General features: G+C 72.3%; 36 protein-coding genes and 2 pseudogenes (1 of these 38 running past the window's edge). 16 read left to right on the forward strand and 22 right to left on the reverse strand.

Annotated elements, in window-relative coordinates; translation table 11 throughout:
• Window positions 1–259, forward strand: partial view of a uracil phosphoribosyltransferase gene (gene upp, locus C7C46_RS12735; RefSeq protein WP_110668883.1) — the 3' end only. The gene continues 377 nt to the left of window position 1, outside the view; only the last 259 of its 636 coding nucleotides appear in the window; its start codon lies beyond the left edge, outside the window; the stop codon is at window positions 257–259.
• Window positions 260–381: 122 nt separating this feature from the next.
• Here upp and C7C46_RS12740 read toward each other — a convergent pair whose 3' ends face one another.
• The 4 genes from C7C46_RS12740 to C7C46_RS12755 form a co-directional block, all read right to left on the reverse strand.
• Window positions 382–1137: a LytR C-terminal domain-containing protein gene (locus tag C7C46_RS12740; protein ID WP_146259072.1), complete on the reverse strand. Its 756-nt coding sequence runs from the start codon at window positions 1135–1137 to the stop codon at window positions 382–384.
• Between the two features lie 292 nt (window positions 1138–1429).
• Window positions 1430–1726, reverse strand: coding sequence for a type II toxin-antitoxin system VapB family antitoxin (locus C7C46_RS12745; RefSeq protein ID WP_030273186.1), 297 nt, complete (start codon window positions 1724–1726; stop codon window positions 1430–1432).
• A 98-nt stretch (window positions 1727–1824) separates the two neighbouring features.
• Entirely contained in the window at window positions 1825–3009 is a 1185-nt protein-coding gene (locus C7C46_RS12750; protein WP_110668887.1) for a glycoside hydrolase family protein, read from the reverse strand.
• Between the two features lie 201 nt (window positions 3010–3210).
• Window positions 3211–3924: a rhomboid family intramembrane serine protease gene (locus C7C46_RS12755; protein WP_110668889.1), complete on the reverse strand. Its 714-nt coding sequence runs from the start codon at window positions 3922–3924 to the stop codon at window positions 3211–3213.
• Window positions 3925–4123: 199 nt separating this feature from the next.
• On the opposite strand from C7C46_RS12755, the gene C7C46_RS36430 reads away from it, so the two are divergent.
• Complete coding sequence (locus C7C46_RS36430; protein ID WP_181442325.1) at window positions 4124–6907, forward strand: GH92 family glycosyl hydrolase; 2784 nt, start codon at window positions 4124–4126, stop codon at window positions 6905–6907.
• A gap of 33 nt (window positions 6908–6940) precedes the next feature.
• Here the strand turns inward: C7C46_RS36430 and C7C46_RS12765 are convergent, their stop codons facing one another.
• From C7C46_RS12765 to C7C46_RS12785, 5 genes and pseudogenes are all read right to left on the reverse strand, one after another.
• Entirely contained in the window at window positions 6941–7552 is a 612-nt protein-coding gene (locus C7C46_RS12765; RefSeq protein WP_110668891.1) for an HhH-GPD-type base excision DNA repair protein, read from the reverse strand.
• A gap of 45 nt (window positions 7553–7597) precedes the next feature.
• Window positions 7598–10123, reverse strand: a complete 2526-nt coding sequence (locus C7C46_RS12770) for a helicase-associated domain-containing protein (protein WP_110668893.1) — start codon at window positions 10121–10123, stop codon at window positions 7598–7600.
• Between the two features lie 355 nt (window positions 10124–10478).
• Window positions 10479–11309, reverse strand: a complete 831-nt coding sequence (locus C7C46_RS12775; protein WP_110668895.1) for an isocitrate lyase/PEP mutase family protein — start codon at window positions 11307–11309, stop codon at window positions 10479–10481.
• Between the two features lie 204 nt (window positions 11310–11513).
• Window positions 11514–12139 (reverse strand): annotated as a pseudogene (locus C7C46_RS12780) (response regulator).
• A 77-nt stretch (window positions 12140–12216) separates the two neighbouring features.
• Window positions 12217–13509 (reverse strand): histidine kinase, encoded by a 1293-nt coding sequence (locus C7C46_RS12785; protein ID WP_110668897.1) that lies wholly within the window; start codon window positions 13507–13509, stop codon window positions 12217–12219.
• A 142-nt stretch (window positions 13510–13651) separates the two neighbouring features.
• Here C7C46_RS12785 and C7C46_RS12790 point away from each other — a divergent pair, with 142 nt between their 5' ends.
• The 4 genes from C7C46_RS12790 to C7C46_RS12805 all read left to right on the forward strand — a co-directional run bounded on the left by C7C46_RS12790 (window position 13652) and on the right by C7C46_RS12805 (window position 18990).
• The gene (locus tag C7C46_RS12790) at window positions 13652–14392 is read left to right on the forward strand and encodes an ABC transporter ATP-binding protein (RefSeq protein ID WP_110668899.1); all 741 of its coding nucleotides are present in this window, start codon (window positions 13652–13654) and stop codon (window positions 14390–14392) included.
• Entirely contained in the window at window positions 14389–16770 is a 2382-nt protein-coding gene (locus tag C7C46_RS12795) for an ABC transporter permease (protein WP_181442326.1), read from the forward strand. The genes C7C46_RS12790 and C7C46_RS12795 overlap by 4 nt, the downstream gene beginning before the upstream one ends.
• Window positions 16771–17132: 362 nt before the next feature.
• A complete protein-coding gene (locus C7C46_RS12800; RefSeq protein WP_110668901.1) occupies window positions 17133–17924 on the forward strand; it encodes an SDR family oxidoreductase in 792 nt (263 codons plus the stop codon).
• A 136-nt stretch (window positions 17925–18060) separates the two neighbouring features.
• On the forward strand, window positions 18061–18990 hold the full coding sequence (locus C7C46_RS12805) for an RNA polymerase subunit sigma-70 (protein WP_110668903.1): 930 nt from the start codon (window positions 18061–18063) through the stop codon (window positions 18988–18990).
• A gap of 21 nt (window positions 18991–19011) precedes the next feature.
• Here C7C46_RS12805 and C7C46_RS12810 read toward each other — a convergent pair whose 3' ends face one another.
• The 3 genes from C7C46_RS12810 to C7C46_RS12820 form a co-directional block, all read right to left on the reverse strand.
• Window positions 19012–20244 (reverse strand): metallophosphoesterase, encoded by a 1233-nt coding sequence (locus C7C46_RS12810; RefSeq protein ID WP_110668905.1) that lies wholly within the window; start codon window positions 20242–20244, stop codon window positions 19012–19014.
• A 21-nt stretch (window positions 20245–20265) separates the two neighbouring features.
• The gene (locus C7C46_RS12815; protein WP_110668907.1) at window positions 20266–21396 is read right to left on the reverse strand and encodes an NADH:flavin oxidoreductase; all 1131 of its coding nucleotides are present in this window, start codon (window positions 21394–21396) and stop codon (window positions 20266–20268) included.
• Between the two features lie 205 nt (window positions 21397–21601).
• A complete protein-coding gene (locus tag C7C46_RS12820) occupies window positions 21602–22813 on the reverse strand; it encodes an MFS transporter (RefSeq protein ID WP_110668909.1) in 1212 nt (403 codons plus the stop codon).
• An 87-nt stretch (window positions 22814–22900) separates the two neighbouring features.
• On the opposite strand from C7C46_RS12820, the gene C7C46_RS12825 reads away from it, so the two are divergent.
• The 3 genes from C7C46_RS12825 (at window position 22901) to C7C46_RS12835 (ending at window position 25371) form a co-directional block, all read left to right on the forward strand.
• Window positions 22901–23911, forward strand: a complete 1011-nt coding sequence (locus C7C46_RS12825; protein ID WP_110668911.1) for an ArsR/SmtB family transcription factor — start codon at window positions 22901–22903, stop codon at window positions 23909–23911.
• The gene (locus C7C46_RS12830) at window positions 23893–24354 is read left to right on the forward strand and encodes an SRPBCC family protein (RefSeq protein WP_110668913.1); all 462 of its coding nucleotides are present in this window, start codon (window positions 23893–23895) and stop codon (window positions 24352–24354) included. Before C7C46_RS12825 ends, C7C46_RS12830 begins: the two co-directional genes overlap by 19 nt.
• Before the next feature lie 96 nt (window positions 24355–24450).
• Window positions 24451–25371 carry a helix-turn-helix domain-containing protein gene (locus C7C46_RS12835; protein WP_110668916.1) on the forward strand — a complete coding sequence of 307 codons (921 nt, stop codon included), beginning with the start codon at window positions 24451–24453 and terminating at the stop codon, window positions 25369–25371.
• Window positions 25372–25639: 268 nt separating this feature from the next.
• Here C7C46_RS12835 and C7C46_RS12840 read toward each other — a convergent pair whose 3' ends face one another.
• The 3 genes from C7C46_RS12840 to C7C46_RS12850 all read right to left on the reverse strand — a co-directional run bounded on the left by C7C46_RS12840 (window position 25640) and on the right by C7C46_RS12850 (window position 27089).
• Window positions 25640–26062: a PIN domain nuclease gene (locus C7C46_RS12840; RefSeq protein ID WP_110668918.1), complete on the reverse strand. Its 423-nt coding sequence runs from the start codon at window positions 26060–26062 to the stop codon at window positions 25640–25642.
• The gene (locus C7C46_RS12845; RefSeq protein WP_110668920.1) at window positions 26059–26274 is read right to left on the reverse strand and encodes a type II toxin-antitoxin system VapB family antitoxin; all 216 of its coding nucleotides are present in this window, start codon (window positions 26272–26274) and stop codon (window positions 26059–26061) included. Before C7C46_RS12845 ends, C7C46_RS12840 begins: the two co-directional genes overlap by 4 nt.
• A 122-nt stretch (window positions 26275–26396) precedes the next feature.
• Window positions 26397–27089, reverse strand: coding sequence for a DUF6882 domain-containing protein (locus C7C46_RS12850; protein WP_110668922.1), 693 nt, complete (start codon window positions 27087–27089; stop codon window positions 26397–26399).
• 552 nt (window positions 27090–27641) lie between these two features.
• On the opposite strand from C7C46_RS12850, the gene C7C46_RS12855 reads away from it, so the two are divergent.
• The gene (locus tag C7C46_RS12855; RefSeq protein WP_110668925.1) at window positions 27642–28901 is read left to right on the forward strand and encodes a hypothetical protein; all 1260 of its coding nucleotides are present in this window, start codon (window positions 27642–27644) and stop codon (window positions 28899–28901) included.
• 264 nt (window positions 28902–29165) lie between these two features.
• Here C7C46_RS12855 and C7C46_RS12860 read toward each other — a convergent pair whose 3' ends face one another.
• From C7C46_RS12860 to C7C46_RS12870, 3 genes are all read right to left on the reverse strand, one after another.
• Window positions 29166–30266, reverse strand: coding sequence for an HTTM domain-containing protein (locus C7C46_RS12860; protein WP_146259073.1), 1101 nt, complete (start codon window positions 30264–30266; stop codon window positions 29166–29168).
• Between the two features lie 16 nt (window positions 30267–30282).
• Window positions 30283–30954, reverse strand: a complete 672-nt coding sequence (locus C7C46_RS12865) for a DUF5819 family protein (RefSeq protein ID WP_110668929.1) — start codon at window positions 30952–30954, stop codon at window positions 30283–30285.
• Between the two features lie 145 nt (window positions 30955–31099).
• Window positions 31100–32260, reverse strand: a complete 1161-nt coding sequence (locus tag C7C46_RS12870) for an ice-binding family protein (protein WP_110668931.1) — start codon at window positions 32258–32260, stop codon at window positions 31100–31102.
• 949 nt (window positions 32261–33209) lie between these two features.
• Here C7C46_RS12870 and C7C46_RS12880 point away from each other — a divergent pair.
• Window positions 33210–33674 (forward strand): class F sortase, encoded by a 465-nt coding sequence (locus C7C46_RS12880; protein ID WP_342775397.1) that lies wholly within the window; start codon window positions 33210–33212, stop codon window positions 33672–33674.
• A 92-nt stretch (window positions 33675–33766) separates the two neighbouring features.
• Window positions 33767–34122: pseudogene (locus C7C46_RS36435) on the forward strand (hypothetical protein); the annotation flags it as partial.
• A 104-nt stretch (window positions 34123–34226) separates the two neighbouring features.
• Here C7C46_RS36435 and C7C46_RS34985 read toward each other — a convergent pair.
• Window positions 34227–34394, reverse strand: a complete 168-nt coding sequence (locus tag C7C46_RS34985) for a hypothetical protein (RefSeq protein WP_181442327.1) — start codon at window positions 34392–34394, stop codon at window positions 34227–34229.
• A gap of 1909 nt (window positions 34395–36303) precedes the next feature.
• Between C7C46_RS34985 and C7C46_RS12895 the strand changes: the two genes are divergently transcribed.
• From C7C46_RS12895 to C7C46_RS12905, 3 genes are read left to right on the forward strand one after another with little or no spacing between them, the layout of a single operon-like run.
• Complete coding sequence (locus C7C46_RS12895; protein ID WP_110668939.1) at window positions 36304–37548, forward strand: arginine deiminase; 1245 nt, start codon at window positions 36304–36306, stop codon at window positions 37546–37548.
• Window positions 37549–37574: 26 nt separating this feature from the next.
• Window positions 37575–38228, forward strand: coding sequence for a MarC family protein (locus C7C46_RS12900; RefSeq protein WP_110668941.1), 654 nt, complete (start codon window positions 37575–37577; stop codon window positions 38226–38228).
• A complete protein-coding gene (locus C7C46_RS12905) occupies window positions 38225–39613 on the forward strand; it encodes a threonine/serine exporter family protein (RefSeq protein WP_110668943.1) in 1389 nt (462 codons plus the stop codon). Before C7C46_RS12900 ends, C7C46_RS12905 begins: the two co-directional genes overlap by 4 nt.
• A 517-nt stretch (window positions 39614–40130) precedes the next feature.
• Here the strand turns inward: C7C46_RS12905 and C7C46_RS12915 are convergent.
• The 3 genes from C7C46_RS12915 to C7C46_RS37300 form a co-directional block, all read right to left on the reverse strand.
• Complete coding sequence (locus tag C7C46_RS12915; protein WP_110668947.1) at window positions 40131–40592, reverse strand: prevent-host-death family protein; 462 nt, start codon at window positions 40590–40592, stop codon at window positions 40131–40133.
• 146 nt (window positions 40593–40738) lie between these two features.
• Complete coding sequence (locus C7C46_RS36440; RefSeq protein ID WP_245984384.1) at window positions 40739–41062, reverse strand: GIY-YIG nuclease family protein; 324 nt, start codon at window positions 41060–41062, stop codon at window positions 40739–40741.
• Window positions 41063–41064: 2 nt separating this feature from the next.
• Complete coding sequence (locus tag C7C46_RS37300; RefSeq protein WP_281278539.1) at window positions 41065–42000, reverse strand: SNIPE associated domain-containing protein; 936 nt, start codon at window positions 41998–42000, stop codon at window positions 41065–41067.
• A 484-nt stretch (window positions 42001–42484) separates the two neighbouring features.
• Between C7C46_RS37300 and C7C46_RS35905 the strand changes: the two genes are divergently transcribed.
• On the forward strand, window positions 42485–42674 hold a 190-nt coding region (locus C7C46_RS35905; RefSeq protein WP_220040604.1), incomplete at its 3' end, for a hypothetical protein.

The raw sequence follows: 42674 nt of genomic DNA on the forward strand, positions 1-42674 counted from the left end.
CTACGTGCTGGACCCGATGCTGGCCACCGGCGGCACCCTGGTCGCGGCGATCAAGCTGCTGATCGAGCGCGGCGCCACCGATGTGACCGCCGTGGTGCTGCTGGCCGCGCCGGAGGGCGTGGCGGTGATGGAGCAGGAGCTGGCCGGGCTGCCGGTGACCGTGGTGACGGCCGCACTGGACGAGCGGCTGAACGAGCACGGGTACATCGTCCCGGGCCTGGGTGACGCCGGCGACCGCCTGTACGGGACCGCTGGGTAAGAAGTCAGCCAGGAAGTCAGGCGGGTCAGGCAGGAAGCCGGGTAGGACTTCGACAACGGAAAGGGGCCCTCGCGACTCGCGAGGGCCCCTTCCTACGTGCGGTCCTACGTGTGGACGTGTGGTCAGCAACTGCCCGGCAGGGCCGAGGCGGCCGGCGAGGGCTTGAGGGCCTCGGTCAGGGCGGAGGCGGCGGCGGTCGGGTCGAGCAGCGCGGTGTAGCCGTCGCCGATCACGAAGTCGACGCTGGTGTCGGTGCGCTGGTCGGCCATGGTGCTGGCACCGGCCACCTGGGCGCCGACCAGGGCGGCCGCGCCCGCACCGGACTGCCCGGCCACCACGACCGCGCTGCCGGGCACCTTCTTCTGCAGCGCGGACGGCGCGTTGCCGACCTTGCCGACGGTGAAGCCGCGCTTCTTCAGCTCGTCCGCGGTGTGCGCGGCCAGGCCCGCCTTGTCAGTGGAGTTCAGCACGTTGACCGTGACGGTCTGCGGCGACGGCGCGGCGGTGACGCCGGGCAGCGGGCTGCCCAGCGCGCTCGGCGAGGCGGCGGCGGACCCCGAGGCGGACGCCGAAGCACCGGCGCCGGCCGAGCCGGAGGCGCCGGGGGACGGCGCAGCCAGCGGTTTGCCGCCGGCGCCGGCCGCGGCCGCGTGGCCGGACGGGTTGGCGGAAGCGCAGGCCTGCGCGGCACCGTGCTTGGCCTTGCCGGTGAAGATGTCCACCACTTGCACGCCACCCAGGGCGATCAGTGCCAGGGCGAGCAGCGAACCCACCACCACCATCACCTTGCGGCCGCGTTTGGGCGGCGGACCGAGGCGAGGGTAGCTGGTGCCGGTGATCCGGAACTGCTTCCCCTTCAAGCCTTGGGGAGTCAACATGCTCACAGTCTGTCTCCCCTTGCTCGAAGGACAGCCGTTGGCGGCGATGGTGGGCGCGTCGGGCATGGTCGTCGGGCGCGGGCACCGGAAGTGGAACCGGGGGCCGTGATGCGCTCAGACCGTGGTCAGCAGCCTAGTCCGGTTCCTGGGATGAAGGTAATAAATGATCATCAATTGGCGCAGGCGAGCACTCGAAAGGGTGTACTGACGGTCAATCGACAGCCCCGTCCGAGTGATGGGTGGGGTACCGGGCGAAGAATCGGTGGCGCGGATGGCAGTGACTGACAGGAAATCAGTCCATCTCGAGCACGCGGGCGTGCAGCACCTGACGCTGCTGCAGCGCGGCGCGCACCGCGCGGTGCAGGCCGTCCTCCAGGTAGAGGTCGCCGTGCCACTTGACCACGTGGGCGAAGAGGTCCCCGTAGAAGGTCGAGTCCTCGGCCAGCAAAGTCTCCAGGTCCAGTTGGCCCTTGGTGGTCACCAACTGGTCGAGTCGTACCGGACGAGGGGCGACGTCTGCCCACTGACGGGTGCTGGTCCGGCCGTGATCCGGGTACGGCCGCCCGTTGCCGATGCGCTTGAAGATCACACGGAAAGCCTACCGTTAGGGCGGCGGCCGGCGCAGCAGGCTGACGGTGCCACACCGCAGGAAAGGTGGCACACCGTCGAAATGCCGCCCGCTTGGCGTCACGAGCTGTCCACGCCCTGTCCGCGCAGCGCCGCGCCGATCCGGTCCATCGAGGAGAGCCGCATCAGGCCGTAGTTGTAGAACTCCACCTCGGGCACCCCGAGCCCGCGCAGCACCGCGATCTTCTCGGCCAGGTTGGCCGGCCCGTCGCAGTCCTGGGCCATCGGCCGCAGGATCACCGCCAGCTCGGCCGGCCGGACCCCGTGCAGGCCGAAGGCGGCGACCTTCTCCCGCACCGCCTCGGCCGTCCGCGCGTAGCCGAGGGTCTCGATCCCCACCCCGGCCTTGGTCAGTGCGGGCAGGTCGATCCCGGACAGCCAGCCGGTGCCGGGGCCGCCGGCGTCCATGAAGCTCAGCCGCATGCCGTGCCCGGCCGCCCGCTCGGCCAGTGCCGCGGCCAGCGAGGTGACGGTGGCACAGCTCGCGTCCAGGTAGACGGCCAGCTCGCCGTCGGCCAGCCGGTCCAGCTTGCCGGGCTCGGCGGCCGCGTCCTCCTCGGTCAGCCGGCGGCGCAGTTCGGCGGCCACCACCTGGCGCACCCGCTCGGCGGCCACGCCGCGGGCGGCGGCGGCCGCGGTGCAGTGCGGGCAGAAGCAGATGCCGAGCAGCGCCTCGGCGAACGGGCCGAGCTCCTCGAAGTAGCGCTCGTGGTGGTAGCCGTGCCGCAGGCCGTGGAAGTGCAGGGACTCGGCGCGGATCGCGTCCACGCCGTACCGGGCCAGCTCGTCCACCAGGGTCAGCGCGTACTGGCGCACCTCGGGGTTGGCGGGGCAGAGCTCGGTGAGCAGGCGGTCGCCGAAGGCGTTGGCGGGGGCGCAGTCCGGGTGCTCGAAGCCGAGCCGGTCGTTGTGACAGAAGACGGTCCAGGCGTGCAGCTTCAGGCCGCGCCGGCGGGTCTGCTCGGCGGCCTCGGCGAACGGGTCGCGCTCGCCGATGGCGCGGGCCGCCGGCGGGGCCAGGCGGCGGCCGGACCAGCGAGCCGGGTCCGGGCGGAAGTACGCCGCGCCCGGCTCCAGGTAGCGGACCACCCGGGTGGGGTGGTGCGGGAAGACGTCGCGGGCCTCGTGGTAGACCGAGGCCAGGGTCAGACCGCCGACGCCGGCCCGGTCGGTGAGGTTGCCGAAGAAGGCGTCCGCGCCCTCGTCGAGCAGGTCGGTGGCGAAGGCGAGGACGGACGACTGCACGGGGGCGCTCCGGAGCGAGGGGTCGGCAGGACGGCGGGGGACTGCGGACTGCAGGACGTCGGGATGGCGGGACGTCGGGACGTCGGGGATGGCGGGACGGCGGGTCAGCTCACGCTAGCCGCCGGCCCGGGAGTGGTCTAGACCTAAAAGAGGGCTGCCCGAGCCTTGGCCCCGGGGCGCCGGCCCCGGCCCCGACCCCGGTCACAGGCCGAGGTCGTCGAGCTCCTTGAGCAGCGCCGAGCGCTCGGACCCGGCCTGCGGCGTCGAGTGGCCAGAGCCCTCGCGGGCCGCCGGCCCGGTCGGCGCGGTCGGCCCGCCCCCGCTCTGCCGGTCGCGCAGCAGCCATGCGCCCAGGCAGCCGCCGACCAGACCGCCCAGGTGGTCCAGCCAGCTCACCCCGCCCGGCGCGCTCGGCAGTGCGCCGAACACCATGTACGCGAAGCTGGCTGCCATCACCAGGCCGATCAGGGTGTCGATCAGGTGCCGGTCGAAGATGCCGCGCAGCACCACGTAGGCGAAGTAGCCGAAGACCAGCCCGCTGGCCCCCACGGTGATGACCCGCGGGCTCTGGAAGATCCACACGGCCAGCCCGCAGGTCACCGCGAGCAGCACGGTCAGCAGCAGGAACCGGGCCACCCCGCGGTAGGCGGCCAGGAAGGCGAAGACGAACAGCGGGCCGGAGTTGGACTCCAGGTGGGCCCAGCCGAAGTGCAGCAGCGGGGCGCTGAAGAACATCGGCAGCGAGCCGAGGTCGTGCGGGCGGATGGCGTACTGCACGGCCAGCGCGTTGTCGTCCGACCAGTTGCCCAGCTGCACCGCCCAGACCACGGCGAGCAGGGCGAAGACCACGAAGAAGGCCATGCGCGCCTCCGCGATCATCGCGCTCTCGGCGCTGCGGACGTCGGTCTCGGCCATGTGCGGTCCCCTCCCGTTGTGTCGACCCCGTCGGCGTCGCCCGTTGCTGTGGACCCCGTCGGCGTCGCCCGCTGGTCCCGCCCGTAGGTGTCGTCGCCGATGGTAAGGGCTGGCGCCGTCCACCCCGGGATGGGCCGTCCGGGCGACTGACGGCCTGTCGCGCCCGGGGGTGGGTCTGCCCAGGTCAGACGATGACCATATGAGAGCCCGTCAGATCATCGCGCTGGGCGCCGCCGTGCTGCTCGGCCCGGTGGCCGCTGTCCCGGTGGCCGCCACCCCCGCCCTGGCGGTGCCGGGACCGGCCGCCGCCCGCGCGCACCGCACCGTCGTGGACGATCCCGCGCAGTACGTCAATCCGTTCACCGGCACCAAGCAGGGCGCGGTCGACTTCGGCAACGGCGGCGGCTCGGGGAACACCTTCCCCGGCGCCACCACGCCGTTCGGCATGCTCCAGTGGAGCCCGGACACCGTGACCTACCAGCACGGCGGCTACCAGTACGACGACCAGCGGATCCGCGGCTTCAGCCTGACCCACATCTCCGGCGCCGGCTGCGGCGACTACGGCACCACGCCGTTCCTGCCGCTGCTCGGGGATCGCCCGGTCGGCGCCGAGTCCTTCTCGCACGCCCACGAGAGCGCCGCCCCGGGCAGCTACGCGGTCACCTTCGACAACGGGCTGCGCACCGAGCTGGCCACCACCGCCCGCTCCGGCATCGCCCGGTTCAGCTACCCGGCCGGCCAGACCGCCTCGCTGCTGGTGGACGCGGGCCGCGCCTTCAACCAGGCCAGCGGCTCGGTCACGATCGGCAGCGACACCATCACCGGCTACACCGACAGCGGCAACTTCTGCGGCACGGGCAACCGGTACCGGGTGTACTTCAGCGCGGTGTTCGACCACCCGTTCACCAAGGCCGGCATCGTGAACGACGGCCGGATGGACACCGGCCGGCACACCGCCGAGGGCGGCAGCCCCGGCATCGCCCCGCAGCCCGCCCGCACCGCGGAGGCGCAGGCCGCGCTGGCCGAGGGCCGGCGCGGCAGCCAGCAGCCGGTGCACCCCGAGGCACCTGCGGCGGGGTCGGGGGCCCAGGCGATGGTCTCCTTCGCGCCCGGCGCCACGGTGACCGCCCGGGTCGGCATCTCCTTCACCAGCGCGGCCGGCGCCCGGGCCAACCTGGCCGCCGAGCAGCCCGACCCGGCGCTGGGCCTGGACCAGGTCCGCGACGCCTCCCGGTCGGCCTGGAACGACATGCTGGGCCGGATCGCGGTGGCCGGCGGCAGCGACCAGGACCGTCGGCTGCTCTACACCGCGCTCTACCACGCACTGCTGCACCCGAGCGCGCTCAGCGACACCGACGGCAGCTACCCGGGGATGGACGGGCAGGTGCACCGCACGCCGGTCGGGAAGGTCCAGTACGCCGACTTCTCGGGCTGGGACGTCTACCGCTCGCAGATGCAGCTGGTCGCCCTGCTGGCGCCGGAGCGGGCCTCGGACATCGCCCAGTCGGTGCTCAACCAGGGCGTGCAGGCCGGCTACTTCGACCGCTGGACGCTCGCCAACGGCGGCACCGGGGTGATGACCGGCGACCCGCTGCCGATGATCGCCGCCAGCATCCACGCCTTCGGCGCCACCGACTTCGACGCCGCCGAACTGCTGCGCCGGTCACTGGCCGGGCGCCGGGACGGACGCGAGCGGGCCGGCCACCAGGTCTACGACTCGATGGGCTTCGTGCCCACCGGTACCGGGGGCGAGTGGGGTCCGGCCGCCGACACCCTGGAGTACAGCAGCGCCGACTTCGCGCTCTCCCAGCTGGCGGACCGGCTCGGCGACCACGGCGACCACGACGCGCTGCTGCGCACCTCGGCCAACTGGCGCAACCAGTTCAACGCGGACAGCCACTACATCCAGCCGCGCAACGCGGACCACGGCTGGCCCGCCTTCGACCCGTCCTCGCAGAGCAACTACACCGAGGGCAACGGCGCCCAGTACACCTGGATGGTCCCGTACAACCACCGCGGCCTGTTCGACGCGATGGGCGGCGACCAGGCGGTGGTCTCCCGGCTGGACTTCTTCTTCCAGCAGCTCAACGCCGGGCCGAACGCGCCGCACGCCTACCTGGGCAACGAGCCCTCCCTCAACACGCCGTGGGCCTACGACTACGCGGGCCGCCCGGACCGGGCCGCCGACGTCGTGCGCACCGCGCTGACCACGCTCTTCGGCACCGGTCCGGACGGCGAGGTGGGCAACGACGACCTGGGCGAGATGAGTTCCTGGGCGGTCTGGGCGGCACTGGGCCTGTACCCGCAGGTGCCCGGCCGGGCCGAACTGGTGCTGGCCAGCCCGCTCTTCCCGCAGACCACCATCACCCGGGGCAACGGCGTCAGCATCGACATCAGCGCCCCCGCGGCCTCCCGTGCGGCCCGCTTCGTGCACGGCCTGCGGGTCAACGGGCAGCCCAGCACCCGCCCGTGGGTGAACGCCGAGCTGGTCACCGAGGGCGGGACCCTGGACTACGACCTGGGCACCGACCCGGACCCGTCCTGGGGCCACGACCCGGCCGACGCGCCGCCCTCCTTCGACGTGGGCCCGGCCCGCCCGGCCACCGGACCGATCACCGGCCTGGCCGCCAAGTGCGTGGACGTGGACCACTCCCGCGGTGCCGGCACCCCGGTCCAGCTGTGGGTCTGCGACGGCACCGGTGCGCAGAGCTGGACGACGGCGGGCGACGGCACCATCCGGGCATTGGGCCTGTGCCTGGACGCGCTGCACAGCGGTACGGCCAACGGCACCCAGGTCCAGGTCTGGTTCTGCAACGGCACCGGCGCCCAGCAGTGGTGGCCGCGCCCGGACGGCTCGATCTACAGCCCCGCCGCCGGCCGCTGCCTGGACGTGCCGAACAGCAACACGGCGGACGGCACCCACCTGCAGCTCTACGACTGCAACGGCACCGGCGCCCAGCGCTGGACGGTGCCGACGGCCTGACCACTCCCGCAGGGCCCTCGGCCGCCGGATCCGCTACGACTTCTTCGCCGTCTTCGTAGCGGACCCGGCGGCCTTCTTCGCGGCCGCCTTGGCCTGCTGCTTGTACGCCCGCACCTGGGCCAGCGACTCGGGACCGGTGATGTCGGCCACCGAGCGGTGGCAGCCGTCCTCCCCGTAGGCCCCGGCCGCCTCCCGCCAGCCGGCCGGCCGCACCCCGAACTGCTTGCCCAGCAGGGCCAGGAAGATCTGCGACTTCTGCGCCCCGAACCCGGGCAGCGCGGTCAGCCGCGCCAGCAGCTCGGCCCCGCTGCCGGCCGTGCGCCACACCGCCTCGGCGTCCCCGCCGTAGTGCTCCACCAGGTACTGGCACAACTGCTGCGTCCTCTTGGCCATCGCCGCCGGGTACCGGTGCACGGCCGGCTTCTCCGAGAGCAGCTCCGCGAACGCCTCAGGCGGGTACCCGGCGATCGCCGCCGCGTCCAGCTCCTCCCCGCCCATCCGCCGCGCGATCACCAGCGGCCCGGCGAACGCCTTCTCCATCGGTACCTGCTGGTCGAGCAGCATCCCGACCAACGCCGCCAACGGACTACGCCCGAGCAGCGCGTCCGCCTCGGCCTCCTGGGCCAGGTGCACAGTGACTGACATGGCATCCATGATGACGGAGCGTCAGTCGGTGGCGGTGCAGGCGGCTCAGGCCCCGCGTGCCTCCGGGGGTGGCAGGACGCTGTAGAGGTGGCTCAGTTCGAAGGTGATCGGGGTGGTGGGGGTGGTGCGGTGGCAGGCGTGGAGGTAGGGCGGGTCGAGGGTGAGGGTGGTGACGGTGTGTTCGGTGATGGTGTGGTGGCCGGTCAGGTACTCGATGGTGACCGGCTGGTCCAGGCGCAGGGCGCGGGACAGGCGGGTGATCTCCGGACGGGTCAGGCGCGGTGCCTCGGCGGCGAGTTCGGTCTCGGTGACGGGGGGCCGGGCGCCCGGCGGCGGGGTGGTGGCGAGCAGGTGGGCGGCCAGGCGGCGCAGTTCGGAGCTGGTGGGCAGGATCCGGGGCGGGCGGGCCGGGGTGCTGCCGCGCTGGGGCGGGACGGTGGCGGGCCGGTCGACCAGCAGCAGGCCGTCGGCGCCCTCGGCCACCGGCGCGTACCCCTCGGCGCGCAGGGCGGCCAGGGTCTGTTCCGGGCCGGCCGCGCTGACCAGCACGGTGCCGGCCAGCCGGCGCAGCCGCAGGGCGGCCAGGCCCCGGTGGGCGGCCAGTTCGGCCAGCAGCGCCGGGTCCTCGCCGTGCAGCACGCAGCCGGAGGCGAGCACCTTGACCCGCCCGTGCCGGCGGGCGGTGTCGGCGATCAGGTAGGCCAGTGGCTGCGGCAGTGCCGGGAGGTCGGCGGCCGCGGCCAGTTCGGCGGAGAGCTGCTGGGGTGAGCGCCCGCCGTCCAGCGCGCGGCGGATGCCGGCCGCGGTGAACCGCCAGACCGAGGCGGTGCCGTGCGACTCGCGTTCGGCGGCCGCGTCCAGCAGGGCGGCCAGCCGGCCGGTCGGCGGACCGGCCACCACGGCGGTCAGGTCGGCGCCGATCCGGGCCCGGTCGGTGGCGCCCGGCAGCAGACGGCGGGCGGCCTCGCGCAGGGCGCCGGGCTGCTCGGGGGAGTAGCCGGACAGCGCCGCGCCGAGCGGGGACAGGGTGCCGCGGGCCACCACCCCGAGCAGTTCGGCCTCGGTGATCACGGCGGCGAACGGCCAGTCCTGCTCGGGCAGCTGGTCGGCCTGCGGGCGGTGCCAGGCGATCAGCCGGCCCAGCCCCGCGGCCCGGGCCGCACCGTGCCCGGCGGGCAGCCGGCCGGCCGCGGTGAGCAGCCCGCGCCGGGCGTGCCGGCAGCTCGGGCTGGCCGGGCGGGCCACCAGCGCGGGCCAGCTGCGCCCCTGCTGGTCGAGCACGGCGGTCGGGGTGAACGGCAGGGTCAGCCAGGCGACCACCAGGGTGGCGTACTGCTCGGCCGGCGGCCGCAGGCGCCAGCCGTCGTAGTCCGCGGTCAGCCGCAGCGGCCCGCCCTCGGCGGCCAGGTCGGCGGCCCGCTTGGTGGTGCGGGCCGACTGGCCCTCGCGCCGCCCGCCCGGCCGGCCCCCGCCGCTGATCAGCAGCCCGGCGGCCAGCGCGCACTCCAGCACCAGCCGGACCAGCGGCTCCTCGCAGCGGGCGGTGCGGGTCAGCCGGCCCAGCTCGCGCGGCCCGAGGCCGCCGTTCTTCAGCAGGGTGGGCGGGTTGGCGGCGCAGGCGGCGAGCAGCGCGGCGGCCTGGGTGGTGAAGGCGGTGGCGGCCGCGGCGGCCTCGCGGGCCACCTCGGCCTCGCCGACCGGGTACAGCTCGGGCAGCGGCGGGACCGGGTCGAAGGGCGGGTGCCAGTGCGGCCCGCGCAGCGCGAGCAGCACCTCGCCGGGGACCTGGGAGGGGCCGTAGCCCCGCTGGTCGGGGATCAGCAGCCCGCGCTCGTGCGCCCACTGCGCGGCCAGACCGGCCTGCTGGGCCGAGACCGCCGGGGCACCGCACTGGCCGTCGCCGAACTCGCTGTGGCCGAACTCGCCGTCGCCGGTGCTCTCCAGCAGCAGTGCCCGCACGCCCGGTGGTGCTTCGGCGAGCAGTGCGGCCAGTTGCTCGGGGTCGCTGAGCCGCTCGGCCAGGGCGGCCAGCCGGTCCCGCCGGGCCACCGGGACGGGCAGCCGGTGCGCCGTCAGCAGCTCGCGCAGCTCGGCGGAGCCCGCCTCGGCGAGCAGCTCGGCCAGCGGGGCGCCCAGTCCCAGCGGGACGGGCCAGACCTGACGCAGCGTTGGGCTCGGGTAGAGCCGGTCCTGCCCGTCGCGCCACACCAGGCCCTGGCCGGCCAGCGCCGTCAGCGCCGTGTCCAGCCCGGCGGACCGCTCGCCGGCGCCGGCGTCGAGCAGTTGAGCCAGCCGGGACCAGGGCACCGGCCCGTCGCCGAGCGCGCAGAGCGCCTCGGCCGCCTGCAGGCAGGGCACTGGCAGCCGGCGCAGCACGGCGGTGGCCGAGCCGGGGCGCAGCAGCCGTTCGGCCAGCTCGCCGAGCGACTGCGGGGGCGGCTCGGCGGCCGTGTCCGGCCGGGCCCGGAGCAGGCGGTAGAGCTTGTCCTGGTCCAGCTCGGCCAGCCAGCCGACGAGTTCCGGCGGCGCGGTGGCCGACTCGACCGGCGGCGTGGTCCGGCTCGGGGACATGGCGGCTCACCTCGGTCCAAACGGCGCGGGACACGACCTGTCATGATCGCAGAAAGCGACGGTGCTGTGACTGTCGGTCAGTCTAGGGGCGGGGCAGCTGCTTCGGGACGGGTTCGCCGAGATCCGTCGGTACGGGGTTGTGCGGGACGGCGCGGGCGCTGTCGAGCGCGGGCGCGTCCGGTGCGGCCCGCGCCGCCCCACCCGCGCGGGCCCGGCGGGGGAGGGGCGCGCACCGTGCCGGACGCGCTGGTGGGGGGCGTGAGGCGGAGAGCGCGTGGGCGCGGGGTCGCCGGACCAGCGTGGCGCCGCCGGCCCCGGGGGGCCAGGCGACCCCGGGCTCGCCGGCCCCGCGGCCTCAGCCCAGCAGGCCGTTCAACTCGCCGTACGGGATGGCCGCCGCGAGCTCGGTGTAGCTGCCCTCGGTGTACAGCTCACGGGCGGCGCGCTGGACCACCGCGTAGGCGCTCTCCGCGATGGTCGAGCCCAGGCTGACCCGGGCCACGCCCAGCCCGGCCAGCTCCGCGACCGAGGGCCGGCCCGGCCCGCCGGGCACGTTCAGCGGGACGGGCAGCGCCGCCGCCAGCTCCGCGATGGTGGCCCGGTCGGGCAGCCCGAAGACGAAGACGCCGCTGGCGCCGGCCGCCACGTAGGCGGTGGCCCGCTCCACGGTGAGCCGGAACAGCTCGGCCGGGTCGTCGGACACCCCGCACAGGTAGGTGTCGATCCGGGCGTTCAGGTACAGCGGCACGCCGACCCCCTCCGCCGCGGCCCGGGCGGCGGCGATCCGGGCCGCCTGGTCGTCCACCTCGCGCAGCGGAGCCGGGCCGGCCCGCAGCGAGTCCTCCAGGTTGATCCCGACCGCGCCGGCCTTCAGCACCTCGGCCACGGTCTCGCCCACCCCGGCCGGGTCGGTCGCGTAGCCGTCCTCGATGTCCGCGGTCACCGGCAGGTCCACCGCATCGGCCACCCGGGCGACCAGCTCGACCGCCAGCGCGCGGCCCAGTGTGCCGCCGTCCTGGGTGCCCAGCGCCCAGGCCACTCCGGCGCTGGTGGTGGCGATCGCGGGTGCGCCGGCCGCGGCGACGATCCGGGCGCCGGCCGCGTCCCAGACATTGGCGAGGGCCAGCGGGTGGCCGGCGCGGTGCAGCGCCTGGAAGGCGAGGGCCTTGGCGGTCTGAGTGGTCATCGGATTACCTCCGTGCGGGCCCGGCGGGGCTGGGCGGAAACGGTGTCAGGGCGCCAGTCCATCAGGCCGGGTGGCCGGTTGTCCGGCGGATTTCGGACCCGGACGCCCGGGTCGACCTCCCGGCCACCCGGGCCGGGCAGGGCCCCGCCGGGCTGGTGCTGTGCGCGGCGGTGCCGCACTCCGGCCGGCGCCGTTGACCCCCCGTCAGCTCTCCGGATCGCCCGGGCTGACCAGGCCGGTCTCGTAGGCCAGCACCACCGCCTGGACCCGGTCGCGCAGGCCGAGCTTGGCCAGGATCCGGGCCACGTGGGTCTTCACGGTGGCCTCGGACAGGTGCAGGTCGGCGGCCAGTTCGGCGTTGCTGCGCCCGCGGGCCAGCTGCCGCAGCACCTCGCCCTCCCGGGCGGTCAGGCTCGCCAGCCCCCGGTGCTGCGCGGCCGGGTCGGCGGCCGGGCGCTCCTCGCGCGGGGCGAACCGGGCCACCAGGCGCCGGGTGACGCCGGGGCCAGCAGTGCGTCGCCGTCCTGCACCATCCGTACCGCGGCGACCAGGTGCTCGGGGCTGACGTCCTTGAGCAGGAAGCCGCTGGCCCCGGCGGAGAGCGCCGCGTACACGTAGTGGTCCAGGTCGAAGGTGGTCAGCACGATCACCCGGGGCGGCGTCCGGCCGCCCTCGGCGAGGATCCGCCGGGTGGCCTCCAGGCCGTCGAGCTCGGGCATCCGGATGTCCATCAGCACCACGTCGGGACGGGTGCGGCGGACCGCCGCGACCGCCTGCTCGCCGTCGGGTGCCTCGGCCACCACCTCGATGCCCTGGGAGGCCAGGATCATCCGGAAGCCGGTGCGGACCAGCGCCTAGTCGTCGGCGATCACCACCCGCAGCGGGGTGCTCGCAGCGGCGTCGACGGTCATCGCTCCTCCAGGGGTATCAGTGCCTTGACACGGTAGCCGCCGGTCAGCCGCCGACCGGTGTGCAGGGTGCCGCCGTAGACCGCGACCCGCTCGCGCAGGCCGATCAGGCCGCGACCGTTTCCGGTGGCCGCGGCGGGGCCCGGGGTGCCCTCGGTGTTGCTCACCTGGACCGTCAGCCGGTCGGTGCCGTAGTCGAGTTCGACGGTGGCGGTGGCGCCCTGCGCGTGCTTGACGGCGTTGGTCAGCGCCTCCTGGACCACCCGGTAGGCGGCCAGCTCCAGGCCCGGCGGCAGCGGGCGGCGGCGACCGGTGACGGTCAGTTCGACCGCGATGCCGGCGGCGCGGATCCGGCCGACCAGCGCCTCCAGTCCGTCAAGTCCGGGCTGCGGCACGGTCTCGGCGGCCGCGGCGGGCTGCTCGCCCGTGCTGTCCATGGTCAGCAGGCCCATCACGTGCCGGAGTTCGCTCATCGCCGCCCGCCCGCCGGTCTCGATCGCCAGCAGCGCCTCGCGGGCCTGCGCCGGGTGGCTGTCCAGCATCATCCGGCCGGCCCCGGCCTGGATCACCATCACGCTCACGTTGTGGGTCACCACGTCGTGCAACTCGCGGGCGATCCGGGCCCGTTCCCCCGTCACGGCTGCCTGCAGCGCCTGCTCCTGGGCCAGTTCCAGGCCGGCCAGGCGCCGTCGGCCCTGCTCGGCCCGGTGCGCCCAGATCCGGTGCCCGACAGCCACCAGGACGACCGGGCAGAGCAGCAGCACCGCGACCACGGCGGGCGGGAAGTCGGGCAGTGCGGCCTGCGGGAAGAGCAGCACCAGCAGCGCGGCGGTCGCCGGCAGACTGGCCAGCACCGCGCCCCGGTACGGGCCGTGCACCACGGCGCTGTAGGCCGCGAAGAGGACCAGCAGGCAGAGCTGGAACACCAGGTCGGCGAAGGCGTGCCGGAGCGGCAGCACGGCCAGCAGCACCAGCCAGAGCACGGTCAGCGGGTAGCGCCTGCGGGCCAGCAGCGGTACGGCGGGCAGTGCGCCCAGCAGCGGGGTGAGCACCGCGGTGTACTGCTGGTCGGGTGTGTTGGCGGCGGTCCGGGCGCCGGCCAGCACGAAGCCGAGCGCCACCACGGCGTCGAACCCGGCCTGGCGTCGGGTGAGCGGTGGCAGCGGCGCGCCGCGGAAGGCCCGGCGCAGCCAGGCGCGGTGCGCCGTCCAGGCGCGGTGCGCCGTCCAGTCGCGGCGCAGCAGCCGGTCGCGGCACGCTGCCCACGAGCGCGTCGGAATCCACGAGTACATCGGGCGACTACATCACAAGGATGACGCCCGCAGCCATGATCCTTTCGGCGGAACGAAGATGGCCCGGCCGAGCGAGGTGGCCCGGGCCCTCGCGACCGTAGCTTCTCCGGTGTCGGAACAAGGCGTACAGGGGAGCGGGACGATGACCGAGCCGGTGATCCAAGTCAGTGGAGCGAGCAAGGAGTTCGACGACGGCCAGGCCGCGTTGCGGGAGGTCTCGCTGACGGTGGCGCCGGGTGAGGCGGTGGCTGTGCTCGGCCCCTCCGGCAGCGGCAAGTCGACCCTGCTCAACCTGGTCGCCGGGCTCGACCGGCCCAGCCGCGGCACCGTCACGGTGGCCGGCATCCGGGTGGACACGCTGAACGAGGCCGGTGCGGCCCGGTTCCGCCGGCAGAAGATCGGCATGGTGTTCCAGTTCTTCAACCTGCTGGACGACCTGACGGTGCTGGACAACGTGGTGCTGCCCGCCGAACTGACCGGCACCTCGCGCTCGGTGGCCCGCCGCCGGGCCGGCGAGCTGCTGGACACCCTGGGGATCGCCAAGCACGCCCGGGCCTACCCGGGCCGGCTCTCCGGCGGTGAGCGCCAGCGGGTGGCGGTGGCCCGGGCGCTGATGAACCGTCCGGCGCTGCTGCTGGCCGACGAGCCGACCGGTGCGCTCGACTCGGCCTCCGGCGCGGAGGTCGAGGGCCTGCTCAACGAGCTGCACCAGGAGGGCCAGACGATCGTGCTGGTGACCCACGACCTGGCGCTGGCCGAGGCCTGTGCCACCCGGACGGTACGGATCGTCGACGGCCGGATCGCCTCGGACACCCTGAACTCCGCCGCTATGACCCCCTCGGCCGCCCCGGCCGCCTCGAAGAGTACGGCGGTGGCGCGATGAGCACGCTGCTGCGACTGGCCCGTACCGGCGTCGGCCGGCGCCGGGTGCAGACCCTGGTGATCGCGCTGGCCTCGATGATGGCGGTGACCGCTTCCGTGCTCGGCGGCTCGCTGCTGGTGGCCTCCAACGCCCCGTTCGACCATGCCTTCGCCCGCGGGCACGGTGCGCACCTGACCGTCCAGTACGACGCGGCCAAGGCCACCGCGGACCAACTGGCCGCCACCACCCGGGTCACCGGGGTGACCGCCGCCGCGGGCCCGTTCCGCACCGCTACGGTCGACCCGGCCCCCGGGGCGGGCCTGGACCTGCCGGCCGGGATGAAGCTCTCCCCGATGCGCCTGGTCGGGCGGGCCGAGGCCGGCGGGCCGGTGGACCAGGTGTCGCTGCTCGCCGGGCACTGGGCCGCCGGTCCGGGCCAGCTGGTCGCCTCCGCGGACTACTCCGGCGCACAGCTGACGGTCGGTCAGCAGCTGCGGGTCGGGGCCACCGAGCTGACCGTGGTCGGGGTGGCCCGCTCGGTCAGCGCGACCGCCGACGGGTGGGTGACGCCGGATCAGGCCGTTACGCTCGGCGGTGTGCCCGGCTGGCAGCTGCTCTACCGGTTCGCCCAGGCCGGGGCGGGGGCCGACCTGGCCGCCGACCGCGCCGCGGTGACCGCTGCCGCGCCGGCCGGCGCGGCGGTCGGCAGCCGGGGCTGGCTCGACGTCAAGGCCGGCAACACCAAGAGCACCGGGCTCTTCCTGCCCTTCCTCACCGCCTTCGGCCTGCTCGGGCTCGGCATGTCGGTGCTGATCGTCGGCAACGTGGTGGCCGGCGCGGTGGGCAGCGGGACCAGGCGGATCGGGATCCTCAAGGCGATCGGCCTGACCCCGGCCCAGGTGGTCGGCGCCTACCTGGTGCAGGCGCTGGTGCCGGCCGCGGCAGGCACGCTGGTCGGCGCGGTGCTCGGCAATGTGGGCGCCGGTGCGGTGCTCTCCGGTGCCGAGCAGGTGTACGGGACCAGCTCGCTCTCGGTCGCGCCCTGGGTGGACGCGGCGGTGGTGGCCGGCACGCTGCTGCTGGTGGCCGGGACTGCGTTCGCCGCCGCCCTGCGGGCCGGGCGGCTGCGCACCGTGGAGGCGCTGGCGGTCGGGCGCACCCCGAAGGCCGGGCGGGGGCGGGCGGCCACCCGGATCGCGGTGCGGCTGCCGCTGCCGCGGCCGGTCACCCTGGGGCTGGCCCGGCCGTTCGCCAGGCCGGCCCGCTCACTGGCCATGGTCAGCGCGGTGCTGCTGGGCACGGTGGCGGTCACCTTCGCCTTCGGGCTGGGCAGCTCGCTGCAGCGGATCCAGCAGGCCAAGCAGTCCACGGCCGACGTCACGGTGATCGGCGCCCTGCCGCCCGGGGCCGCCGGTCCTCCCGGCAGCGGTCCCGGCAACAGCTCCGGGAACGTGGCCGGGAACGCCACCCGGAGCGGGGACACCGCCGCGATGCTCGCCGCGATCCAGGCGCAGCCCGGCACCTCGGCGGTGTTCGGCACCGCACACACCGAGGTCGGCGCGGTCGGCACCACCGGCTCGGTCGCGGTCACCGCCTTCCTGGGCGACGCCTCCTGGGGCGGCTTCCAGCTGGTGGCCGGCCGCTGGTTCCACGGGGCGGGCGAGGCGGTGGCACCCACCGGCTTCCTGACCGCCACCGGCACCCGGATCGGCGACACCGTCACCGTCACCGACCACGGGCAGCAGTTGCGGGTGCGGATCAGCGGCGAGGCGTTCTCCACCCAGAACGACGGCCTGGCCCTGCTCACCGACGCCGCGACGCTGGCCGCCGCCGAGCCCGACCTCGAAGCCGACCTGTTCTACGTCGCGCTGAAGCACGGCACCGACCCGGACGCCTACACCGACGCGCTCAACACCGCGCTCGCACCCACCGGCGCCCGGGCCGAGACCGGGGGCGGCGGCGGGGCGAGCCAGCTGCTGATCGTGCTGGACTCGCTGACCGCGCTGCTGACCCTGATGCTGATCGCGGTGGCCGGCCTGGGCGTGCTCAACGCGGTGGTGCTGGACACCCGGGACCGGGTGCGCGACCTCGGGGTGGCCAAGGCGCTGGGCATGACGCCCCGCCAGACCGTCGCCACGGTGCTCGCCTCGGTCGCGCTGATCGGCCTGGCCGGCGGGGTGGCCGGGGTGCCGGTCGGGGTGTGGCTGCAGCACCTGGTGGTCCCGGCCATGGCACACAGCGCCGGGCTGCGGCTGCCGCCCGCGATCCTGTCGGTGTACGGGCCGGTCGACCTGCTCCCGCTGCTGCTCGGCGGTCCGCTGCTGGCCCTGCTCGGCGCTCTGCTGCCCGCCACCTGGGCGGCCCGCACCCGCACCGCGGTCGCGCTGCGGACCGAGTGACTCCGATTTCGTCGCAGGGAGTGACAAAACCGGGGGAGGCGGCGCTGTACCCCATGAGAGGTGCCCGCCCCGGTGTCGGCCGGGGCGGGCCGCTCTCACTCCCGGCTTCCGCGCAGGAGCCGCTCCCGAACCCCGGGTGGCTGGTCGGTATCCCCCGTGCCCGCCGTCCATCCGGCCGGCCCGCCGGACCAGTGCGCGCCCCCTCTCCCCCAGGGCGCCCAGTCCGGCGGGCCGAACTTCGCCCTCGGCAGCCGAGCCGCCCGTCGCAGTGTGACCTGGATCACAGCCGAGCGGCGACGGTTTCCGGCCGTCCCGCTGGTCCTGATGTCGACCGAACCCCACCACCACCCGTGAGGTGTCCGATGTCCGCATCATCCAGCCGTACCACTGCCAGTACCAGTACCAGCACCAGTGCGGGTGCCAGTGCCCGCACGGCCGTTGTCACCGGAGCCAGCCGCGGCCTCGGCCGGGCGGTGGCCGCCGAACTGGTCGCCCGCGACTTCCAGGTCCTCGGCCTGGCCCGCGGCGAGGCCGACCTGCTCGCCGTCCGGGCGGAACTCGGCGAGCGCTTCGTCCCGCTGGTCGGCGACGCCACCGACGAGGCGCTCGCCGAGAGCGTGCTGCGCGAGCACCGGCCCACCCTGCTGGTGCTAGGCGCCGGCGCCCACCCGCTGGTGGCGCCGGTGCAGGAGCAGAGCTGGGAGAGTTTCAGCGAGAACTGGCAGACCGACACCCGGCACGTCTTCACCTGGATCACGGAGGTGCTGCGCCGGCCGCCGGCACCTGGCAGCGTGGTGGTCTCGCTCTCCAGCGGCGCCGTACTGGGCGGCTCGCCGCTCAGTGGCGGCTACGCGAGCGCCAAGGCCGCCGTCCGCTACCTGAGCCAGTACGCGGCCGAGGAGGCGCAGCGGGCCGGGCTCGACCTGCGGTTCGTCACCGTGCTGCCGCAGATGACGCCCGGCACCGGCATCGGCACGATCGCCATCGAGGGGTACGCGGCCCGGGCGGGCGTGGACCAGGCGGCCTTCGTGGCTGCCCGGGGGCCGATCCTGACGCCCGCCCAGTTCGCCAAGGCCTTGGTGGAGGTGGCCCTGGACCCGCAGGCCGCGGCCGAGTACCGGGGCACCGGTGACGGCCTGCTCCCGCTCGGGTGAGCCGCGCGCTCGGTTGACCTGCCTGCTCGGCTGAGTCGCCTGCTCGGCCGAGCCGCCGTGCTCGGCCGAGTCACCCGCTTCGCCGAGCCGCCCGCCCGCTACCGTGGACCGCACCGTCGCCCGTGGAGTGACCGCGATGCCGTCAGACGCCCAGTTCGCCACCCTGACCGAGCCGTTCCGCCCGGAGCTGCTGGCCCACTGCTACCGGATGCTCGGCTCGATCCACGACGCCGAGGACCTGGTGCAGGAGACCTACCTGCGGGCGTGGCGCGGCTTCGACCGGTTCGAGGGCCGCTCCTCGGTGCGGCGGTGGCTGTACCGGATCGCCACCCTCGCCTGCCTGACCGCCCTGCAGACCCGGGCCCGGCGGCCGATGCCCTCCGGCCTGGGCGCCCCGTCGCTGGATCACCAGGTGCCGCCGGACCCGCGCGAGCCGGCGGTGGCCTGGCTGCAGCCCGCCCCCGACTCGCTGTTCGGCGGGGACGACCCGGCCGCCCTGGTGGGCGGCCGGGCGGGAGTGCGGCTGGCCTTCGTCGCGGCCCTGCAGCACCTGTCGGCCCGTCAGCGGGCCGTTCTGACCCTGCGTGACGTGCTCGCCTTCAGCACCGAGGAGGTCGCCGAGCTGCTGGACACCACCGCCGCGGCCGTCGACAGCGCGCTGCGCCGGGCCCGCCTGCGGCTCGCCGCGGCCGGCCCCGTCGCGGAGGAGCTGGCCGAGCCCGACGAGCGGACCAGGCGCAGCCTGCTCGACCGGTACACGGACGCCTTCACCCGGGCCGACCCCGCCGCCCTGGTGGAACTGCTGCGCGCCGACGTGGCGATGGAGATGCCGCCCACCCCGACCTGGTACACCGGCCGACCGGCGGTGCTGGGCTTCCTGGCCGGCCACGTGCTGCGCCCCGGCCGCTGGCGGTTCACGCCCACCGGCGCCAACGGCCAGCCCGCCTTCGTGGTCCACCGCGGCGCCCAGCCCTACGGCATCCAGGTCCTCACCCTGGCCGGCCCGCTGGTGGGCCGGATCACGGCCTTCAACGACCCCGCACTGGTGGCGGCCTTCACCCGCTGACCGGGCGTCAGGACTGCTCGGTCAGGAGTGCTGCTCGGGCGCGCCGGCCTCCGAACGCAGCGTGAGCACAGTGATCTCGCTCGGCGCGAAGACCCGGAACGGCGGGCCCCAGAAGCCGGTGCCGCGGCTGGTGTAGAGCTGGGTCCGAGCGCCGTGCCGGCTCAGGCCGTGCACCACCGGCTGGTCGATCCGCACCAGGAAGTTGAACGGCCAGATCTGGCCGCCGTGGGTGTGCCCGGAGACCTGCAGGTCGATGCCGGCCGCGGCCGCCTGCGGCACGTACTTGGGCTGGTGGGCCACCAGCAGCACCGGGTGGTCCGGGTCCGCGCCCGCCAGGGCACCGTCCAGGTTCGCCCGGTGGCCGGCCAGGCCGGAGGACTCCGCGGTCACGTCGTCCACGCCGGCCAGCACCAGGGCGTCCCCGCCGCGCTCCACCACCAGGTGGCGGTTGTGCAGCGGCTCCCAGCCCAGCTCAGCCATCCGGTCCAGCCAGCCCTGGGCCTCGCTGCCGTACTCGTGATTGCCCGTCACGTAGACCTTGGCCAGGCGGGCCCGGACGGTGCCGAGCGGCGCCGACTGCTCCCGGCGCTCGGTAGGGGTGCCGTCGGCGATGTCGCCGGCGTGGACCACCACGTCCGGGTCCAGCGCGTTGACCGCCTCGGCGACCCGGGCCGACCAGCCGGCCCGGTCGATCGGGCCGTAGTGGGTGTCGGCCAGCAGGACCACCCTGGTCCCGTCCAGGCCGGCGCCGAGCCGCGGCAGCCGGACGTCCAGCCGCTTCACCCGGGGCACCCGCATCGCCTCGTAGTGCCCCCAGCCCAGCAGGACGGCCGAGACCACGGCGACGGCCAGCGCGACGGCCCTGGCCCGGCCGGTGCCGCCGAGGTCGAGCCCGCCGAGCACCAGGTCCGCCAGGCCGCCCAGCACCGACCAGGTGAACAGCACCCAGACCACCCCGAGCGAGGTGTCCGCGATCCGGGCGGCCCGGTCGCTGCGCTGCGCCCGGTGGCCCGCGACCATCAGGAACGGGAAGCCGACCAGCCAGGCCGCGAACACCGCCGTGCCCAGCACGGAGACCGGCCACGGCCACTGCGCGCCGGCCGCGAACAAGGTCCACCACGGCGGCAGGCAGAGCACCAGCAGGACGAGTACCAGCACGGCCAACCGCCGGGCCACCGACCGCCGGGGCCTGCTGCGCCCGGTCGTCGGCGGGCCGTCGCTCTGCACGTCTGCTGTTGCTGCTGCTCTGCTCATGCCGGGTATTCTCCGTGCTTCCTAGCTCAGCGTCTTCAACGCGGTCGCGGCGTACGGCTGCAGCTCGTCGAACCGGCCGGCCAGCACCTTCAAGGCCCAGTCCGGGTCCTGCAGCAGGGCGCGGCCGACCGCGACCAGGTCGAACTCCTCGCGCTCCATCCGGTCCAGCAGGTTGTCGATGCCGCGGACCGGGGCGCCCTCGCCCTGGAAGCCGCGGATGAAGTCGCCGTCCAGGCCGACCGAGCCGACGGTGATGGTCGGGCGGCCGGTGAGCTTCCTGGTCCAGCCGGCCAGGTTCAGCTCCGAGTCCTCGAACTCCGGGAGCCAGTAGCGGCGGGTGGAGGCGTGGAAGGCGTCGACGCCGGCCGCGGTGAGCGGGGCCAGAATCGCCTCCAGCTCCTGCGGCGTCTCGGCCAGCCGCGCGTCGTAGGCCTCCTGCTTCCACTGCGAGTAGCGGAAGATCACCGGGAAGGTGGCCGAGACCCGCTCGCGCACCGCGGCCACGATCTCGGCCGCGAACCGGGTGCGGGCCACCGGGTCGCCACCGTAGGCGTCGGTGCGGCGGTTGGTGCCCGCCCAGAGGAACTGGTCCACCAGGTACCCGTGGGCGCCGTGCAGCTCGACGCCGTCGAAGCCGATCCGCTCGGCCGCCGCGGCGGCGTCGGCGAAGGCGCCGATCACCTCGTCCAGGTCGCTGCGGGTCATCGCCCGGCCGGCGCCCTCGGTGCCGTCCACCCGGATCCCGGAGGGCCCGACGGCCGGTGCGTCGGCGTACGGCGGCTGCCCCTGCCGGCGGACCATCCCGATGTGCCACAGCTGCGGCACGATCTTCCCGCCCGCCGCGTGCACGGCCTCGGCCACCTGCGCCCACCCCGCCAGCTGCTCCGCCCCGTGGAACCGCGGCACCCGGTCGCTCTGCCCGGCCGACTCGTGGCCGACGTACGTCCCCTCGGTGACGATCAGCCCCACCCCCGCGGCGGCCCGCCGCGCGTAGTAGGCCCGCACGTCCTCCCCGGGCACCCCGCCCGGGGAGAACATCCGCGTCATCGGCGCCATCACGATCCGATTGGGGACGGTCAGCCCGTTCAACACGACGGGCCTGGACAGGATCCGCGCCGCGCGGGAGGCAGCGGGCGATGCAGCGACGGTCATGGGTGTTCCTCGGGAAGAGCCGGTCAACAGGTCCGCACACCACGGACGTGCGTGCAACTGCCAACCGTCCCGACGAGCTGCGCATTTCACCAGCCGGTGCGGCTGTCTTGTGATGCCGGCCACCCCGGGCGTGGCGGTGCCCCGGGCCGGGCTCTGGCGGGGCAGTGCCTGAGGTGGGGCGGTGCGTGCGGTGAGGCGCGGTGCCTCAGGCGGCCAGTTGCAGGGCGGTCCGCCGGGCGATTCGGTGCCGCAGGGTGAGGGTGACGGCCGCTGTGCTGGTGCCGGCCAGGAGGGCGGACCACCACAGGACGGCCGGGCCGAGCGTGGTGTAGAGGCCGACGCCCGCCGTCAGGGCGGTGAACCGGGCCAGGCCCCAGGTCCACTGGAACGCGCCCTGGTAGCGGCCGCGGGCGTCGGCCGGGGCCAGGTTGGAGATCAGGGCGGCGGCGATGCCGGCCACTACCACCTCGCCGAGCGACCAGACCACCACCGAGAGGGCGTAGCCGAGGATGCTGTCGGCGACCCCGGTCAGCGCGACGCCCACCGCGATCAGCACGCTGCCCGCCGCCTGGACCGGCAGCTGCGGCAGCCGGGCGAGCAGGGTGGTGGCGAGCGGCTGGAGCAGCACCACCAGCACCGCGTTGACGGCGGCCACGGCCCCGTAGACGGCCGGCGACAGGCCCGAGTCGTGGATGGCCAGCGGCAGCGCGACCTCGGTGAGGGAGTAGACGAACAGCTGGACCCCGAAGAGCGGGAGCAGCGCGACCAGCAGCCGGTCGCGCAGCACCACGCCGTACCCGGTGCCGGTCGGGCGCGCCGTGCCGGCCGTGCCCGTCGCGGGTGCCCCGGGGGCGGGCCGGGTCTCGGGGATCCGCAGCGCCACGACGGCGGCGAAGGCGAGCATGGTGGCGGCGTCGACGGCGAACAGCAGCCAGTAGCCGCGGGCCGCGAGCAGGCCGCCGAGCACCCCCGCCGCGGCGGTGCCGAGGTTGACGCCCCAGCCGAAGAGGGCGTAGGCGCGCTGGCGCCGTGCCGCGTCGACCGAGTCGGCCAGCAGCGCGTACGCCGCCGGGGAGACCGTGGCGCCCGCCGCACTGAGCAGCAGGGCGGCGGCGGCCATCGTGGCCACCCCGGGGGCGGCGAAGAGGGCGCCCTGTGCCCCGGCGGCACCGACCAGGCCGATCAGCATGGTGCGGCGGCGGCCGACCCGGTCGGCCAGCAGGCCGCCGACCGCCGGCCCGATCAGGTTGCCCGCGCCCAAGGCCCCCAGGACGTAGGTGGTCTGCGCGCCGGTCACGCCGCGTGCGGCGAGGAAGAACACCAGGAACGGGGAGACCAGGTAGCCGAGCCGGTTGACGACGGTGCCGGCGAACAGGGTCCAGACGACGGCGGGCAGGCCGCGGAAGGTGGTGAGCATGCGGTCAGCCTGCGGTCTGGTCGCGCCGGTGGCGACTGATTAAGCTCAGGCTGAATCCGAACTCCCAGGCCAGGTGACGGGGCATCCATGAAGGCCGAACTCAGCTTTTCCGCAGCCGACATGGCCCAGACCCGGTTCGCCGTCTCCCCGATGTGGGAAGTGGTCACCAGCTACCGGCTGTTGAGCTCGACTCAGGAGCAGCCGCTGCACCGGCGCTGGACGGCACAGGTGCGGCCGCGCCTGGCCGAGGCCGGGCTGGACCGCGGCTGGCTGGCCGCACTGGTCCCGGCCGACGGCTACCTGGCGGACTTCCTCAACCCGACCCCCGCCGAACCCTTCCCCACCCTGGCCGACGAGCTGCGGGCCATCCGGCGTACCCCGGCGGACCGGGTGCACGTCGACCTGGACACGCTGGCCACGGAGCGCGACCTCTCCCGCTCCGCCCGGATCCGCCTGCTGCGGCAGGAGCCGGCCGCGGCCCTGGAGAAGGTCACCGAAGAACTGCAGCTCTACTGGGAGTTGGCCCTGGCCCCGTACTGGGACCGGATCCGCCGACTGCTGGAGGCCGACATCTTCCACCGCGCCCGGCAGGTGGCCGAGTACGGTACCGGACAGGCCCTGGGCGATCTGCACGAAACGGTCAGCTGGGACGACGGGGTGCTCCACCTGGTGCGCCGGCACTGCTCCCTCACCAGCGCCGTGACGGGCGCCGGGCTGCTGCTGGTCCCCTCGGCGTTCGCCTGGCCGCGGGTGCTCACCAGGACGGTGCCGCCCGACCCGCCGCAGCTGGCCTACCCGGCCCGCGGCATCGGCACCCTCTGGGAGCCCCGCGCCGCGAGTTCCACCGAGGCTGTCGCCGCGGTCCTCGGCCGCTCGCGCACCATGCTCCTGGCCGAGTTGGACACCCCCGCCTCCACCACCGAACTCGCCCAGCGCTGCGGCCTGTCCGCCCCCGGTGCCTCCCACCACCTGACCGCCCTGCGGGACGCGGGCCTGGTCAGCGCCCACCGCGCCGGCCGTTCCGTGCTGTACGCGCGCACCACGATCGCCGACGCACTGCTGGAGCAGGAGAGCCGGTCGTGCCCAGCACCGAACTGACCCACAGCTACGAGATCGACGCACCCCCCGCCGCCCTCCTCGCCCACCTCGCGGAGCCGCAGAATTACATCGGCCTCTCCCCGCTGCTCGCGGAGGTGCGCGACATGCGCCACGAGGACGGGGTCACCCACTACGTCGCCGTCGAGCGCTTCCGCATCCTCGGGCTGGTCAACCACGACAACGTCATCCGGGTCACCCTGCACGCCGAGGACGCCCGCCTCCCGGCCGAGGCAGCGGTCCACGGCCAGGTGGTCAGCCCCGGCGGCGTACGGATGGCCTACCGCTTCGCCTTCACCGCCCACCCCGCCGGCGGCTCCCAGGTCCTCGACACCCTCCACCTCCACACCCCGCCCGGCCTGCTCCGCTACGCCGCCACCAAGGCCGCCGCCGTCCAGGCCGAACGCGCCCGCGTCCTGGCCCACCGCCTGCGCCGCGACACCTGAGGCAGAGCCATCCTTGGACGGCGGGGCCGTGAACGCAGTCTGCGTAACCCCGGCAGGGGCAGGCTGCACCGCGCCGGGGCGTAGATACTCGGCTGCATGAACAAATCAGTGCGGCTGGGGGAGTTCTTGCAGATCCGCCGGTCGCTGCTGCAACCGGCGGATGTGGGACTGCCGGATTTCGGAGAGCGGCGGCGCGTGCCCGGGCTGCGACGGGACGAGCTGGCCCAGTTGGCCGGGGTGAGCCTGTCCTACTACACCCGGCTGGAGCAGGGCGTGTCGCTCAACGCTTCGCCGGAGGTCCTGGACGCGCTTGCCCGGGCTCTCGGTCTGGACGAGGTGGAGCAAGCCCACCTGCACGATCTGGCTCATGCCACGCGTCGCGGCAGCAAGCGCCGCAGGCTGGCGCCCGAGCACACGGACGATGCGACCAGGCAGCTGCTCGGAGCGTTCGGTGACGCACCTGCGGTGGTACTGGGGCGCCGCAGCGACGTGCTGGCCTGGAACCGCACGGGACACGCCCTGTTCGCCGGACATCTGGACCCGCAGATCCCCGACCAGCCGGACCGGCGCCCGAACATGGCGCGGCTGGTCTTCCTGGACGCCCATACCCGGGATCTGTTCGTGGACTGGCCGAGGAAGGCCAGGGCGGTGGTGGGGAAGCTGCGGCTTGCCGCCGGCCAGTATCCGGACGATTCGACGCTGGCCGTGCTGATCGGCGAACTGGCCATGAAGAGTGCCGAATTCGCCACCATGTGGTCCGAGAACCGGGTCCGGAACTGGGATATGGCGGCCTATCGCATGCGCCACCCGCTGGTCGGCCGGCTGGACCTCAACCTGCAGTCCCTGACGATCCCGCAGGAGAGCGGCCAACGCATCGTCGTCGCGACCGCCGAGGCCGGTTCAGGCTCACAGGCCGCGCTGCACCTTCTCGCCCGGGCCTGCGCCCCGCTCGCCCGGCGGGCAGGGCACAGCTCCGAGGCCGCCGGACCCGCGCCCGCCCGGACCGGCACGAGCTGACGCCGGACGCGCGAACTCCGGCCTCGGACTGGGACACGGACTGCGTCAGCCCCCGAACCGCCTGGCGCCCCGCTCGAACGCCTCACGATCGGCGACGACGCTTTCTGTGCGCACGAGGAGACCGACGGGGCCTCGCTGCCTCGCCGTGTGGAGGGCGCTCACAGTCGCGCGGACCAGGGACGCCGCCGGCCTGAAGGCGTGGTTTGGGCGCGTCGTCAGAGGATCTCGGCCCTTTCCTCCCTCGGTGGGGATTGGCCCGAGCATGAGGTCACTTACCGTGGTCCGGCCCGTACCACTGGAGGGCCTGTCCGGTGACGTTCGCGATGCATTCGAAGTCACGGTCGCGGTGCAGGAGGGTCAGGCCCTGCAGTTCAGCTGTGGCGGCGACGATCAGGTCGACGGGTCCGGCGCTGCGATGCTGGCCTCGTCTGGTCAGCAAGTCCTGGACCTGCCACGCGCGGTCGTAGGCGCGGTCATCGACCGGTACCCAGCTGAACAGCAACCGCATGTCCTCGATCCCCTGGACGCGATCGGCGGTCGTCCGTGCGCTGTAGAAGAACTCGAGTTCGGTGACGGGGCAGGTTGCGATCAGGCCGGCCGCGGCGGCCTGGTCCCAGCCGTACTGCTCGGCATCGCTGCGCATGAAGCGCGCGAGCGCGCTGGTGTCGATCAGGAATTGCGCGGCGTTCACCGACGGTAGTTCCTCTTGTCCTCGAAGATCTCAAGGTCGAAGGCCCCGGTCCCGGCCGCAGCGCGCAGCCGGGTGAGGGCGAGCGCTCGCCGTCTGTTCTCCAGTACCTCGCGAAGCGCGGTGTTGACCGTCTCCTTCTTGGTGCTGGTGCCGAGGGCCTGGGCGACGTCGGCGAGCAGCTCGTCGTCCAGGTCGATCACGGTCCGACTCATGCGGTGCACCTCCTGTATATCAACTCACGTTGAAAGTATATCTCGCTAGGCATCAAGAGGGGAGGCGGCGCATCGCCACGGTACGCAGCGCTGGCCGGGTGGGCGGGCTTGCGGCGATGCGTTCAGCTTCCGGCCAGAGTGGAGTCGACAGCCGCGATTCGACCCAGCGCATCGAAGGTGATCTCGACGGTGCTGCCGCCGGGTAGGTGGGTGCGGATCCGGTCGGTGCCCATCTGCACGGGTACGCCGTGGTGGGTGAAGTAGCCGCTCGCCACCTCGCGCGCGCAGTGCCCGAACAGCCCTGCGCCGGTCGTCAGGAAGCGTGGCATGGTGATCGGATCCAGTCGCGCGTGCGGGATCTGCGGGTCGTCCGGGGCGAAGTAGACCCGAGTCTCGGGCCCGGCCGCTTCACCGATGTAGCCAGGGGCACCCAGGACACCCATTCCGACGAAGGCGAGCGCTTCGGCGGCCCGGCGGGGATCGCCGAACCCTGACAGATCCACGCTCTCCCAGTGCAGTTCGGGGACCCCGTTGCGGCGCCCGTACTCGGCGATGCGCTCGCTGGCGGCCACTACCGCACTGCCACGCAGCCCGGGATTGGCCCACCCCCAGAGCCAGGACCGCTCGGACAGATCGTACGAGCCGAGGAGGCCGACCCGTATCGTGCGGCCGGCCGACTGGTACGTGCACTGCTCCAGGTCGGCCGTCCATGGACCGCCGGGCATCACCCGGCCGAGCTCCTCGAGTTGTTCGGCCCCCCACGCAGCGTGGCGTTCGGCGGTGTGAAGGAAGGCATCGGTGAAGGTCGTCGTCATAGCGGGACTCTACTGACGTCGATTCACCTCCTCGGGGCCCGCGTGCCCCCTCCGCGCGGGCGCGAACGAGGCCACGAAACGACGAAGGCCTCGGCCGCTGGGGGCGGTCAGGGCCTCCCACTGCCCGAACGGGCAGAGACGGAGGACACGAGATTGAACGCGTGAGGGGTTGCCCAACACGCTTTCCAACTGTCCGTCCGGGTGTCCGCGGACCGCCATAGGCATCCCGACCTGCGGTGGAGCGAGGCGCTGGTGGGCTTCTGAACGACGCCGGACAGGGGCGAATGCAATCAAAACTGCAACCAGAGCGCGGCTGCCTTGAGCCCGAGCGCCGGATGGGCGGTGGACCGCCCTGGTTGGTCAGGAGTCCGTTGTCGCAGGGTGCCGAATGCGGCGTTCATCATCATTTAATCGCCTTGAGGGCGACTGTGGGCGCTGGTAATGTCCGTCTGCTGATCGCTGGTTGGCATCGAAACAGCCGTTAAAAGGGGAATTATGACGTCTCGTAGGGTTCTGGCGGCCTTGGCCTCAACGTTGGTCGCTGGAAGCCTCGTGCTGGCCGGTGCGACGGTCGCGCAGGCTGACACCGGCATCACTGTCCAGGCCGCGCACAACGACTGGACCAACAACGGCAAGCTCGTCCTGTCGCTGTCCGCGCCGACTGCCGTCAAGGACGTCAAGGTCAGCCTGTACTCGATGTCCACCCAGCAGACTGTGGCCACGGTGGCGGACTTCAAACTGACTTCCGGCACCGCGGAGAACGGCACTTGGGAAAATGGTGCGCGTATCCAGCTGCCCGACCTTGGTAGTTACCGAATCGACGTGTCGGCCTCCGACGCGGGTGGCGACACGCTCTCCGCCAATGGCGCGGGCTACTTCTACTATTCCGTGCGCACCAACCTGAACGACACCAAGGTTGACCGCAAAACGGTCGACTACCAGCACCGCAGCGTCACCATCAGCGGCCACCTGATGGGCCAGTGGCCGGGCTCCGGTGCCGTCACACCGATGGGCGGGCTGACCGTGGGGGTGTCCTCCTACGCCCAGCACACGGAGGTGACGACCGCAGCGGACGGAAGCTTCTCCGCCACGCTCCCGGTCACCGACGCCTACCAGAACAGCATCCAGGCGTCCTACTCGTACGACCCGAACCACGTCTTCTACAACCAGTCGTCCTCGTCCTCCTTCCCGATCACCCTGAAGAAGACCGCGACCAAAATGGTGGAGACGCCAAGCACCCGCACCGTCCCGTTCCAGGGCACCGTGAACTCGACCAGCACCACTCTGCTGTGGGACTCGCCTACCGGCTGGCAGCCGCTGGCCGGCAAGACGGTCAGTTCCAACTCCTTCGGGAACTACGTCCAGCTGACCACTGACGCGGGCGGCAATGCGCTCTTCCCGGCAACTCCGCCGCTCTGGAACAATTCTTCGATCACTGTGGGCTGGGCCAGCGATGACCTTTACCTGGCCGATGCCCAGGCGAGCAGCACGATCACCGTGGTGCAGCCAGCCGCCTTCCTCTCGTTCGCGCCGACCCGAGTCGACGCCGCGACCGTAGCTGTCACCGGCGAGATGAGCTTCTCGGGCAACATGACGCCGGCGACGATCCCGGTGAACATCCAGTTCTCCGCCACTGGCAAGGGAGGCTGGACCACCGTTGCCACCGCTCCCTCCGCCACCTGGGACGGTCAGGGCTACGGCTTCTCGGTCGCCGCGTCGAGTGCCGGCGCGGGCTACTGGCGTGCGACCTTCACCGACGCTCCGCAGTTCCAGAACGCCGTGAGCCAGGTCGTCTACGTCGCTGCTCCCTGATGCTCTATCGGCCCGCCGCATCCCTGCCGGCGGGCCGATTTTCCATTGCGCTGGCCCCGCGCGCTCTGACCTCTGGCCAGCACTGTGGCTCTGCTGCCGATCAGCTGTCACCTGGTTGCGGAGGTGCTGGTCTCGCCGACCGGTGAAGCTGGCGCTGGCACGGAAGCGATGAGAACCACGGTTCAGCCGCCGACACCTACCTCCGGCCCTTGTGGTGTCGACGAATTGCGCGGGCGCAGCCTGAGACCAGGAGCCCGCGCCCACTCAGCCTGGGGAGCGCGTATCGAGCCCGGCGGGCGAAGTCTGCTCGGGCAGCGGCAGCGGCAGGGGCAGGGGCAGGGGTGTCCCGGGTCTCGCTCCGGTCGCGGTCGCGGGCGCCGGTCGACGGCGCGCCGGCCGCCACCGACAGGCGGCCCGTCCGATCCGGCCCAAGGAGAGGAGGAGGCGGTCCGGCAGGAAGACGGCGTCGGCGATGAGCATCGCTCCAGAGAACACCGGCAGCCCAAGAAGAACCGCGATCCCGATGTGCAGGCCGACCAGGACGCCCAGGACGACGTACTTGAGCCTGCTGAACGCGGTGAACGGGACGGCCACCTGGACCAGCACCGTGAGATACCCGATCACGGAGATGAACAGGGCATGATCGTCAGCCAGCTCGGAGAGGCCCGGCCAGGGTCGGAACAGGTCGAGGTGCAGGACGTAATGGAGCGCCGTGCCGTCGCGCCACAGGCTTCCCTGCACCTTGTACAGGCCGGCGGCTCCGTAGAGGAGGCAGACCTGGGCCGCGATGACGCACATGCCGCAGTTGTGCAGGAGCGTGCTCAGCCGGTCGCGGACCAGCGCGACCTGCCCTTCGTAGGACTCCGCTGCTGAGCCGGCCGGCCTGGGTCCTACCCCCGTCGCGGCCGTGCGGATTCTGGCTCTGCGGGCATCGAGGGACCAACGGCGCCCGCAGGCCGTGAATACGAGGTACACGGCCATCAGGACGATGAGGTTGTCGCCTCCGTCCGTTATGAAGATGGAGCGGCCGTGGAACGAGGTCACCACCAGGGCGAACAGGACCGACACTGCTCGGGTGTGCCAACCCAGCGCGAACAGGGTTGAGGTCAGGACGGCCAGCGCATAGCAGGCGTCGAAGTATGCGTGACTGTCGGAGAGTGTGAGGAAGCTGAACCACTGCTCCTGGCCCAGCAGTTCGCGTGCCAGGGCTGGGGTCCAGGGCGAGCTGGGGCCCCAGATCTCGTCGCGGTACGGGAACTCGCGCAGCAGGAAGCCGAGATACAGCAGCCCGTAGCCGACCCGCAGGACGGCTGCGGCGTGGAGGGACATCGCCCGCTCGTTGAGGAGGGTGAGTGGTCCGGCCATGCGGTGGGGCGCCCGGTCAGCGGTCATAGGATTCCACCGGCCACCATGGGAGGTACCTGGTGCCGGCGGATGCTTCGGTGGTGGGACCCCTGACGGAACGCTGTCCCGGCGGCGCGATCGGTGTGTTGACGACACGCAACTGGACTGTTTCGAAGGCGTGGTGCCCGCTACTGACGAGGCGTTGGGTGGCAATGTTCCGCAGGTACTCCTGGAGCATCCGGGCCCGTTCCGAGGAGGGCCCGTCATCGGCGCCGTGGGTTTCGAGGTAGGCCGCCCATGCTCGCCGGAGCATGTTCTGCGCTGTGTGGCTGGGGAACGCAGAGTGCCGCACCGCAGCGTCGTCGACGGCGCTCAGGTCGACCCACTCACTGACCTGCCGGGTACCGTCCGAAGAGGCCGTTGCCGTCCGTGCCGAGAGCTGCTGTCGCACGGACTCCGGATTCGGGGCGAACAGTTGCCAGTTCTGCTCGAAGTAAGGGTAGATCCACGCGTTGACCTGCCGTCCGAACCTTTGGGAGACGGTGTTGGGCGGTGCGACATGCAGGAAAACAAGACACACGTGCACCACGGCCACCGCGACGCACATGACGGTGGCCGTGGTGACGGTCAGGCGGGCCGGCAGCCCCAACGGATCCTTTTCGACCTGCACCGGCCCGCTCTCCGCGTATTCATGCTCGGTGTTACTCATCTTCTCCTCGCGAATCCCGGGTTCCGGCCGTCATAAAGGTCGGCGGACGCCGTGCACCGCGTATCCAGGAATACATTGTGCATTCCTGGAAGCAGTGCACAGCGCCGCCGGATTCACCCGCGCCGGCCGCGGGCCAGATGCGGTGTCAGGAGGCTTTCGCTGTGCGCCGACGGACGACGAAGAATCCCACACTGATCAGCGTCAGCCCGACGAGGACGCCGCCGATCGTGATCTCGGTGGGGCTCGGCCCGTGTGCGCTGCCGCCGATACCGGTGCCCACACCGCCGACCGGGGGACGGCCGCCGCCACCCGGCGCACCACCACCCGACGCGCCGGCGGTTGTTCCGCCGGTCGCGCCGGCCGTCGTACCGCCCGTCCCACCAGCGGTCGTACCGGCCGTCGTGCCACCGGTCGTGCCAGCTGTAGTCCCGGAGGTCCCACCCGAGCCGCCGGTCGTACCCGCCGTCCCGCCGCCGGTCGTACCGGCGGTGCCGCCAGCCGTCCCGCCGGTGCCTCCGGTCGTTCCGGCCGTGGTTCCGGCGGTCGTACCAGCCGTCGTACCGCCCGTTGAGCAGGTCTCCCGGGTGATGACGTTGGTGTCCAAGGTGACCGACCCGTTGCGGGCCAGTGCCCGGCCGTCGATGGTCGCGCCGGTGGTGACCGAGATCGATGTCAGCGCCATGATGGTGCCGACGAAGGTGGAGTTGGTCCCGATCGTGGCCGAGCTGCCGACCTTCCAGAAGACGTTGCACGGTGCGGCGCCGTTGACCAGGAGCACTCGACTGGCCGAGGCCGTCGTCAGCGTCGAGCCGACCTGGAAGATGAAGACCGCATTGGGGTCACCGTGGGCGTCGAGCGTGAGCGTGCCCGTGAGCCCGATCAGTGAGGAGGCGGTGTAGACGCCGGGGCTCAAGGTCTGGCCGCCGAGGTCACCCGAGATGCTGGCATCCGAGGCCTGACCGGCCGCGTTGTTGTACGCCGTGGTCAGGTCGGTCTGGGCCTGCAGCGCGACGGCATCGGCGGAGTGGACGACGCCGTTCACCGTGCCGGGGGGAAACCCGGTCACCGAAGTCCCTGGACTCACACCGAGGTTCCCGTTGATCGTGCTCGGGCCGGTGTTCGTGACGGACTGGCCCGCCAGAACCGCGAAACTGCTGGCAGTTCCGAGAGGAACGGCGACGCCGATCGCCTGTGCAGGGGTCGGTACCGCCGTCATCCCGGCGACCGAAAGTGCGAGCGTGAGGGCCGCAGCCGCCAACCTGGTGATTCCGCGCCGTCTGAGCGCGCCCGGGGCATTCGATTTCATCGAAGCACCTAGCTCCTTCAGGAGAGTCCAATGGAAGTAGTGCGATCGACCGGAAAGATCCACGTCTCATCCGCGGCAGCTTCACTAGGAGAATCAAAGAAGCGGAGGCATGCCTCAAGCCATCCTTGCGGATATAGATCGCATACGAATTATTTTATTCCTGCCCATGGTGCTTCACCTGTCGTTGAGGTCGGCGCAAACGGGTGATTCCGGTAGGACTTTCCTTTTTGGGGCAGGAGGAGCGCTCGACGGTTGGATGGAAGTCGGGGCGCGAGTCCCCTGGTATGCCCGTGGCCCGGCGCCCGCCGAGGGTGCACCGCTCGACGTGGCCGCAGCGGCGTCGCCGCCGTTGGGCGAGGGGACCGGTGTCGTTCTCCCGTCCATGGGTGCCATGCTCCATGACGAAGGCTCATCATTCGTCTACGACATGCCGCCGGTCATCGGCCCCTGGTGCGTACTGACCACGGACCTGCGGAAATAGCCAGACATATCATCACTCTTTCGGCTTGGTGGTGGCTCACAGGCGGATCGGGGGTGGGTGACACGATGAACGGAAACTCGGAGGCCGACGCCAGGCGGGACAAGCCTCTGGGGCCGTGCATCGGGCCGGTCGGATCTCCCGGCCGCACCCAGAGGTCTCGACCGCCGGGCGCGGGCCCTCGTACCGTCGGTTCCGGGCCGCCGCGGCCGAGGAACGTCAGCGGCCGCTTCCCGAAGGCGTGGCGAGCCGGTCAGTGCCCAGGCTGAGGAGGCGGCAGTGCGGGGAAACAGGCCGCTGGCGGTCATCAGCGCCGCGACGGCGCTGGCCGTTGGCATGTGGCTCATGCGGGACGGCTCCCGGACAGAGCTTCCGCCGCAGCCCTCGGCCGCACAGGCGTTCTCGGCCACACCGGGAGCCGTCGGTCCGCCGCCGACGTCATCTCCCGCTTCCCCACCCGCCGTCCCGGCCATGAGCGCGTCGACGCCGATCCGGATCCGCATCCCCGCCATCCGTGTCGAAGCGCGCGTCATCGCTCTTGGGCTGGACTCCTCAGACCACCTCGAAGCACCACCGGCGGACGACAACAACCTGGTCGGCTGGTACCAGGGCGGGGTGACGCCTGGACAGGCCGGCACCGCCGTCATGGCGGGTCATGTCGACAACAAGCGCGGACTGTCCGTCTTCTACAGCCTGGGCCGCCTGCACCCGGGAGCCGAGGTGGAGATCGAGCGGAAGGACCACGCGGTGGCCGTCTTCGCCGTCGACGCCGTCGAGTTGTATCCCAAGGACCACTACCCGAGTGACAAGGTCTACGCGCAGGCCCACCGGCCGGAACTTCGCCTCATCACCTGTGGCGGGGCCTTCTCCAAGAAGACCGGCTATCTGGGCAATGTGGTCGCGTACGCCCACCTGACAAGGACCAGACCACGCTGACGTCGCACACGTGGGCGGTCCAGCGCCGAGCTCTCGCGCTCTTTCAGACACCGCCTCGCCATTCGACCAGGAAGAGCGCCGCATCGTCGCAGGTGATCCCACCACGCTCGCGCTTCAGCGTGTGCGAGAGCGCGCTGCTCGATCAAGCTCATGAGTTGCCGCCCCGCCTGGTCGCTCCGCTGGTCGCGGACGCGCGGTGACGAGGATCGGTGGCCGTAACCCGGCGCTCCTGCTGCAGGACTGCGGGCAACTGGTACGGGTACCGCTGCCCGGCCGTGGGCTGGCCGCCGGGGAGCCGGTGCCGGTCGACGGTTCCCCCGCAGGTGTGGTCTACCTGCGCGGCGTCTCAGTCGAGGCGGCGCAGGCCGACGGGGTGCGGGTGTACCTGCCGTTGCTGGACGGCGGCGACGAGGTCGGGGTGCCGGCCCTCACGCTGGACACTGTCGATGGCGTGCGTCGGCCCCGGCGCGTGGCTCCAGGTCGCGGGCACCTACCTGCGCAGCGGTTCCGAGTACTGACGGCGATCCCAGTCGGCGGCGGTCGCCCGGGCGCTCAGCGGTTCGCGGACTGGCCTCCGCGCCGGAACCGGATGGCGGAGAGGGCCAGCGCGATGATCAGTACGGCGATACCTATGAACAGCAGATAGAGCAGGCCATGGGCGACGACGCCGACCAGCCCGAGCACGATCGCCGCGATGATCAGGAAGAACACGAGTGCCATGTCGGTCTCCTTCGAGGTAGGTCCGAGGCCACCGCCGGTCCGTCGGCGGGTCGGGGCCCGCACCCCGCGTATGAGCGAGTCCGCCGGAGGCAAACCCGACGGACGTACTCTCGGCGGCCTGTTTCCGTCGGCGGGCAGAGCCGCAGCGCGGGCTGGGCTCACCGGTCGCGGTTGATGCGCTCCGCCCATACCGTCGTTTCCGGGGGCGGGACGGTTGGCACGGGAGGCCAGGATGCGGCACTACCGATGGATTCTGGAGACCCAGGACGACGACGGCCACTGGTCCCGGCAGGACGGTGCTCCCACGCAGAATCCGCTGGAGTACGAGGGGTCGCCTCAGCGGGCGGCCAACCACCTGCGGGACGTGTTCGTGCGCACGCTCTCCCAGCCTGCTCCCGGCCCCCGGGCAGTCAGGATCCGCCTCTGGGAAGGGGCCGATGCTGTCGGCGAACCCCAGGCCGAAACCGAGTGGTCACGCGAATGACGCACCCGGCCCGGCCGGTCACGGAGCGGCTCTCGTCCGCCCACTACGCGGGTGCCTGCCAGGAGGCAGCCCGGCTTCGGGCGGTATCCGCTCGTCTGCCGGCCTCACCGACGCCGTCGGCGGGTGGGCGGGTGCCACGGCCGACGGCAGGAAGTCGGAATCGGACTCCAGCTGTGCCAACCGTCCGTATCTGCAGCGAGCAGCTCGCTCGCGGTCTGGTGCCATTCTTACGGCCAGGTGCCGACCAGCACGGCTCTGGGCGGAGTGTGATCCCCGTCGAGCTCTCGACCTGTGTGAGAGTTCGGTGAGGGCCTGGGCGAAGCCCGTCGCGGTCGCTCCGTCGTGGGCGGTGAGGGTGCGGTGTTCCGAGCAACGGATGCCGTCTGCGATCTTGTGGCCGGGGCGGTAGCCGATGTGCTCCGGCAGCCAGCCGGCGCTGGCCCGCAGCTGCCCGTCGTTGTCGGGGTGGACCGGACAGCCGGCAGCCGACCGGCGGGCGGCCTGGGCGGCGTCGAGCTTGCATACCGAGATGGGGCGGGCGCCGAGCCGGCGGAGCTGGGACGTGATGCGGCTGCCGATGAGGCCGCCGGCACCGGTGACCAACACGGTCCCCCAGGTCGTAAGGACCACCCGCTCGGGTAGCTCGCGAGGCAGGTACCAGATGTGGTGGCTGTCAGGGGTCACGTGGAGGACCAGGCCGTCCCGCGCGTGTCGCAGGTCGACGTCGGCAAGGGCGCGTCCCAGCTCCTGGTGCAGGGCGATGCGGTCCTGGCGGGAGATCTCCGCGTCGTTGTCGGTCCGGCTTTCGGCCTCGGCCAGGAGGTTGCAGGCGTACCGGGTCCTGGGCGTTGTCCGGCTCGCGCCGGTGGGTGGGCATCGTGAGGGAGACCACCGGGTAGGGCCGTGCGGTGCACAGCTGTTGCAGGAGGTCGGCGGTCAGCTCGTCGGTTTCCATGGAGGGTCCTCACCGGGAGTCGCAGTGAACGGCTGAGTGGGCGACGGGCGGGCCGGCTTGTTGCTGTTCCGGCGAGGCGGTCGCTTGGGCACGTTCCCACGCTCAGCGCCCGGCAGCCCACCGCAGGTGCGTCCAGATGGCGGCCGGTGTCATTCGCTGCGGGGTGGCTGTCCCCGGACCGGGGGCGTGCCAACGTCGCGTCAACACTCCCGCGCCGGTTGCCCGGCATGGCCTCCTGCCCCCGCCTCCGGACGGGCCGGGCGGTGCCTTTGGGGTGCGTGCCGGCCGCCGGTGCCGGACACGGTTGCTGGGCCGTGCGGGTGGTGTGACGGGTACGCGGTACTACGCGTGGTGCGATGTGGATACCAGAGAGCACCATGAGTCGTTCGATAGGCGCTGGCTGCTCCGCCCTGCGGGCGCCCGGCAGCTCTTCTCGGGCGGTATGACGGAGTCGAGCGTGGAGGCATCACATGAGCGGTTCGGTCGGTGTGCACTCGGAGGTCGGGCGGCTGCGCAAGGTCCTGGTGTGCGCACCCGGCCTGGCACACCGTCGGCTGACCCCGACGAACTCGGATGATCTGCTGTTCGACGACGTGATGTGGGTGGAGAACGCGCAGCGCGACCACGCGGACTTCGTCAACAAGCTCCGCGGCCGCGGAGTGGACGTCGTGGAGCTGCACGACCTGCTCGCGCAGACGATGGCGGTAACCGGCGCGCGGGACTGGTTGCTGGAACGGAAGATCACCGTCAACGAAGTCGGCCTGGGCCTCGTTGACGGCACCCGTGCCTACCTGGAGACCCTGGCACCGAGAGAGCTGGCCGAGTTCCTGATCGGCGGTCTGGCGACCTCCGACGTGCCCGAGGACTTCCGCACCGGGTACGTCGGCCTGGCCCGGGAGTCGGCGGGGGTGCGCGAGTACCTGATGCCGCCGTTGCCGAACACGCTCTACACCCGCGACACCACCTGCTGGCTCTACGGCGGTCTCACCCTCAACCCGCTGTACTGGCCGGCCCGGCACGATGAAACCCTGCTCATGAAGGCGATCTACACCTTCCACCCCGAGTACAAGGACTCCACCGTTTGGTGGGGCGACCCGGAGAAGGACTGGGGCCAGGCCACCTTCGAGGGCGGCGACATCATGCCCGTCGGCAACGGCGTCGTCCTCATGGGCATGAGCGAGCGGACCTCCCGGCAGGCGATCACGCAGGTCGCCGCCGCACTCTTCGCCCAAGGCACCGCCGAGCACGTCGTGGTCGCCGGCATGCCGAAGCTGCGGGCCGCGATGCACCTCGACACCGTGTTCACCTTCGCCGACCGCGACATCGTCACCCAGCACCCGGCGATCATGAACGCGGTGCACACCTTCTCCCTGCGCCCCTCCGACAAAGCGCCCGGGGTCGAGGTGACCGACGAAGGCAGCGCCCCGTTCACCGATGTCGTGGCGAAGGCGCTTGGCCTCAGCGGCGGCCTGCGGGTGATCGAGACCGGCGGTGACGTCTACACCTCCGAGCGCCAGCAGTGGGACAGCGGCAACAACGCCGTAGCCGTCGAACCCGGCGTCGTCTTCACCTACGACCGCAACACCACCACCAACACCCTGCTCCGCAAGGCCGGCGTCGAGGTCATCACCATCGTCGGCGCCGAGCTCGGCCGCGGGCGCGGCGGCGGCCACTGCATGACCTGCCCGATCGTCCGTGACCCCGTCGACTACTGACGCGCCCCTCACACCCGGAGGTTCCCGTGTCGGAATTCCACTGGGGCCACGCCCTGCTCCTGTTCCTGGCCCTGTTCGCGCTTTACAGTCCGATCGCCGCCCTGTCCTCCTATTTGCCCTACATGGAGGGCTACACCCCCAAGGAACAGCTCAGGCTGTCCCTCGGCCTGTTCCGCAACGTCACCGTCCTCATGCTCCTCGCCCTGTGGGTGGGCGAGCCGCTACTCGAACTGCTCGGCATCAGCACCGCCGCGCTCTCCGCGACGGGCGGCATCGCGCTGATCCTGGCAGCGGTGCCGATGATGACCGGCTCCGGCTCCTCACCCCCGGCCCCCGACGGCGAGGCGGCCAGGGGCCCGAAGGCGCCGTGGCGCTCCATCGTCTTCACCCCGCTCACCTTCCCGCTCACCTTCGGAGGCACCACCTTCGGCTTCTTCGTCGCCTACCGCGCCGACGTCGCCGGGTGGAAAGCCGGCATCGCCATGACCGTCGCGGGGCTCGCCTACGCCGCCGTCACCGGCATCACCCTCTACCTGTCCGGGCACCTGGTACGCCGCGTCTCGGCGAGCACCGCAGCGGTCCTCGACCGGGTCGCCGGCATCCTGCTCACCGCCATCGCGGTCACCCTGATCGCCAGCGGCGGCACCCGCCTGGTCGACGACGTCCTCAACTCCTTGTGACCAGGCACCCCACGAGCACACCACCGGTCCGGCACCGCCGACTGCACAGGCTGCGCACCCGGCCGCTCAAGGACATCGGGCCCCGGGAAGGCGTCGCCGCTGGACGGCGCACGGCCTGGGTGCTGGGGCTGGCCCTGGACGTGGGCGAGTTGCTGCTCGCCGACGGCCAGGGCACGGAGGACGTCGAGGCCGCCATGCGCACGGTCGCCCGCCCCTTCGGCCTGGACGGCGAGCCGCAGGTCACCTTCACCATGATCGCCATCAGCCACCGCCGCTCCGAGGACGAGGGCGCGACGGTCCTGGACCGCACGGTGTGGCGGCGCGCCCCCAACTACACCCGCCTCTCCGCGACCTATACCTTCGTGGCGCAGGTCGCCGAGGGCCGGTTCGACCTGGAGCACGCCCGCCGCCGCCTGGCCGCGATCCGCCGTCGCCACCCCCCGTACCCGAGCTGGCTGATCTCCCTGGTCGCGGGCACCCTCGCTGCGAGTGCCACCCTTCTGGTGGGCGGCAGCGCCGACGCGAAGGCCGTCATGACGTTCGCCGCGGCTTTCGTGGCCTCGTTCATCGGCGACCGCCTCGCCGGCGTGTTCTACGACCGCGGGATCCCGGAGTTCTACCAGTACGTCATCGCCGCGGCACCCGCCTCGGTCGTCGGTGTCGTCCTGGCCCTGGCCGGCGCCGGGCTGCGAGGCTCCCAGGTCATCACCGGCGGACTCTTCGCCCTGCTGCCCGGCCGCGCCCTCGTCGCCGCCGTCCAGGACGGCCTCACCGGCTTCTACCTCACCGCCGCCGCCCGCCTCGTCGAACTCCTCTACCTCATCACCGGAGTCATCCTCGGCGTCCTCGCCATCCTCCCGCTCGGCGAACTCCTCGGCGCCCACCTACGCCCCGAGGATCCCCTGGAGCGCAGCTCCGCCCCTGGGCTCCAGCTCCTGGCGGCGGCCGGACTGTCGATCTCGCTGGCTGTTCTTCTGCAGACCCCCCGCTACACGCTGCCGTTCGTCACCCTCAACGGCGCCGCCGCTTGGACCGTGTTCGGCGTGCTGACCCGTCAGCTCGACATGAGCGCGATCGCCGCGACCGGCATCGCCGCCGCCACCGCCTCACTGTTCGCCCACACCCTCTCGCGCCAGCAGAAACTGCAACCGCTGCCGCACATCAGTGCGGCCCTCGGTCCCCTGCTGCCCGGCGCCCTCACCTACACCGGCGTCCTCGCCTTCATCCAGGGCCGCCCCGCCGACGGCCTCGGCGACCTCAGCCGCGCCGCGGCCATCGCCCTCGCCCTCGCCATCGGCGTCAGCATCGGCGGCGAACTCACCCGCCAACTACGACGCGTCCCCTCCCTGCACCGCCTCGCCGCCGAACGCACCCGCAGCTACTGACCGTCGCTCAGGCCGACATCACGAATTCAGATTCAGTAGCTGACCGGGCCGGTCCAGCTCATCCAGGGCGACCAGGCGCACTGAACTTGGCGCAGGGCGGGCGCGGATGAATGAGACCAGAACTGAGACCGCGATCTGATCCCAGCCGCCTCCTGAGGTGAGGCCTACGCGTCAGTGTCCTCCGGATGGCGAGTGGAGGCATAGACGAGATGGACTGTCCGACCGGGCACGTCCACGAGGTAGCGCACACGCCCGCCAGCGGTCACCTCGTACTCCCACTGTGGCAGCTCGTCGCCGCCCAGTGCTCGGGTGGCGAGGCGGCCTCGCAACCTGTGCTGCCGATCTGGGTCGCTCATGGAGAGTGGGTTGGTGCGGAGGGCTTCGAAGCAGCGGCGGGCGTTCCCTGTGGCCTCCGCGCAGAGGTCGCCCCATCCCTTGGCTGCCTCGTTCGTGGCGAACCGAAGTCGCCACTCGTCGCCGATGGGTGGCGGCGGGACATCGTCACCGCGCTTGGGGCTCATGGAGCGAGCACCTCGCCATGGTCATCGCCGGGGAGAGGTCCGGTGAGCTGTGCGGTCAGTTCGGGGTCTGCCAGGATTCTGGCGCTGGCGCGCCATTCGACGATGACGCGGTGCAGGTTGGCATGCACGTCGAGTTCCACGGCGTCACGAGTGGCGTCCACTAGGTCGACAACGAACTCCCGCACCTCGGCGGCCGACAGGTGCCGGGTCCAAGGGAAGACCGTGGGCAGTGCGACGAGCACTGCCCGTGCACCTTCGTCGTTGCTGATCAGCGCGGCGAACAGGCGTGCGGTGACGTCCGCAGTCTCCTCGCGCTGGCGGTCATGGCGTTCGGTCGTGAGGTAGAGGTCCTCGCCGTCGCGACGCGTGATGTGGACTCGCTGGGCGTGTTCAACGGTGTCAGCGACCCGCTTGGAGTTCTTTGACAAGTCAGAGAACGACACGGTGAGTGTGGACATGGATTGAGGCTACTTCGGAACACATTCCGAAGTCAAGATGAGGGCTCTTGGTGATGGGGGTTGCGGGAACCGAGAACGACCCCGGCTGTTTGCGCTGGACGGCGCTCACAGCCGGGGCTTCGATCTCTCTCCATAACTGCCGCAGGTCAGCGGCTGGTCGACGTCTGCCAGGTGGCCGAGTCGGAGGTGCTGGCCCGCCATTCCAGGGCTTGCGGTTCCTCACTGAACTCGACGAGGTGCTCTCCGGCTCGGCGCATCAGTGCGTCGCGTACTTCGGCCGGCGTGACGTAGAAGAACTCCTTGCGGCTGTTCACGCGGTTGACCCGGCGGGCTGCGAACTCCTGATGCAGCTGGGACTCGAGTCCGACCGCGTCCTTGCTGAAGATCAAGGCGCGAACATCGAAGCGGAACGGGACGGCTGCGCCGCTCAACTCGTAGATGCGCTCAAGCGGCTCGAGACGGCGAGTCATTCCTATTTTGACGACCCGGCTGCCGAAGGCGCCGACGTTGGAGATGACATAGACGTATCCAGTGCGGACGTTCGCGGCTCGTGCCTCAACCGTCTGCAGCGCGGCCTCGAGCTCGGCGAGCTTCGCCTCCATCTCGCTGACAGCGGCGTGGTCTTCCGTTCCCGTAGGCGCTGGATCGCCGCCTGGTAGTGACCCAGTTCCTTGTGCAGCTTCTCCCGCTCCCGGTCCAGCTCGCGCTGAGCTGCAGCCTCCTCCTTCTCCCGGGCCCGGAGCTCCCGTTGGATCTCCTTCTCCTCGTCCTTCTTCTGCAAGAAGTCGGCAGTGAGCTGCAGTTCACGCACGCGGGCGTCGTGATAGCTGTCCGAGATACGGATGTGCATGGTGGCGCCTAGCTTGGCGATGGTCTCGCGGCTCTTGTAGAGCCGGTCGACGAGGGAGACCAACCGGTGGGGGCGCATGGTCCGCACGGCGTAGTCGGCCTCGGCGTTGTACGCCCGCAGCATCAGCTTCGAGAAGTCGCGCACCATCTTGCGGCCCTCACGTACGGACCCGTTGACCGTCCAGTCGGTTGCGGCAAGGACGGCTTGGTTCGTGCGCGCCAGGCTCTTGATCTCCGCCTGGAGCGAGTCCAGTCGGCTGCGGTAGGCAACGGCGTCCTGGAGCTGGTGCCGGTATGCGTAAATCCCGACCTGCTGGAGCATGGCGGTCTCGTCCGTGGTCACGATCTGTGCTTGAAGTTCTGCAAGACGCGTCGTGGCCTGGAAAGCCTCCCGGCCGTGCCTCTCCGCTTCCTTCCGGGCACTGTCGGCCTCCTTGGCGGCTCTGCGAGCTTCCTCCTTCCCCTGCTTCGCCGCCTCCCTGGCAGCTTGGCGGATCTGCTCCGCCTCCGTCTCGGCCTGCTCCCGCAGGGTCGAAGCTTCGGCCTTCGCCTGGCGCATGACTTCGGCGACCTGGAGGGCATCCAGCCCTTGCGTCCTGGTAATCCAGGCGCGGAGTTGCTCGGCCTCATCGTCTTTGCGGAGTCGTCCGAGCAGGCCTCCGCGGCGCGCGGACGGTACTCCTGCGGGCATCGGGGCAGAGGTGACTCCCGCACTTCCGGAGACACCTTCCGGCGTCGGCAACGGTGCCGCCGCTGGGGGCGCGATGTCCCAGGAAGCGCCTGATCCAACAAAGTCCGCAGAGGCGTCGGATGCGGGTGCGTGAGGTGCCGATGCGTGTGCTGCCGGAGGCTCCGCCAGCTCCCATAGCTGCCAGCCGAGCGGTGGCGGCGGCCAGGACGGGTCGGGCTGCGAGCCGGGCGGCGGAAGCCAGCCCGGTGGCGGTACGGGCCAGCCTGGCGGTGTGTTGAATCGATACAACGGAACAGGCCTCACCCTCGGTTCGTCCCGTCGGCGCCACCGTTGACTTGCCCGCCCACGGTTGGTGACGCTGCGGTTGCGGAAGGCAATGATCCACCGCTGCTGCCACGCCGATCATGGACGTTGCGAAATCGAGACTCTGGCAGCGGTGGTGAGACTCGCCTCGGTGTACGTGGCGCTGAGCCTGGAGCGAAGTTCTTGGAGCAACTGCAGTGCAGCCAAGGACGACAACCCTGACCCTGTTGCCCATTCGT

Source organism: Streptomyces tateyamensis (assembly GCF_003205575.1).
In the GTDB taxonomy this organism is placed as follows: Bacteria; Actinomycetota; Actinomycetes; order Streptomycetales; family Streptomycetaceae; genus Kitasatospora; species Kitasatospora tateyamensis.

Bases quoted from the DNA above. Each gene is read 5' to 3' on its own strand.
- C7C46_RS12740 (WP_146259072.1), bottom strand. From the start codon at position 1,137: ATGTTGACTCCCCAAGGCTTGAAGGGGAAGCAGTTCCGGATCACCGGC.
- C7C46_RS12755 (WP_110668889.1), bottom strand. From the start codon at position 3,924: ATGGCCGAGACCGACGTCCGCAGCGCCGAGAGCGCGATGATCGCGGAG.
- C7C46_RS36430 (WP_181442325.1), top strand. From the start codon at position 4,124: ATGAGAGCCCGTCAGATCATCGCGCTGGGCGCCGCCGTGCTGCTCGGC.
- C7C46_RS12765 (WP_110668891.1), bottom strand. From the start codon at position 7,552: ATGTCAGTCACTGTGCACCTGGCCCAGGAGGCCGAGGCGGACGCGCTG.
- C7C46_RS12770 (WP_110668893.1), bottom strand. From the start codon at position 10,123: ATGTCCCCGAGCCGGACCACGCCGCCGGTCGAGTCGGCCACCGCGCCG.
- C7C46_RS12775 (WP_110668895.1), bottom strand. From the start codon at position 11,309: ATGACCACTCAGACCGCCAAGGCCCTCGCCTTCCAGGCGCTGCACCGC.
- C7C46_RS12785 (WP_110668897.1), bottom strand. From the start codon at position 13,509: ATGTACTCGTGGATTCCGACGCGCTCGTGGGCAGCGTGCCGCGACCGG.
- C7C46_RS12790 (WP_110668899.1), top strand. From the start codon at position 13,652: ATGACCGAGCCGGTGATCCAAGTCAGTGGAGCGAGCAAGGAGTTCGAC.
- C7C46_RS12795 (WP_181442326.1), top strand. From the start codon at position 14,389: ATGAGCACGCTGCTGCGACTGGCCCGTACCGGCGTCGGCCGGCGCCGG.
- C7C46_RS12800 (WP_110668901.1), top strand. From the start codon at position 17,133: ATGTCCGCATCATCCAGCCGTACCACTGCCAGTACCAGTACCAGCACC.
- C7C46_RS12805 (WP_110668903.1), top strand. From the start codon at position 18,061: ATGCCGTCAGACGCCCAGTTCGCCACCCTGACCGAGCCGTTCCGCCCG.
- C7C46_RS12810 (WP_110668905.1), bottom strand. From the start codon at position 20,244: ATGAGCAGAGCAGCAGCAACAGCAGACGTGCAGAGCGACGGCCCGCCG.
- C7C46_RS12815 (WP_110668907.1), bottom strand. From the start codon at position 21,396: ATGACCGTCGCTGCATCGCCCGCTGCCTCCCGCGCGGCGCGGATCCTG.
- C7C46_RS12820 (WP_110668909.1), bottom strand. From the start codon at position 22,813: ATGCTCACCACCTTCCGCGGCCTGCCCGCCGTCGTCTGGACCCTGTTC.
- C7C46_RS12825 (WP_110668911.1), top strand. From the start codon at position 22,901: ATGAAGGCCGAACTCAGCTTTTCCGCAGCCGACATGGCCCAGACCCGG.
- C7C46_RS12835 (WP_110668916.1), top strand. From the start codon at position 24,451: ATGAACAAATCAGTGCGGCTGGGGGAGTTCTTGCAGATCCGCCGGTCG.
- C7C46_RS12845 (WP_110668920.1), bottom strand. From the start codon at position 26,274: ATGAGTCGGACCGTGATCGACCTGGACGACGAGCTGCTCGCCGACGTC.
- C7C46_RS12850 (WP_110668922.1), bottom strand. From the start codon at position 27,089: ATGACGACGACCTTCACCGATGCCTTCCTTCACACCGCCGAACGCCAC.
- C7C46_RS12860 (WP_146259073.1), bottom strand. From the start codon at position 30,266: ATGGCCGGACCACTCACCCTCCTCAACGAGCGGGCGATGTCCCTCCAC.
- C7C46_RS12865 (WP_110668929.1), bottom strand. From the start codon at position 30,954: ATGAGTAACACCGAGCATGAATACGCGGAGAGCGGGCCGGTGCAGGTC.
- C7C46_RS12870 (WP_110668931.1), bottom strand. From the start codon at position 32,260: ATGAAATCGAATGCCCCGGGCGCGCTCAGACGGCGCGGAATCACCAGG.
- C7C46_RS12880 (WP_342775397.1), top strand. From the start codon at position 33,210: ATGAGCGCGTCGACGCCGATCCGGATCCGCATCCCCGCCATCCGTGTC.
- C7C46_RS34985 (WP_181442327.1), bottom strand. From the start codon at position 34,394: ATGGCACTCGTGTTCTTCCTGATCATCGCGGCGATCGTGCTCGGGCTG.
- C7C46_RS12895 (WP_110668939.1), top strand. From the start codon at position 36,304: ATGAGCGGTTCGGTCGGTGTGCACTCGGAGGTCGGGCGGCTGCGCAAG.
- C7C46_RS12915 (WP_110668947.1), bottom strand. From the start codon at position 40,592: ATGTCCACACTCACCGTGTCGTTCTCTGACTTGTCAAAGAACTCCAAG.
- C7C46_RS36440 (WP_245984384.1), bottom strand. From the start codon at position 41,062: ATGACTCGCCGTCTCGAGCCGCTTGAGCGCATCTACGAGTTGAGCGGC.
- C7C46_RS37300 (WP_281278539.1), bottom strand. From the start codon at position 42,000: ATGCGCCAGGCGAAGGCCGAAGCTTCGACCCTGCGGGAGCAGGCCGAG.